This window comes from Candidatus Accumulibacter phosphatis, assembly GCF_000024165.1.
Classification (GTDB): Bacteria; Pseudomonadota; Gammaproteobacteria; order Burkholderiales; family Rhodocyclaceae; genus Accumulibacter; species Accumulibacter phosphatis.
The window spans coordinates 575,983-633,653 of sequence record NC_013194.1 but is presented as its reverse complement, the minus strand read 5'-3'; the positions used below and the strand labels follow the sequence as shown (position 1 = coordinate 633,653).

Below are 57,671 nucleotides of genomic sequence, written 5' to 3'. Positions count from 1 at the left end.
CCAGCCACAGGCCGGAGACGGCATCGACGGGCAGTTGCTTGCGGACCAGACCATAGGTCCCGAAGGTGACGGCGAGGACCAGCGACACCCAGGGCAGGCTCCCAAGGCTGACGATTTCGTTGGTCATCGCCGCCAGTGCCAGAGCAACCGAGACCCACTCCAGGCGATTCAGGCGCTCCTTCAGCACCACGAGCCCGAGCAGGACGTTTACCAGCGGCGTCAGGAAATAGCCCAGGCTCGAAGCAACGACCTGCTGGTTGGCGACGGCCCACAGGAAGACCAGCCAGTTGCTGCCGATCAGGAAGGCGGCGATGGTCAGCATCAGCAACTGGCGCGATTGTCCGAAGACCGCCGCGACCTTGCCCCATTGCCGCCGCAGCGTGAGCAGCAGGCCGACGAGGAGGCAGGCCCAGACGGCGCGGTTGCTCAACACGTCCATCGGCGAAACGTGCGCAAGCTGGCGAAAGAAGAGCGGGAAGAAACCCCACATGGCGTAGGCGGTGAGGCCGAAGCCGATGCCGGCCAGTTGGCGGGTAGCGTTCATCGGTCGTGCCTCAGGGACGGAGGAGCATGCGCATCAGGCCATCTTGCCACAGAAGCTGCTGCCTTCGGCATCGCCAGCAGCCCTTGACCTGACACGCATTCGCTGCCGCTCAGCGCCTTGCGACGCCGATGACCGGGTCGCCAGCGGCGGGATACGCGGATGCGTGCACAGCAGCGGCAACCCGCACGGCTGCAATCGTTGTTAAACTAGCTCCCCGTAGCGTCCCCTCCTGTCTCGACTCGCCGGTGCACCGCCAATGCTGTTTCCTCGCCTTCCCCCCCCCCTCTGCCTGGCCTGCGTCCTTGTCCTGAGCGCTTGCGCTACGACCGACAAAGCACCGCCCGGGGATTCCGGACAGGCCGCAGCGGCCCGGGAGCAGCCGTCGCGAGTTCCGGCGACACCGGTCCGTGTGGGGTCGGCCAAGGCACCGACCCCATTTGCCGATGACGAGACCAGGCGAGTGGTCTACTTCGCCTTCGGCGAGACGATGATCGACAGCGAGAGCGCCGATATCCTGCGTCAGAACGCACAGAAACTGAAGGAAGATCCGCAACTGGTGGTGACCCTGGTCGGCCACACCGACAATCTTGGCAGCGCCGCCTACAACCTGGCCGTCGCCGACAAGCGTATCGAGGCAGTAAGCGACCGCCTGCGCTCGCTTGGCGTGCCGCGCAGCCAGATTCGGCGGCTGCCGGTCGGCAGCGAGCAAAGCAGCAAGCAGGCGTGTGACAGCGAGGCCTGTCGGCGAACGATGCGTCGAGTCGAACTCGTCTATGAGCGGCGCTGACGGCCCCCACTTCGCCCGCGTCCAGACGGCGAAGGGGTAAGCTTCAATCAGCCCACCGGCCGCCAGATGTTCCGGCAACCGGTCTCCCGGATGCGCCACGAGGCCAGTGCGCCGAGACCCGCCATGGCGGCGAGCAGAAGCAGGCCGGCATGGAAATCTGCCGGCGTGTAGAGGCGTGCCCCGCCGGCCGTCACACCACCCTGCCAGGTCTGATCCATGACCCAACCGACCAATGGCTGCAGGATGGCGGCAGCCAGGAAGCCCCCCATATTGGTTACGCTGGTCGACATTCCGGAGAGCAGTGGCGGATTGAGTTCCTTGGCACAGGCCCAGGTTAGGGTGAAGCTGGCTGTCACGACGCCCATCAGCGCAAACAGCAGGTAGCTCGCTGCCAGGGGCAGCGCCGCTCCCGACAACCAGACCAGCCAGATCAGCGCGTACAGATGAGTGCTCGCCACGAGCACCGGCTTGCGCCGGCCGAGCCGATCGGAGAGCGTCCCGACAAAAACACAGCCAAGGGCAAAACCGGCGAAGTAGAGACTCACGTGGTTGGCGGCGACGGCTCGGGTCATGCCGTGCGCGGTGGTCAGGAAAGGCGTGGCCCACAAGCCGGCAAAGGCAAAAAAACTGCCACAGATGCCGAAGTTGACGCAGACGACCGGCCAGGTGTCACGGTTTCTCAATACCGTCAGCAGTCCGGAGATCACCACCGTGCGGTCGAAGCGCGGCTTGCCGTCGGTCACCGACAGGCTCTCGGCAGCGTCCGAATGCTCGCGCAGCAGCCACCAGCAGCCGATGCCCAGGAGCACGGAAAGCAGCGCCAGACCGACGAAAATGCCTCGCCAACCGGTGATCTGCGCCAGCCAGGAGAGCGGGGCACCGGCCAGCACCGAACCGAGATTGCCGATCAGCATGCTGACGCCGACCAGACTGGCAAAGCGCCGTTCGTCAAAGGAGACGGCGATGATCTTGAGCATGGCAATGAAAGTCACCGAAACGCCCAACCCGATCAGCGTACGCCCCAGTAGCGCCAGGTCGAGAGTGGGCGCCAGGCCGAACAGCAGACTGCCAGCGCCACCGATACCACCGCCAAGCAGGAGGATGAGGCGCGGCCCGAGGGTATCGACGAGAATACCGGTCGGCACCTGCATGAGCGTGTAGACATAGAAGTAGGTCGCTGCCAGTACACCCAGCGACGATGCCGTGGTATTGAACGCGGCAATCAGGTCCTGGGCGATGCCGGCCGGCGCGAAACGCTGAAAGAAGGACAGCACGTAGGCCGCGACGACGATCGCCAGACCCTGCGCACGCCGACGGCGCAACTGTCGGCCGGGATCAGTCATCGCCGCCAGCCGCCTGTGGGTGCCGGCGCCAGACTGACAGGCCATCGCCACGCCGGGAACCCCGCACCATCACGGCCGCTTTCAGGAAACGCCGCGGCTGGCCAGATCGCGCGCCAGCGCCCGGTCGACCTTGAGGAAGTGGTTCACCAGCCAGTCGCGGATGAAGCCCATCAGCTCGACCGAGATCGTGCCACCGCTCTCGTACTGGCGCTTGAACGTCTTGACGCGTTCGATGAGGTCGCGATGCTTGGCGAGATGCGCCTCGCGATCCGCGTAGTGGTGCTTCTCCATCAGTTTCTCTTCGAACGAGAAATGGTTGACCGTATAGTTCAGAAGTTCGTCAAGAATCGTGCCGCACGAGGTGCGGCCAGCTCCCGAGCCCATGGCGTTGTTGAGCCGGTTGGCGATTTCGATCAGCACCTGGTGCTGGCGGTCGATCTCCGCATGACCGACCGCCAGCGCCGTCGACCACTCGAGCAGCGGCTTGGCCGCCGCTCGGCCGTCGCCGGTCGGCGGCAATCCTCCGGCAGCGACCTCGCCGATGCGGAAGCGCTGCACCATCGAGAACATTTCGCTCGACGCCTGTTCGAGATCGGCCGCCGATTGCAGCGATTGCTTGATCACAGCCTCGGTCTGTCCAGACGCGTTCATCACCTCATCGACGTTGCTGACGATGTCCTCGATCCGTCGCGTCTGATCGCGCGTCGCCTGCGACAGCGCCTGCATCTTCTGCAAGGTGTCCTGCGCCTGCTCCTCGATGGCGTGCAGGGTGTCGGCGGCCGAGTTCGCCTGCGTGACACCGCTGGCGATCACCGGCGCCGCCGCTTTCATTCCCTCCACCGCGCTCTCGGTGTCGGTCCGGATGCCGTCGAGAATCGCGCCAATCTCGCTGGTCGCCTTGCTCGTTCGTTCGGCGAGCTTGCGCACCTCGTCGGCGACGACGGCAAAACCGCGTCCCTGCTCACCGGCGCGAGCGGCTTCGATGGCCGCGTTGAGCGCCAGCAGGTTGGTCTGGTCGGCGATCTCCTTGATCACCCTGGCCATCTGGCCGATCTCGCCGGTGCTGGCGACGAGCCGCGAGACCTGATCCGAGGAAACCGCCACGGTGTTGGCGATGGCCTGCATCTCGGCCGCCACCTTGGCCGCCACATCGGCGCCATCGTGGGCGCGCCGCGCCACTTCGTGCGCACCGTCTTCAGTCGCATGCACCAATCCGTTCACCACCTCGACGCTTGCCGAAACGTCACTGATCGCCGAGCGTGTGTGGTTGACTGCACCCGCCTGCACCTGGGTGGCGAGGTTGATCTGGTTCGACTCGGCGGAAAGCCGCTCGATGCTCGCCTGCAGCCTGCTGGCATTGCTGAAGATGGCCCGCAACATGTCCTTGAGGCTGTTCTGCATGTGCGCCAGCACGAACAGCACGCTGTCCTTGTCGCGCGACTGCAGCGGGATCGCATGCGTCAGGTCGCCATCGGCGATCCTGCTGGTCGCCGCGAGAGCGACGCGAGGCTCGCCGCCGAACTCGCTGACGATGCTCTTCCTGACCAGCCAGCCGGCGAGCAGCAGCACCAGGGTGGCCCCGATGGCGAACAGCACACTGTGTATCGCTTCTTCCCGGAAAATCCGATTAACGTCGTCAATGTAGATTCCGGACCCGACGACCCAGCCCCAGGGCTCGAACTTCCTGACATAGGAGAGCTTGGTGAACAACTCGCTGGTGACGCCGCCGCCGGCAACCGGCTTGGGCCACAGGTACTCGACATAGCCATCGCCGGCCTGTTCGACCACCTCGTTGAAACTGACGAACAGATTCTTCCCGTCGACGCTGACCTTGCTGCCATTCAGCCCGGCCTGCAACGAGATGGCCTTGTTGAAGCGAGCTTCGTCGAGCACCTTGCCATCGAGGGCCGGCACCGTCGCATGCATCACCATCCGCGGCACCGGCTTGCCGAGGTCCTGGATCCAGAAATACTCGGTCTTCTCGTAGCGCAGGCCCTTGACCACCGCAACGGCCCGCTGCTTCGCTTCGTCCTCGCTGAGGGTACCCGCCTTTTGCAGGCCGTGATAGTGATCGAGGACGCTGATCGCCGTCTCGACGAGATGCCGGGTCTTCACCTGCCGGTCGCTGTACAACAGGCCGTGCAAGGACCACAGGCTCTCCCAGACGATCAGCAACATGGCCAGCAAGGCGAGGACTGCCGTCAGGGAAAGGCGGTTCATCAAACTGAGCCGACGCAGCGCTGAAATCATTTCGAATCCTCCATCGTGTTCACAGCCAACGAATCATGCTGTACCAATCAGGCAAAAGATGCAACTCGGGAGGCACTTCGGGAGGCCTATCCAGCCCATTCCGCCCCCGATGCGTCGTCTCGATCAGACGCATGCCCACCGGGCAAGTGCCGGCAGCGCTCGTCAGTCGTCAACACCGGCGCTGTCGACGTCTCCAGGCATGCACCAGATAGATGCGCCAGGCGACCCGCGTCGCCAGGTAACCGACAAGGGAAAGAGCGCAGGCGAGCGTCACCAGGCCGACGCCCAACGGCATCGAGACGCCGAGCATCCAGATGCGCATCGCGTCGGTCCAGTTGCCGAAGCTGGTGGCGCCGAACTCGGGCGGAGCCACGAAACCCGTATTGTCGCCGATGAGCAGGCGACCAAGCTGGTAGGCCAGCAGGTACAGCGGCACGATGGTGAAAGGGTTGGTGTACAGCGTGACCAGCAGGCCGAGCGGCAGATTGACGCGGAAGACGAGCGCGCCGATCGCCGCCCCGATCATCTGCAGTGGTCCCGGAATCAGTCCGCAGAACAGGCCGACGGCAACCGCGCCGGCTGCCGAGTGGCGGTTGAGATGCCAGAGACGCGGGTGTAGCAACGAGGATTGAAACGGCCGCAACCAGGGGTTGGCGCGAATGGCTTCGTGGTCGGGCAGGAATTTCTTCAGGTAACGGCGCATGGGCCCAGGCTTACAGCGATTCAGGATCTCCGCAACCGCAGCGTCGGCGCCAGTGGCCGATCGGCAAACAGCCACGAGAATTGTACCTGTTGCCGACGACGCGCTGGCGGCCGAATCGCGACGAGGATTTTCGGCAAGGCGCCGTTGGCTTGCCGGCGCGCTCAGGCGGCCGTCGCCGTACCGGCAGCGCGGACGACGATGTCGGCCGGGGCCTCCCCGCCCTGCCAGCGCGTCCACATGGCGCGGTAAGCCGCCTCGAGATGACGTCGGAAACGCTCGGCGTCGAACAGCGGGCCGGTCTGCAGACGCTCGGCCAGGGCCCGGCGCAGACTGGCCAGACGTTCCGGATGGGTGGCCAGTTCCAGCGCTCTCGCCTCGTAGTCCGACAGGTTGCCGGTGACCAGGGCCGACATCCCGACGGCCTGCAGCAGGCTACCGGCCCCGCGAGCGGCAAAGCTGCGACCGGAGCAACTGAGAACCGGCAATCCCGCGTGCAGGGCGACGCTGGTGGTGGTGATGGCGTTGAAAGGCAGGGTGTCGAGGAACAGGTCTGCCTGCGCATGCCGAGCGAGATGCGCGGCAAGGTCGATGCGCGGCGCAAACACCAGGCGTGTCGGATCGACGCCGCACCGATCGGCTTCCCGCCGCAGGCGTTCCTCGGCCTCGGGCTTGGCGGCGAGAAGCCAGAGAACGCTGCCCGCGACTTGCCGCAAGAGCCTCATCCACACCGCGAACATCGCCGGATTGAGCTTGTAGCTGTGGCTGAAGCAGCAGAACACGAAGCCTTCCGCCGGCAGCGCCAGTTCCACGCGCTCCGGTACGCGCCCAGCCGCTGGCCGCTGCGAGTCACTCACCCAGAAGCAGTCCGGCAGGTAGACGATGCGCTCCGAATAGCCGCTGCGGCTTTCCGGCGGCACCAGGAAGCGGTCTGCGACAATGTAGTCGATCCAGCTCGCCCCTGATGTTCCGGGATAGCCAAGCCAGTTCACCTGGATCGGCGCCGGCCGCCGAGCGACCAGTCCGGGCCGGCCGTCGAGGGTGTGCCCGCCGAGGTCAACCAGGATGTCGATTTCCAGCGCCCGCAGGCGCCGCGCAGCCTCCTCGTCGGAGAGACGGGCGATGTCGAGGAAGCTGTCGAAGGCCAGGCGCAGGCGACGATGGGTGGCGTCGCCAGGTACCCGCGGCCCGAAGTAGACGCCGAACCATTCAAACTGCCGCCGGTCATGCCGTTCGATGAGTTCGGCGATCTGCAGACCCACCGGGTGCTCACGCAGGTCCGCCGACAGATAGGCTACGCGAAGGCGGTCATGCTGCCACACCGGCAACGGTCCCATCGCGACGGCGTCGAATCGGCGCGCCCAGGCGCGCGCGCCGGCCAGTTGCAGTTCGGGCTCGTCGAGGTGGGAAAGCACGACGAAGGGTACCGTGACGCTCGCGCCGGCGCGGATTCCGTCGGCCAGCCTCTGGCATATCGAGGCGCGCCCGGACCACTCCCAGAGCATCGCCATGGCGTTGGCTGCCGCACCGAGCGCGTGCCCGTAGTCGGGCTGCAGTTCGAGCACCTTGCGGTAGCACGTCAATGCCTGATCGTACTCCTGGCGGGCGGCGTGCAGGGCAGCAAGGTTGTTCCAGGCGTCGACGTGCCGCGGTTCGTGCCGCAAGGTTTCGAGGTAGGTTCGGCGCGCCTCCTCGGCGCGCCCGGTCTGGCGCAAGAGGACGGCGAGATTGTTGAGCGCACCCAGGTGATCTGGCTGCAGCGCGAGAGCCCGCCGGTAGGCGTTCTCCGCGTCCGGGTAGCGACGAAGCCCTGCCAGCGTGGCCCCCATGAGGTTCCAGGTGTCGGGCTGCCGCGGCTGCCTGGCCAGTGACTCAAGCAGCAGGGCCTCCGCCTCCCGGTAGCGTCCGGCACGATGGCAGGCCAGCACATCGCTGAAGGGACCGGGCCGCTCGTTCATCGGTTCGCCCAGGACCGCCCGCGGATTCGCCGGCGCGCGTGCGCTCTACTTGCCCTTCTTCTTCGCGGCGCCCTTGTCGGCACCCGCGGCTGCCTGCTCGGCGATCTTGGCGACCATCGCCTGGCTGGAATGCATGCGACCGTTGTCCGTTTGCTTGCCGTCACGGAATTCGCCTTCCCAGTAGTCGCCCGTCGTCCAGGTCAGGCGGCCCTGGCCATGTCGGTTGCCACTCACCCACGCGCCGGTATAGAAATCACCGTTGCGCATCGTGTAGGTTCCCGTGCCGTGCGGCTCGCCATCCGTGAACGTGCCTTCGTAGCGGTCACCGTTGGTGTAATGGAGGACACCCTTGCCGTTGATCACGTCGTCGGCCCACTCGCCGTCGTAGCGCTGCCCGTTGCTCCAGGTGAAGATGCCCTTGCCATGCTTCCGGCCGGCGATCATGGTTCCCTCATAGCGGTCGCCATTGGCCCACTGGATGGTGCCTTCGCCAGTCATGGCGCCGGTCAGGCGCTCAATCGACAGTTTGCCGGTAGCGGTGAACGCCTCGGTCTTGATCACGCGCTCGCGGACTTCGGCCGGCGGCTCGGGCTTGTTGATGGCGGCGGCCGGCTCGGCTGCGGGTTGAGCAGTGGGTGCGGACAGCGCCGCCAGCGTTTCCGGTCTGGCCGGGGATGTCGCGGGCTCCGGCGTCACCGGCGATTGGGACGGGACCGCCGGGGCGGGTGGGGGCGGTGGCTGCGACACGCTCGACGCCGCGCTCCCCTGGCCGGAGCCATTCTGCCTTGCCAGGCCCGCGGGCGAGGTCACCTCCTGCACCTGTGCCGGCCTGGCTTCTGGCGCGGCTGGCGCTTTGCCTGATGGAATTGACGCCACCGGCTGGCTGAATGCCGGCGATGGACGTGATCCGGGAATGAAGAAGAAGTCGCCCGTCATCGACGAGGATTCCCAGGGAATCTGCCCGTCGCGGGTGGCCTTGGCAACCTCCCGGCGGACGTTCTTGAAGACCTGCTCGATCGTCAGACCCGGCTCCTGCACGTATTTCAGGAGTGCCTGCGTATACAGGCCGTTGCGACCATCACCATCGGCGGCCGTTCGGCCCGGCGCCGTCGCATAGGCGATCAGGCTGCCTTTCGGGGCCTCCATCTGCGCCAGACCGGCGGCGCCGACGCTGCGGTTCGCTCGCCGCTCGAAGGGATTGTTGCGACAGGCATCGAGGATCACGACATTCAGGTCGCTGGTGCTGAGTTGATCGAGAACCCCATCGACGTCGACCGACTCGACGCGTACCGAAGACTCGCTCTTGATCTCGGCGTCAATCGGAATGAGGTAGTTCTTGCCACGCACCTGCATGCCGTGCCCGGCGTAGTAGAACAGGGCGACGCTGTCGGTCGTCAGGCGGTCGCCGAACTTGGCGATGGCACGGTTCATTTCCTTCTGCGTGGCGTCGATCGCCATGATCACTTCGAAGCCCGTCCGCTGCAGTGCCGCTGCCATGTCACGGGCATCGTTTACGGGATTGGTCAGGGGCGCTTCCTTATACTTGGCGTTGCCGATTACCAAAGCGACTCGGCGCTCGGCAGCAGACGCCGAAGACAGCGCGCCAAGCGCGAGCCCCGCCAGCACGACGAGGGAAAAGACAATTCGCCAGAGCATCATCAGACACCATCCATCAGCAGCGTGCCGGATCTGACGCCAAGGCAGCCAGGACCCGCCGGATCAACCATAAACATCGTCATTGCCACGACAAGCGACGAACGCGTCGACTGGCGACAGCGCACTCGCGACCTCCCGTCGTCGATGGCGTGAAAGGTCCCAAAGTAGCAAGAACACAAGGGAATAAGCGTGAGATTCTGCACCGTCAGTCGAAAGGACGCCCCCTGGAACCCTCATCGCTGCGAAAAGCGAATGCAACTACCGGAGGTGGAGTATCCTCGCATGCTGCCGTCAATGTCAATCGCTCCTCGCGGTCACCCGGGAGCGGACAGTCGGATGCTTGTCGCACGCACCCGACGCCCGCATGGGCGATACGGGTATTGCCTGCCCAGATCAAAGACAACAGCCGTTCGGAGTCCGAAAATGCCGACTCATCAACCATCAAACGCCTGCGGAGACCCCCATGCATGCTTGCGGCCAGCCCACTCAGGAAGCCATCTACCCCTTTGATGCCCGCGGTGTCGCCAAACGCTTTCGCCATGCGGCGATTTTTGGGGCGCTCGACGCATTGATCGTCGGCGAAACGATGCGCTTCTGCAATGACCACGATCCGCTGCCCTTGCTCGCGCAACTACGGGACCACTATGGCGATACACTGGTGATCCGCTATGTGCAGCGCGAAGCGGGAGCCATCGTCATCGATTTCACCCGTACCACCTGACGCCGGCGCTCCAGGCGGTCGTCGCCGCCGACGGCATTGGCAAGGTACCGACTGCCCGCGATCGGCCGCGCGCTGATACCAACTTGCCCGGAATGACGCCGTGCTGATCTACCTGGGCCTCTCGGCCGTGGCGGTTTTCATTGCCGCACTCGTGCTGCTGCAATCGGCCAGCCTGTCGCCGCCGGCGGTCGCCCACCTGGTTCTGGCGGTCGGCATCGCCCCACTGATCCTCGGCGCGATCACGCATTTCATGCCGGTGCTGACGCGCAGCGGCAGTCCGCGTCGTGGGCTGAGCTGGGCGCCGCTGTTGTTGCAGTGCGCAGGCGGCACAGCCTTTTTCGGCTTCACCGGAACGGCGCCTCCCTTGGCCATGGTCGTCGCCGCCGTCGTTATGCTGCTGGTTGCACTCCTGTTTGCCGGGTGGCTGATGTCGCGGGCCCGGCGTACATTGGGAAGCCCGCATCCCGGCTGGCGCTGGTACCTCGCCGCCATCGTCTGCCTGAGCCTGGCGATGGCGCTCGTACCCGCCATCAACGGCTGGCCGGAAATGCGGCGGGAACTGCGCCTGCTGCATTTGCATCTGAACACGCTTGGCTTCATCGGCCTGAGCGCGCTGGGCACCCTCCAGGTATTGCTGCCGACCGTATTGAGCGGACCCGATGCCGACGCCGCGGCGCGCCTGCGACGTGACCTGCCGATGGCTGGCGGCGCGGTGCTGGGTATCGCGCTGGGTGCCGCGTTCGCGCCAGCGCTGGCAATCGCCGGTGCGCTGATGTTGTTGTCCGTGGTCCTCCGGACCGGCGTTTCGTGGTCGCGCCGCTACGGCTGGCGGACATTGCTCGGCGACGGCGGCGCAGCAGCGCTGCTCGCCGCCCTGGTCGGCTTCTCGCTGCTGCTCGTCTTCGGGATTGCCCACGCTTTCGGTGTTGTCGAGGGGCAGAACGCCGTGCCGGCGTTTGTCGTTGCCTTCCTCATGCCGCTGGTCACCGGAGCCCTTTCGCAGTTGCTCCCGGTCTGGCGTCACCCCGGCAGGCGCACCTGCGCTCGCGAACGGATGCTTGCCGAACTGCGCCGCGGTGGTGCCGCACGTTCGCTGCTCTTCGTCGTCTCCGGTACCCTCCTGGCGCTGGGTGCGCACGCCGGAATCTGGCTGGCAGCAGCCGCTATGCTGTTCTTCGTGACCGCTCTGCTTGGCTCGTTGGCAGTCGCCCGGAACGCCCCCGGCACCTCTTGATAATTGCTACGAAACAAAGCGTTGCGCGTTTTCCGTGAAATACGTCTCAAGATTCCCGCCGAGCGTCCGTTTCTGGGGGTATCACCCACTCGCAGCGGCACTTCGGACGGAGTCAGCAAAATGTTCAAGCATGATCAGTCACCTCTTGTTCATTCGTCGAGACGCGCATCGCGGCGGCTGCATCGGCGTCCGGCGAGCATCCAGTTGGCCGCACAGGAGGCCATCGGCCGATCGGCAGTCATCGGGCGTTCCCGCCACTCGCACATTCGGCAGATCGATGCGACGAGGCCGGCAGCGCCGATCCTCGAACTGCTGGCGGCCGAAGTTCGCATCGGGGAACTCGAAGCAGCCTTGAACGAAGCGCGCGCGGCCGCCTTTACCGACGCCCTGACCGGCGCACTCAACCGCCGCGGTTTCGATGACGCTTACCAGCGCGAAGTCGCCCGCGCGCGCCGCAACGGCAGTCGGCTCGCGCTGGCCCTGATCGATCTCGACGATTTCAAGCGGCTGAACGACACCTTGGGCCACCAGGCTGGTGACGAGGCGCTCGTTCACCTGGCCAAGGGCCTGCGCGCTGCCCTGCGCCCCTCGGATATCCTGTGCCGCTTCGGCGGCGAAGAGTTTGTCCTGCTGCTGCCGGAAACCGGTCTTTCCGAAGCGGCAACGGCGATTGCGCGCTTTCAGCGTCACCTGGCCGCCAACGCCCTGCCGGACCGGGACGTCGTAGTGACCTTCAGTGCCGGGGTCGTCGTTCAGGGACCCGGCGAGTCGCTCGAAGACTCGCTCCAGCGTGCCGATGCGGCGACCTACGCCGCCAAACGCGCCGGCAAGAACTGTGTCGTGACCGCCTGAGTCATCGCCGACGAGGTCGCCGCCGCGAGCCCGGTTCGACAGCAAGAGCGTGCTAGACTGCCGTTTTCCCGGCAACCTCCTGCGCCACACCCACGGTCCTCGCCATGCGCTACATTTCGACTCGCGGCAATCCCCCCAGCACGGCGGATTCATCCGGTCCGACCTTCTGCCAGATTCTGCTTGGCGGGCTCGCTCCAGATGGCGGCCTCTACCTGCCGGACCACTATCCGCAGGTCAGCAGGACCGAGCTCGATCAATGGCGGGGAATGGCCTATGCCGATTTGGCGCATGCCGTACTGACCAAGTTCATCGACGATATCCCGCTCGACGATCTGGCGCGCCTGGTTGCGCGTACCTATACTGCCGAGGCGTACGGCAACGGGCGTGTCAGTGCGCAGGCGAGCGACATCACGCCCTTGCGCTGGCTGGAACCGCCCGACCCGGCGCAGCGAGAAGCCGGGCTGGCGATCCTCGAACTGTCCAACGGGCCGACGCTGGCCTTCAAGGACATGGCCATGCAGTTGCTCGGCAATCTGTTCGAATACGTTCTCGCCAGGCAGGGCGAAGAGATCAATATTCTCGGGGCCACTTCCGGCGATACCGGTTCGTCTGCCGAGTACGCCTTGCGGGGGAAGAAAGGCGTGCGCGTCTTCATGCTTTCCCCACATGAGCGAATGAGCGCCTTTCAACGTGCGCAGATGTACTCGCTCCACGATGAAAACATCCACAACATAGCCGTGCGCGGCATGTTCGACGACGCCCAGGACATCGTCAAGGCAGTGTCCAACGATCACGCTTTCAAGGCCAGGTACCGGATTGGTGCTGTCAATTCGATCAACTGGGCACGTGTCGCCGCTCAGGTCGTCTACTACTTCAAGGGCTACTTCGCGGCGACCGGCGGCATCGCCGGCAGCAACGATCAGCAGGTCGCTTTTGCGGTACCGTCCGGCAACTTCGGCAACATCTGTGCCGGCCACGTAGCGCGCATGATGGGGTTGCCGATCGGCCGTCTGGTCCTGGCCACCAATGAAAACGACGTGCTCGACGAGTTCTTCCGCACCGGGGTCTATCGGCCGCGCGCGGCTGCCGAGACCTCTGCTACGTCGAGTCCATCGATGGACATCTCAAAGGCGTCGAACTTCGAGCGCTTTGTCTTCGATCTGGTTGGACGCGACCCGGCGGTGATTCGCCGACTGTGGGCGGAGGTCGACGCTGGCGGCAGCTTCGACCTTTCAGGCACGCCTTTCTTTGCCCGCCTTCCCGAATTTGGCTTTGTTTCGGGCAGGAGCACGCACGCCGACCGTCTGGCGACGATCCGCCAGACATTTGGGCAGTACGGTCTGATGATCGATACCCATACCGCCGACGGACTCAAGGTGGCGAGCGAGTGGCGAACGCCGGAGATGCCGATGGTCGTCCTCGAGACGGCCTTGCCGGCAAAGTTCGAGGAGACGATCGTCGAAGCCCTCGGGTGCAAGCCCGAAAGGCCTCCCGGCCTGCAGGGCATCGAAAGCCTGCCGCAGCGGTTTGCGGTGATCGACGTGAGCGTCGACGCGGTCAAAGAGTTGATCGCGCAAGGCGTCCACGCCTGAAGGGTGATGAGTCGCTTGCCGGGAGGCGCCGGGCGGCCGCGGTTTGGGTGGGGGAACCGGACTGAATCGGCGTCCTAGAGGTAGATGACGGCCGGAAAGACCGCAGCGGCGAGCACGAGCACCAGCCATTCGAGATTGTGCCTCGCCAGAAACCCGGTGAAGTGCAGAATCAGAATCGTGATAGCCAATACGTAGAACAGCGCGAATAGCATCAAACCACCCCTTCTCTTGTTGTCCAGACCATTGCCTAAGCCAGGAAACGCATCGACAGGTCGAGTGCCCGCACATCCTTCGTCAAGCCACCGATTGAAATGCGATCCACGCCGGTTTCGGCAATGCCGCGCACGGTATCGAGGCTGACGTTGCCGGAAGCCTCGAGAATCGCACGCCCCGCGGCAATAGCCACCGCTTCGCGCATCTGGTCGAGATCCATGTTGTCGAGCAGAATCATTGCCGCGCCGGCATCCAGGGCTTGGCGCAATTCGCCGAGGGTTTCGACTTCGATCTGAATGAACTGGCAGACGCCGGCCGCCTTCTCGGCAAGCTGCGCAGCACTTGCCAGCGCCGCCGAGATGCTGCCGGCAGCGAGGATGTGATTCTCCTTGATCAGGATCCCGTCATAAAGTCCGAGTCGGTGATTGCCGCCACCGCCGCAACTGACCGCATACTTCTGTGCCAGACGCAATCCGGGAATCGTCTTGCGCGTGTCCACCACCTGCGCTCGCGTGCCGGCGACCAGGTCGGCGAATTGCCGCGCCTTGCTGGCGACGCCCGAGAGCAACTGGAGAAAGTTCAGCGCGCTGCGCTCGCCGGTCAGCAAGGCACGCGCAGGCCCTTCGATTTCGCAGAGCAGTTGATCGGCAACGACACCTTGTCCATCCGCTGCCTGCCAGACAATCCTGATCGTTGGATCGAGTCGGGTGAAACAGCGCGCGAACCAGGCGCTGCCGCAAAGGACGGCGTTCTCGCGCGCGATGACCTGGGCGCGACTGACCAGATCTGCCGGAACGAGTTGCGCGGTAAGGTCGCCGCTACCGACGTCCTCGGTCAGCGCGGCAATGACGTTGCGCTCGATCTCGGCATCGAGCAAGGCTGCAAAGGTCATGACAAATCCCGTACACTAGCAAGCGGAGTGGCCGATTCTAACACCGAAGGGAGCCGTCAATGTTCGACCTACTGCTTGCCAGCCTGGGCGCGCTCCTCGCCCTCTTCGTCATCGGCACGATGGTCTATCTGTACGTGCAGGATGTCACCCAGGAGAAGCATGCCGTATTGCGCAACTTTCCGCTGGTCGGTCACCTGCGCTACTTCTTCGAGCGTCTCGGCGAGTATTTCCGCCAGTACTTCTTTCTCGGCGATCGTGAGGAGATGCCGTTCGACCGGGCAACGCGCAGCTGGGTGTACCGCATGGCGAAGAACGAGGGCGGGATTATCGGCTTCGGATCGACCTACCGGATTCACGAATCAGGGGCGCTGATCTTCGTCAATGCCCCCTTCCCGGTTCTCGACGAGGAACAGCAACCCTCGCCGGCGCTGATGATCGGCGAGGGGTATTGCGCGACACCGTTTGCCGGCCGGTCTCTGGTCAACATCAGCGCCATGAGTTTCGGCGCGATTTCCCGGCCGGCCGTGCGCGCACTGTCGCGCGGCGCCGCCTCGGCCGGCTGCTGGCTGGATACCGGAGAGGGCGGCCTGTCACCCGGACATCTGGACGGTGGCTGCGACATCATCTTCCAGATCGGTACCGCGAAGTACGGCGTACGCGACGAGAACGGCCACCTGTCGGATCCACGCCTGTGCGAACTGGCCGCGCAAGCGACCGTGCGGGCCTTCGAGATCAAGTTGTCGCAAGGAGCCAAACCGGGCAAGGGCGGCGTCCTGCTGGGCAACAAGGTGACGCCCGAGATTGCGGCCATTCGCGGCATCCCCGAGGGTCGGGATTCGCTGAGCCCGAACCGCCACCGGGACATTGCCGACATCGACCAGCTACTGGACCTCGTCGAGCATGTGCGGGCGCTGACGGGCAAGCCGGTTGGCGTCAAGACGGCCATTGGCGGCGATCAGTTCCTGAAGGATCTCGCAGCAGCGGTCGCGCGGCGCGGCCTGCAGGCGGCGCCTGACTTTCTGACCATCGATGGTGGCGAGGGCGGCAGTGGCGCAGCGCCGCAGGCGCTCGCCGATCACATGGCCTTGTCGATCGACGAAGCGTTGCCGCTGGTCGTCGACGCGCTGATCGCGAGCGGTCTGAGAGATCGGATACGGGTGATCGCCGCCGGCCAGCTGGTGACTCCGGCCCGCGTCGCCTGGGCGCTCGCTGCCGGTGCCGATTTCGTTAATACGGCACGCGGCTTCATGTTCGCCCTGGGCTGCATCCAGGCTCTGCGCTGCCACACCAATACCTGCCCCACCGGCGTGACCACACACGACCCGCGCCTGCAGCGCGGCCTGGTCGTCGAGGACAAGGCCGCGCGCGTCGCCTCCTACTGCCGGAACATGAACAAGGAAGTGGAGATGATCGCCCACTCCTGTGGTCTGCCGCACGCCCGCGGGCTGCGGCGTGAGCATGTCCGCATCGTGCAGCCGTCGGGGCAGAGCGTCGCGCTCGACGTGCTGCGCCCGTATCCGACACGGCGCGAGTCTGGCCCAGGCAACTGCCACGCTGCCCGACCGCCCCTGGTGCCTGCGTCACAGGTCTGACGAGGTCGCGCTCAGGCACTTCCGGCGACGATCGCCAGCAGTTCCTCGCCGTAACGCTCCGCCTTGGCCAGGCCAATACCCGGCACGGAGAGGAGTGCCTGCCGGGAATTCGGGAGCAGTTCGGCGATCTCGTAAAGTGTGCGGTCGTGCAGGATGACGTAGGCCGGGACACCCTGCTCACGGGCTTTCTCGCTCCGCCACTGGCGCAGCGTGGCGACCAGCGGCGGATCGTTCGTCGGCAGGCTGCTGCGGGTCGTCGCCGTCTTCGTCCTGGCCAGCCTGCCCTGCGGGCGGGCTGGCTGGCGACGCAGTTGCAGCCGGCTCTCCCCCTTCAGCACCGGACGCGCGGCGTCCGTCAGTTTCAGCGCGCCCCAAGCGGCGGCGTCGGCTTCGAGCAGGCCGCCAGCCAGAAGTTGCCGAAACACCGATCGCCAGCCGGTATCGTCCATGTCCGCGCCAACTCCAAAGGTCGGCAGGCGATCGTGCCCAAACTGCAGAACCTTGTCGGTAGTCTTGCCGCGCAGGATATCGATCAGGTGTCCGGCACCGAAACGCTGGCCGGTGCGCAAGGCTGCCGACAGCGCTTTCTGGGCCACCACCGTGCCGTCCCAGACCACCGGCGGATCGAGACACACATCGCAGTTGCCGCAGGGCGTCGTCGCCTCGCCAAAGTAATTGAGGAGCACAACGCGGCGGCACCTCGCCGACTCGCAGTAGGCGAGCATGCTGTCGAGCTTCTGTCGCTCGACGCGTTTCTGTTCTACAGGCGCCGCCGAGTCCTCGATCATCTGGCGGTGGATCACCACGTCATTCAGTCCATAGGTCATCCACGCTTCCGACGCTTCGCCGTCGCGCCCGGCGCGCCCGGTCTCCTGATAATAGGCTTCCAGGCTTCTGGGCAAGTCAAGGTGGGCAACGAAACGCACGTCGGGCTTGTCGATGCCCATACCAAAAGCGATGGTGGCCACCATCACCACCCCATCCTCGCGCAGGAAACGTTGTTGGTGGCGTTGGCGGTCGGCAGCCGCCAGCCCCGCATGGTAGGGCAAGGCCGTCACGCCCTGGGCGTTGAGCCAGGCAGCGGTTTCGTCGACCTTGCGGCGCGACAGACAATAGACGATTCCGGCCGCACCGCCATGGACGCCGAGAAAGGCGAGCAGTTGCCTGCGCGGATTGTCGCGCTCGACGATGGTGTAGCGGATGTTTGGCCGGTCGAAACTGGCAACGAACAGGCGCGCGTCCTCGAGGCTGAGGCGGCTGACGATCTCCTGCCGTGTCAGTTGGTCCGCTGTCGCCGTCAAGGCGATGCGCGGAATGCCGGGGAAGCGCTCGTGCAACTGCGAGAGCTGGATGTACTCCGGGCGGAAGTCGTGCCCCCATTGCGAAACGCAATGCGCTTCGTCGATCGCGAACAGTGAGACCTGGTCGCGCGCGATGAGCTGCTCGAGCAGGCCGATGAAGCGGTCGGTAAGTAGACGTTCAGGCGCGACGTAAATCAGGTCGAGTTCGCCGGCCTGTAACCGGCGCTCGGTGTCCACCACCGCCCGGAAGTCCAGCGAGGAGTTCAGGTAGGCAGCCTGCACACCAACCTGTCGCAAGGCATCCACCTGGTCCTGCATCAGGGCAATCAGCGGCGAAACGACAACGCCAACTCCCGGCCGCAGAAGGGCCGGAATCTGATAGCACAGAGACTTGCCGCCGCCGGTCGGCATCAGGACCAGAGCGTCGCCGCCACCGACGATCTGGTCAACGATCGCTGCTTGCTCGCCGCGAAACGCCGGATAGCCGAAAACCCGGCGCAGGATCTCGGCAGCCGGCGAGATCACGGCGCGAGCGTTCCTAGAGCGGGGCGCCGGCGCACACGATCAAGACGGCTGGCCGTCGCGTTCAGCAGACTTCGGCGCGCTCGATCAGCACGTCCTCGACCGGCACATCACTATGGAAACCCGAAGTGCCCGTCCTGACGAGCCGGATCTTGTCCACCACGTCGGTCCCTTCGACCACCTTGCCGAACACGCAGTAGCCCCAACCCTGCGCGTTGGGGGCACGGAAATTGAGGAAATCATTGTCCACCGCGTTGATGAAAAACTGCGCGGTGGCCGAGTGCGGGTCGGCCGTGCGGGCCATGGCCACCGTGTAGGCATCGTTCTTGAGGCCGTTGTCTGCTTCGTTCCTGATCGGGGCTCCGCATGGCTTCTGCTTCATGCCGGGCGCAAAACCACCGCCCTGTACCATGAAGCCCGGGATGACGCGGTGAAAAATGGTGTTGTCGTAGTGGCCGGAGGCGGCGTAGGAAAGGAAGTTCGCGGCCGAGAGAGGGGCTTTCTCGGCGTCCACCTCAATACCGATAACGCCAAAACTGGTGTGCAGCTTTATCATGGTTTTCCTTGCTTCTCGTCAGGGATGATCTTGACGGACTGGATGATGACCGGCTCAAGAGGAACGTTCTGGTGCATGGAGCGGTTGCCGGTCGCCACCCTGGCGATTCTGTCGACCACGTCCATACCCTGCGTGACCTTGCCGAAAACGGCGTAGCCGGCGCCGTCGGGCGAGGGATAGTTGAGCGACGCGTTGTCCCTGTGGTTGATGAAGAACTGCGAGCTCGCCGAATTGGGGTCGGCGGTACGGGCCATGGCGAGCGTGCCGCGATCGTTCTTCAGACCATTCCTGGCTTCGTTTTCGACCTTGCGCGGGGTCGGCTTCTGTTCCATGTCCACCGTGAAACCGCCACCCTGGATCATGAAATCGGGAATGACGCGATGGAAAACGGTGCCGTTGTAGAAGCCCTCGTTGACGTACTGCAGGAAGTTCTGGACGCTCCGCGGCGCCTTCTCGGAATCGAGGTCGATCACGATCTTCCCCATGCTCGTCTGCATCTCTATGGTAGGCGCCGCGAGAGCGGCGAGGGAAAGCGCCGCGCCAGCGACGAGGACGAGGATGCGCGGCATCAAGCGACTTTTTTGCATACTTTTCTCAGGTGGCGTCTTGCGCCGAAGGTGGGAAGACAGGGCCGCCGGATTTGCCGGTCAGGCGGTGTTTTCCTGCTGGATCAGCCATTTCCCGCGCGACTTCATGAAGATGAGCGTCTTGCCGACCGATCCCTTCGCGGTCGGCGAACTGTAACGCTGCCGGAACCTGACGGTTGCCCGGTCGCCCTCCACGATCACGTTGACGTCATCGAGCTCGATCAACAGCTTGTCCGGCTTGCCGATGCGCTGAGCGCGATCGGCTTCCCACGCCTGGCGAGACAGGCCGTCCGGCGTCTGGAAATCGGGGGCGTAGAAGTCGAGATAGGCTTTGACCTCCTTGCGAGACCAGGCACCGGCCCAATCCTCAAGCGCCCTCCTCACCTCCGCCTCATCACCGGCTGGCGAGGGCGCGCCCCCCTTCCTCGCCTCGGCAGTGACCGTCTTCACGGGCTCGCCCGCTGGTCGTGACGCGCCACCCGGCTTGATCGCTGCGCTCGCCGGATTGCCGGTCAGTTCGCGGATCATGGACAGCTTGCTGCGCGCCCCCTTGTTCGAGGCTTCGAGTTGCAGCGCTTTCTCATAGGCCTGGCCGGCCAGTTTGGCATACACGTCGCCGAGATTTTCGTACGCCGTGGCATAGCCCGGATGCGTCCTGATCGCCATCTCGAGCGCCGTGCGGGCCTTCTCGTACTGCTTCTGCTGCGCGTGCAGTACCGCCAGATTGTTATAAGGCTCGGGCAACTCCGGAAAGTCTTCGGTCAGCTTGCCGAACACCGCCATCGCCTCCGCCGAGCGGCCCATCTCGGTCAGGATAAGACCCTTGAGGAAGCGCCCCTGTGGATCCTTTGGCTTGCCGGCGACATAAGCGTCGACCTTTTCGAGAGCCTGTGGCAACTGCCCCTGTTTCATCAGGCGCTGCACCTCCGGCAGGTCGTCGGCAGCGAACACCGAGACCGCACAGCTCAGGAGCAGCCCGAGGAACAAGGCCAGCAGGGGTGCCTTCAGAGGCTTCGGAGAGCTGGGGAGCATCGATGTGGTATACTTGGTCATGCTGCGGTGGATGTCACTCAAGCGATCAATTCTAGCAAGAAGTGCGTCGAAACCAAAGCGCTCCGCCGGCCCCTCTGTTTGCCCGGCGCACTCTCGTGAGCCCGAACAATGCTGAAAATCTACAACTCGCTGACGAGGGCAAAGCAGGACTTCGTCCCGATCACTCCCGGCAGCGTCCGCATGTATGTCTGCGGAATGACTGTTTACGACCACTGCCATCTCGGTCATGCGCGCGTTCTGGTCGTCTTCGATCTGGTCCAACGCTGGCTGCGCGCCAGCGGGCTGCGCGTAACCTACGTCCGCAACATCACCGACATTGATGACAAAATCATCAAGCGCGCACTCGAGAACAAGGAAAGCATCGGGGATCTGACGAATCGTTTCATTGCTTTCATGAATGACGACGCGGCGGCACTCGGGGTCGAGAAGCCGGATCACGAGCCGCGGGCCACCGAGTACGTGCCGCAGATGCTCGAGCTGATTGGCCGGCTCGAGAAGAACGGCCTTGCCTACCAGGTTCCCGATGGCGACGTGAATTTCTCCGTTCGCAAGTTTCCTGGCTACGGCAAGCTCTCGGGCAAGGCGCTTGACGACCTCAGGGCCGGCGAACGCGTCGACGTCGATGGCACCAAGGAAGACCCGCTGGACTTCGTGCTCTGGAAACATGCCAGGGAAGGAGAGCCCTCCTGGCCGTCGCCATGGGGCGATGGCCGACCCGGCTGGCATATCGAGTGCTCGGCAATGAGTTCGGTTCTGCTCGGTGAGCATTTCGACATCCACGGTGGCGGGCAGGATCTCCAGTTTCCTCACCACGAGAACGAGATCGCGCAGTCGGAAGGCGCGCACCAATGTCGCTTCGTCAACTACTGGATGCACAACGGCTTCGTTCGTGTCGATGACGAGAAGATGTCGAAATCGCTCGGCAATTTCTGCACCATCAAGGAAATCCTCAGGAAGTACGATCCCGAAGTACTCCGTTTCTTCATCCTGCGCGCGCATTACCGCAGTCCGCTCAATTATTCCGACACCCACCTCGATGACGCCCGGCAGGCGCTGAGCAGGCTTTATACGGCACTCAGAACGGCAAACACCGACCCGCCTTCCATCGACTGGGATGAGCCGCACGCGCTACGCTTCCGCGACGCCATGGACGACGACTTCAACACACCAGAAGCGTGCGCGGTGCTGTTCGATCTGGCCGCTGAACTCAATCGCAGCAAGTCCGCGACTCTCGCCGGGCAGCTGCGCGGGCTGGCCGGCCTGCTTGGCCTGCTCGGACGCGACCCGCAGGTGTTCCTGCAGGCGGCGCCAAGCGAGGGCGGCGAGTTGACCGCCGAACAGATTGAGTCCCTGATCAGTGAACGGGCAGCCGCCAAGGCGCAGAAGGATTACACGGCGGCGGATAGAATCCGGGCCGACCTGCTGTCGGCAGGCGTGGTTCTCGAGGATGGCGCCAGCGGAACTCGCTGGCGTCGTGCCTGACGGCCCGGGGAGCTTGCGACTACTGGGCCCGCCCCGGCATGAGCACTTGTCTCGTCAGGAGCGTTTAACGCAGCACGCGGCCGCCGCTGCCGATGACCGTCAAGTCGACAAAGCGCGAACCGAGCCGATCATTGGCCGAGTAGCTCACGCGATAACCCCCGAGGTCGTGGTTCTGCATGCTTTCGAGCGTGCTGATCAGCTTTTCGCGAGTGAGATCCTTGCCAGTCTTGCGGATCGCGTCGACGAGAACTCTTGCCATGGCATAGGCCTCGACACCGAAGTAAGAGGGCTTGCCCTGCTTGCCGAGAAGCTTCTGGTACTCACGCACCAGCGGTATCGTATCGTTCCACGGGTAGGGCATGACCTGCGAGATGCCGACGCCACGGGCTTCGTCGCCGAGTTCCTGAACCAGCAGGTCGGCGCCGACGGGCGAAAGGGTCATGAACTGTGGAGTTTGCCTGGCCTGGCGCATCTCGCGGACGAACGCGGCGGTCGCCTTGTAGAGGGTGACCATGACCACCGCCTGCGGATTGGCCTTGGCGATCGCCTGTACTGCCGGGCTGACCTCAATCGAGTTGCGCTCAACCGTAGCCACTGCCGCCGGCGCCAGATTGTGCGTCCTGAGCGCGCTGACCACTCCGTCGAGACCGGACCTGCCGAAACCATCGTTCTGGTAGAAAACCGCGATGTTCTTGATGCCTAGCGAAACGAGCTGGTTGACGATGGCTTCCGTCTCGTTCGCGTAGCTGGCCCGCACGTTGAACATGTAGCGATTGTTGGAGTTGTCCCTGGGCGCCTGGCGAAGTGAATCGGCACCGGAAATGGCCCCGATGAGGGGGACGCGGGCGACCCCGAAGACCTCGTTCATCGCAGCTGTCGTCGGGCTCGATCCGTAGGATCCCAGCAGGACGAACACCCGTTCGTTGCTGATCAATGCCCTGGTATTGCTGACGGCCCTCTCGGTCTCGTAACCATCGTCCAGGGCCCGCAGCTCCAGCCTCCTGCCGTGGATGCCGCCACCTTCGTTGATCTGACGAAAGTAGGCGTTGATGACCATCTTCATGTCCAGCCCGTAAGCACCGCTGGTACCGGACAACGGCGCGGTCATGCCGATCAGGATGCTGTTGTCGGTGACCCCAATTTCGCCGCCAAGAGCACAACCGATCCAGCTCAACACACCAAACAGCAGAGCCCTTGCATACCTCATCCCGTCGCCCTCCGGTAGCATGCGGGAGCCGTGGCCGGGATTCCGGCCATCGCCACCACCATCGGAGAATGGCGAAGAAAGCTGACACCCTCCTTACACGATCCCGCCAGGCCGATTGCGTTCAAGCCCCACCACAGCCCAGCCAAGGCCTGTGACGACAAGCGACGCAAGGAAGCCCGCGTCAGGTGGCTGCGAAGAAGTCGCGCACCCTGTCCATCCAGGACTTGGCACGCGGGTTATGCTGATCCGAGTTCTCCCGACTCGACTCCTCGAGTTCGCGCAACAGTTCCTTCTGGCGCTCGGTGAGATGCACCGGCGTTTCCACGACGACGTGGCACAGCAGGTCACCGTGAGTGTGACTGCGCACACCCTTGATACCCTTGCCGCGCAAGCGAAAGGTCTTTCCCGACTGGGTCTCGGCGGGAACCCGGATCTTCGCTGCGCCATCGAGCGTGGGAATATCGATCTCGCCCCCCAGGGCGGCGGTCGTGAAGCTGATCGGCATCTCGCAATGCAGATCGTTCTGTTCGCGTTGAAAAACGGGATGCGCTTTCAGGTGAATCTGCACGTAGAGGTCGCCTGACGGTCCGCCGTTGATGCCATGCTCACCTTCGCCGGACAGACGGATGCGATCGCCCTCGTCGACCCCGGCAGGAATCTTTACTGCCAGAGTCTTGTGCTGCTTGACGCGGCCGGCACCATGGCATGCCGCACAGGGTTCGGCAATGAAGCGCCCCGTACCATGGCACTTCGGGCAGGTCTGCTGAATCGAGAAGAACCCCTGCTGCAACCGCACCTGACCACTGCCCTGACAGGTCGGGCAGGTCTTCGGCTGAGTACCGGCCTTCGCGCCGCTGCCCCGACATGAATCGCAAACCTCCATGGTCGGGATGCGAATCTTCGTTTCGGTACCGAACGCCGCCTGCTCGAGAGTGACTTCGAGGTTGTAGCGCAGGTCGGCACCGCGATAGATGTTCGACCGCCCAGCACGACCGCCACCGAAGATCTCGTCAAAGATGCCGCCGAACGCATCGGAGAAGCCCCCGGCGCCGGCCGCCCCACCCATACCGGCCTGCGGATCGATACCGGCGTGGCCGTACTGGTCGTAGGCCGCGCGCTTCTGAGGGTCGGTGAGTACCTCATAGGCTTCCTTGACTTCCTTGAAGTGATCCTCGGCCTTGGGATTGTCGGGATTGCGATCCGGATGGTACTTCATGGCCAGCTTGCGGTAGGCCTTCTTGATTTCGTCATCGGCCGCGTCACGATTGACGCCGAGAATGTCGTAAAAGTCGCGTTTAGCCATCGGTTCTCGAACAGTTTATGTGGCGGCAGGGGAGGCGCGATTATACGCCTCGCCCTCTGCGGCAGATGCCTACTTCTTGTCTTTGACTTCGGTGAACTCGGCATCGACGACATCGCTATCGTCCTTCTTGGGCTCGCCGGCAGTACCCGCTCCGCCCTCGGCACCAGCCGCGTTCGCCTGCTGCTTGGCGTACATTTTCTCGCCCAGCTTCTGCGCTGCCGTTCCGAGTGCCTCGCTCTTCGCCTTGATGGCGTCGAGATCGCTGCCACGAATGGCCTCCTCGGCCTCCTTCATCGCCTCTTCGATGGAAGCCTTCTCGCTGTCGGAGAGTTCCTTGCCGTACTCGGCCATGGACTTCTTCACCGTATGGATCATGCCGTCGCACTGATTGCGCGCTTCCGCCAGTTCATGCGCCTTGCGGTCTTCCTCGGCGTGCAGTTCAGCGTCGCGCACCATCCGCTGCACCTCCTCCTCGTTGAGACCGGAAGACGCCTGGATCTTGATCTTGTTCTCCTTGCCGGTCGCCTTGTCCTTGGCCGACACATGCAGAATGCCATTGGCGTCGATATCGAAGGTCACCTCGATCTGTGGCATGCCGCGCGGTGCCGGCGGGATGTCGGAAAGATTGAACTGGCCCAGACTCTTGTTGCCCGCGGCCATCTCGCGTTCGCCCTGCAGCACGTGAATGGTCACCGCCGACTGGTTGTCGTCGGCTGTCGAAAAGACCTGATTCGCCTTGGTCGGGATGGTCGTGTTCTTCTTGATCAGCTTGGTCATCACACCGCCGAGAGTCTCGATTCCCAGCGACAGCGGCGTCACATCGAGCAGCAGGACGTCCTTGACTTCGCCCTGCAGCACGCCACCCTGGATCGATGCGCCGACGGCGACGGCCTCGTCGGGGTTGACGTCACGGCGCGGCTCGCGGCCAAAGAACTCCTTGACGGCTTCCTGCACCTTGGGCATCCGCGACTGACCACCGACGAGGATGACGTCGTCGATGTCGCCAATCTTGCAGCCGGCATCCTTCAGGGCGATACGGCACGGCTCGATGGTGCGATTGATCAGTTCGTCGACCAGCGACTCGAACTTGGAGCGGGTGATCTTCTGCGTCAGATGCTTGGGCCCGGAGGCATCAGCGGTGATGTACGGCAGGTTGATCTCGGTCTGCTGGCCTGAGGAAAGCTCGATCTTGGCTTTTTCGGCAGCGTCCTTGAGGCGCTGCAGGGCGAGCACGTCGGCCTTCAGGTTGACGCCGGATTCCTTCTTGAACTCGTCGATGATGTAGTCGATCAGCCGCTGGTCGAAGTCTTCGCCACCCAGGAAGGTGTCGCCGTTGGTCGACAGCACCTCGAACTGGTGCTCGCCCTCAACCTCGGCGATTTCGATGATGGAGATGTCGAAAGTCCCGCCGCCGAGGTCGTAGACGGCGATCTTCTTGTCACCCTGTTTCTTGTCCATGCCGAAGGCCAGCGCCGCCGCCGTCGGCTCGTTGATGATGCGCTTGACTTCGAGTCCGGCAATCCGGCCGGCATCCTTGGTCGCCTGCCGCTGGCTGTCGTTGAAATAAGCGGGCACGGTGATCACTGCTTCCGTGACTTCCTCGCCAAGGTAATCCTCGGCGGTCCGCTTCATCTTGCGCAGCACTTCGGCCGAGACCTGGGGCGGAGCAATCTTCTTGCCACGCACCTCGACCCAGGCATCACCGTTATCGGCCTTGAGGATCTTGAAGGGCATCAGCGAGATGTCCTTCTGCACTTCCTTCTCTTCGAAGCGACGACCAATCAGGCGCTTGACCGCGTACAACGTGTTCCTCGGATTGGTCACCGCCTGACGCTTTGCCGGCGCGCCGCAGAGAATCTCGCCGTCCTCGGCATAGGCGACGATCGACGGTGTCGTGCGCGCTCCTTCGGAGTTCTCGATGACCTTCGGCTTGCCATTCTCCATGACGGCAACGCACGAATTGGTCGTGCCCAGATCGATGCCGATGATCTTGCCCATTCTAGAATCCTTTCAATGTTTCTGTGATGTGTGAAGCATTCGCCAACGGCCACAATGCCCGCCAATGAACGCGACTTGGGGACTGTGCCTGATATTTCAAGTCGTTGACTTGGCAACGACGACCAGTGCCGGACGCAAGACGCGGTCGGCCAGAAGATAGCCCTTCTGCAGGACGGTGACGACGGTGTTGGGTTCCTGCTGCGACTCGACGACGCTGATGGCCTGATGATGATGCGGATCAAACTTCTGGCCCAACGGATTGATCTCGGTCAATGCCGATTTTTCGAACGCAGCCACCAGTTGCTTGAGTGTCAATTCGGTTCCCGAGCGGACACTGTCGACGGTCAGGGTTTCGGTGCTCAGTGCCGCCTCGAGGCTGTCCTTGACGGCCAGGAGTTCGCGGGCAAAGCGGTCAATGGAGTACTTTGAGGCCTTGACGATGTCTTCCTGCGCACGACGGCGCACGTTCTCCGCTTCGGCCTTGGCGCGCAACCACGCGTCATGGTATTCCGCCGCCTTGAGTTCGGCCTGTCGCAGGCTTTCTTCCAGAACCGGCGCCTGATCCGCGGCGGGCGCCGCATCGACATCCGCACTGGCTGCCACGGCCTCTGGCGCCTCCGGCGGCGCAGGGATATCTACGGGTTCGTTGTCGTTAACTTGCATGATTGGTCATCTCCCAGAAAACGTCCGTTACCTTGGGGCGGTTTCGAGAATTTCAAGCCTTCGCGTGCGCCAATCGCTGTCAACCGGGATGCCATTTCGCGCATAATGACTGGTTTGGGGTGCCGTACTGCTGCTAGCATTCCAGTTGTCGGAGGTCTTCGATGGAGCGTGGGCTGGCATGACGGAAAAGATCGGCAAGTATGAGATCATCCGCCCTCTTGGCAAGGGCGCGACGGCGGTCGTCTATCTGGCCCGAGATCCGGCTCTCAATCGCCAGGTCGCGATCAAGCTGATCCGTTTCGGCGAGGATAGCGCCGCCATGTCGAGGCGTCTGCGCAAGATTTTCCAGACCGAGGACTCGATTGGACGGCGACTGGAGCATCCGAACATCGTCAAGGTCTACGATGCCGTCGTGGAAAAGGATCAGGCCTATCTGGTCATGGAGTACGTCGACGGTGGTGCGCTCGACCGGTTCTGCGCGATCAATCGCCTGCTGCCGATGCACCGCGTGATTGGCATCATCTTCAAATGTTGTCTGGCGCTCGATCACGCCTTCCGCCAAGGTGTCGTCCATCGCGACATCAAGCCAGCCAACATCATGATCGATGCCAACGAAAATCCGAAGATCACGGATTTCGGCCTGGGCCTGTACCTGCACAAGGACATGGGCAAGGACTCCACTTTCGTCATGGGCGTCGGCTCGCCTGCCTACATGTCCCCCGAGCAGGTCAAGAACTACCCGCTCAATCACAAGACCGATCTTTACTCGCTCGGGGTCCTCCTGTTCCAGTTGCTGACTGGGCGACTCCCCTATCGGGCGAACAACGCGGCGACCCTGGTCTACAAGATCGTCAACATGGATGCGCCATCGGTTTGTGCCCTGAACCCCAACCTGCCGCCAGGGTTGGACCCGATCATCCGCAAGGCGCTGGAGAAGGATCTCTACAACCGCTACCGCAGCGGTGCCGAGTTCGCCAAGGATCTCTCCGCCGTACGCTACCAGATGCTCGAGGAAGATGAGACCGAGCGCGATCTTGCCCGTTTTGAAACCCTGCGCAAGCTGCCGTTCTTCGCCGAGTTCGAAGATATCGAGTTGTGGGAGGTCCTGCGGATCAGCCGCTGGCAACGAATGGCTGAGAAAGTGGTGCTGATCCGTGAAGGTGAGAGCCACCGCAAGTTCGGCGTGATTATTGACGGTTTCGTCGAGGTGTCGTCGAACGGGCGGATGATCTGCCGGCTTGGCGCGAGCGAGGTCGTCGGCGAGATGGCATTCCTCCACCCGAGCGACTCGCGGCGTCATGCCACGGTAGTGACTCTCGAACCAACCGAGTTCCTGGAAATCAACAGCGCCGCGCTTGAGTTGGGTTCGGACGAATTGCAGGATCGCTTCAAGAATGTCTTGCTCGTCCAGGTGCTCGCGCGCCTGCGCGAAGCGAACCGGGCGCTGACATCGCTAAGTGGTCAGACGGCCGTACAAGGCAGTCTCTCGGCGTCCGGTCTCGGCCTGAATCCCCCGCTCGAACTCCTGTAAGGGGCCCGGCCGCGGCCCTGAGTCCCCATCGCGAGAGTCAGGAAGGTGCGCCCAGGGCGCGGGCGCGCAAGGCACTGAGTTCGAGGCTGGAAAGGTCGGGCGGAGTCGTCGTCGGCCAGCCCTGCAGGTGGCTGGCGGCAATGTCGGCGAGCGCACGGATCCAGTCGTCGCGCTCGTTGAGGCACGCCACATAGTTGTACTCCCTGCCGCCCGCTTCGATGAAGGTGGCCTTGCCCTCGATGGCGATCTCTTCGAGGGTCTCCAGGCAGTCCGCGGGAAACCCGGGGCAGATCACATCAACCTTCTGCACCCCCTGCCTGGCCAGCGCCCTGAGGGTCGGCGCCGTGTAGGGTTGTAGCCATTCGGCACGGCCGAAACGCGACTGGAAGCAGATCTGGTACTGCTCCTGGGCCAGACCGAGTGCCTCGGCCAACAGGCGGCCGGTCTTCTGGCACTCGCAGTGGTAGGGGTCTCCCCGATCGAGTGCATAGCGCGGCAGCCCGTGAAAACTCATGACCAGGCGATACGAACTGGTCGGCCGGCCATTGCTCGCCCAATGCTCGCGAACGCTGGCGGCCAGGGCTTCGATGTAGCCCGGGTGGTCGGCGAAACTCCTGACCGTGCGTACTTCCGGCTGGTTGCGGACAGTCTGCAACCAGGCGCAGGCAGCGTCGATAGCCGTGGCCGTGGTACTGGCCGCGTACTGAGGATACAGGGGCAGCAGCAGCAAGCGCGTGCACCCGGCGGCCTTGAGACGGGAAAGCGTTGCCGGAATCGACGGCTCACCGTAGCGCATCGCGTAATCCACCCGCACCTGCTGGCCGGCGAGTCCGAGACGCCCGCGCAGCAGCTTGGCCTGACGCTCGACATGCACCTTCAGCGGTGAGCCCTCGCTGGTCCACACTGACGCGTACTTCGCGGCCGATCGGCGCGGTCGGACGTTGAGGATGATTCCATGCAGAATCGCCCACCAGAGCAGGCGGGGAATTTCAACCACGCGTGGATCCGCCAGAAATTCGCCGAGGTAGCGACGAACCGCGGGCGCACTCGGCGCCTCGGGCGTCCCCAGGTTGATCAACAGGACGCCGGTCAGCGCCGGCGAGCCGTGACGGTAGGTCGGCTCGGTGAGATAGCTTGGCATCAGCAGTGGGCGTGGAAGGTAAGCGCCGAGGAAAGGAGCTTGGCGGTGATATCGACGATCGGGATCACGCGCTCATAGGCCATGCGAGTTGGACCGATAACGCCAACCGAACCGACCACCTGTCCATCCACCTCGTAAGGAGCGGTGACGACACTGCATTCGTCAAGGGGAGCCAGCCCCGATTCGCCGCCAATGAAGATCTGCACCCCGTCGGCGCGATGCGACAGGTCGAGCAACTGCATCAGCGAAGTACGCTGCTCGAAAAGGTTGAACAATTCGCGAACTCGCTGCATGTTGGACGAGAACTCCTCGACATCAAGGAGGTTGCGCTCGCCGGAAATGACATACCTGTCGTCAGGCTGTCGCATGGCCTCGTCGCCGGCGGCCAGCGCCGCGGCCATGAGTGCCTGCAGATCGCCGCGCAGCTTCTGCAACTCCTGCTGGACGTGACCCCTGATGTGCTCGAAGTCGTGACCAACGAAATGCTGGTTCAGGTAGTTGGTCGCGGTAACCAGTTCGGACGGGCTGTAGGCGCGCCCGGGGAAGAGTAGACGATTCTGCACATCGCCATCGGCGGTGACCAGAATCAGCAGAATACGCTTCTCCGACAGGCTGACGAACTCGATCTGGCGAATCGTCGGTACGAGACGGCGCGGGCTCAAGACGACGCCGGCAAAATGGCTCAGCCCGGACAGCAGATGAGAAGCGTTGCTGATCAACTGCCGCGGTTGCGAGGCGAACAACTGGCCCTCGATGGCGTCGATCTTTTCCTTGTCGAGCGGCCTGACGGTGAGCAGGCTGTCCACAAAGAAGCGGTAGCCACGGGAAGTCGGTATGCGTCCGGCAGAGGTGTGCGGACTGCTGATCAGGCCAATGTCTTCAAGGTCGGCCATCACATTGCGCACTGTCGCCGCTGACAGGTCCAGTCCGGAATGCTTCGACAGGGCGCGCGAGCCAACCGGCTGTCCTTCGGCAATGTAGCGTTGGATCAGCGTCTTGAGCAGCGTTTTGGCGCGTTCGTCTAGCATGGCTTCGATTCTACAAAAAATCGGTCGTTAGCGGGGCGCCGCGGGAGGAAGCTGAATTGTGGTTTAATTCGCCCCATGAACAACGCCTTTCCGCAAGCGTCGCCCGAATGCGCACACCTGCCCCGAACAATAGCGCTGATCGGCAAGTACCACAGTCCGGAAATAGCCGAATCGATTCGCCTGCTGGCGAAATACCTGCACGAGCGTGGCATGACCGTGCTGATCGAGGAAGAAACGGCCCGCAATGTGGTGTCCCAGCTCGACCTGAGGAGTTGGGCGAGCGGCAGTTTTCCCTGGCTCGGCGCGCATGCCGACATGGCGATCGTCGTCGGTGGCGACGGCACGATGCTCAACGCGGCACGACAGCTCGCGCGTTACCGCGTACCTCTGGTTGGCGTCAATCAGGGACGTCTGGGTTTCATGACCGATATCGCGCGCAGCGACATGCTGACCTGCATGGACGATCTGCTGGACGGCAAGTTCGTTCCCGAAGTCCGCATGCTCCTCGATGCCGAGATCCTGCGCGACGAACGCAGCGTCTTCGCCAATCTGGCGCTCAACGATGTCGTCGTCGACAAGGGAGCCACCGGCCGGATGATCGAGTTCGAGCTCTTCATTGACGGCGAGTTCATCTACCACCTGCGCTCGGATGGGCTGATCGTCGCCACCTCGACCGGTTCGACGGCCTATGCGCTGTCGGCCAACGGCCCGATCCTGCATCCGCAGGTGTCCGCGATCGCTTTGGTGCCACTGTGTCCGCATGCGCTGTCCAACCGGCCGATCCTGGTCGGAGATCGCAAGGAAATCGAAATCCGCGTTGTCTATGCCACTGATTCGCGTGCACATTTCGATGGGCAGGTAACCGTCGATCTGCGCAACGACGACACCGTGCGCATCCGGCGCTCCGAATACTCCATCTGCCTGCTCCACCCTCCCGGTCACAGTTACTTCGCGATGCTGCGTGAGAAGCTGCACTGGAGCGAGCGACCCAAGGAACATTAGGCGATTCCTGCGCCGACGAAACCATGCTCTGCCGCTTGACGATTCGCGACTTCGTTCTGGTCGACCGGCTCGAACTCGAGTTTCAAGCCGGATTCGGTACTCTGACTGGCGAGACGGGTGCCGGCAAGTCGATTCTGGTGGACGCGCTGGCCTTCGCCCTTGGCGAACGCGCTGACTCGAGCCTGATTCGGACAGGCAGCGAACGCGCGGAGGTGACTGCGGAGTTTGCTCTGGAGCGCTCACCCGAGGCAAGCGAGTGGCTGCTTGCCCATGATATGGACAGCGAGGGCGGCTTGCTCCTGCGCCGCTTAGTCGATGCCAACGGCCGTTCGCGCGCCTATGTCAACGGGTCACCGGTCACCGTCCAGCAGCTGCGCGAGGTGGCCGAAGCGCTGGTCGACATCCACGGCCAGCACGCTCACCAGTCGCTGATGCGTGGCGAAGCACAGCGCGCGCTGCTCGACGCGCACGCCCGACTCGACCCCTTGTTGGCCGAAGTCGGCAAGGCCTGGCGCGTCTGGCGCGCTGCCAGAACGACGCTTGATACGGCAAGCAACGACATCGAGGCCCTGGCTGCCGAGCGCGAGCAACTTGCCTGGCAGGCCGACGAACTGGCAGCGCTTGGTTTCTCGGTCGAGGAATGGGCGACGCTGAACGACGAGCACAAACGCCTGGCGCATGCCGCAAACCTTGTCGACGGCGCCGAGCATTCCCTGCAGGTATTGGCCGAAGGTGAATCTGCCTGCGAAGCTCGGCTCGGTGCGGTCGCGAATCGTATCGATGGGCTCGCCGAGTACGACTCCGCGCTGTGCGAGATCGGCGTCCTGCTGCATTCGGCTCAGGCCGAACTCGCCGAGGCGATCTCTTCCCTGCGTCGCTATGCCAGCCGCGCCGAACTGGATCCGCGGCGCTTGGCGGAAATCGAGCAGCGAATCGACGCCGTTCTCGGCTGTGCCCGGAAGTTCCGCTGCAAGCCCGAGGAGTTGCCGGCCTTGCTGGCACGCTGCCAGGAGCGACTGGCCATCCTCGGCGCGGCTGCCGATGTCGGCGCGCTGGCGGAACGTGTCGCGGCAGCGCGCGGCGACTACGAGCGCCTGGCGCGGCGCCTCTCCGACAGTCGTCGCGAAGCTGCCGCAGCACTTGCCGGCGAGGTCAGTCAGGTCATGCAGCAACTCGCGCTTGGCGGCGGGCGTTTCGAGGTCGGTCTGGTCCCGGTCGAGGGAGGCAATGCCGCGGGTTTCGAGCAGATCGAATTTCGCCTTGCCGGTTTGGCCGGAAATGAAGCGCGCCCGCTTGCCAAGGTCGCCTCGGGCGGCGAGCTGTCGCGCATCAGTCTCGCTATTCAGGTGGTGACCAGCCAGGCCGCCAGCGTACCGACGCTCATCTTTGACGAGGTGGATGTCGGTATCGGTGGCGGAGTCGCCGAGATTGTCGGTCGTCTGCTGCGCGAACTGGGCGCCGATCGACAGGTTCTCTGCGTGACCCACCTTCCGCAGGTGGCCGCGCGTGCCAATTGGCAATGGCAGGTCAGCAAGAGCACGGAGGCTGGCGAGGTTCGCAGCCTGGTCACCGCGCTCGAAAATCAGGCGCGGGTCGAGGAAATCGCGCGCATGCTGGGCGGCATCGAGATCACCGAGATCACTCGCCAACACGCCAAGGAACTGTTGGGACGCGCCTGACCCCGCTGGGGCACCGGGGAGGAGTTGATGCCGGCTTGCGAGACTGACCGCTTGCCCACCGACTCCATCTCACCGGGAGGACGTCAAACCGGCTTCTTGACCTTGCTCCGGGCAGCTTTCCGCAAAGTCTTGAAGAGGTCGGGGTCTTCCGCCTTGAGATATTCGACGACCTCGAAGTCCTCGCGCTTCAGGCGTTGAATATCGATCTGCTCGACATGCACAAGCCGCAGCAACTCGCGCACCGGCTTGGGCATGTTACGGCCGCTTTCATAACGCGAACCACCACTTTGTGTTACACCGATCTTGGACCAGAACTGCTGTTGGTTCAAGCCCAGTTTGCGACGGATTTCGCGGGGATCGACCCTCTCAACGACTTTGGCGGTACTCATCGGACTATCCTTTCTTGCAATGACTGCATGCGAACGGGCTGAAAACTCTTCTCGTGCCACGGGTTCACAGCCTACGGGCTTGCTGACACGTGGCACACTATAAGGGATCCGCCCAGAATTGCAAGTGGCATTCGAATAGAACATTTGGCTAATGCTGTTGGGCTCCCGTGAACGACTCACGGTGGCAATCATGACGCTTGGCTACCCGAAGCCAACCGTGGCGGCGCTGGGCAGCGCGGGAAGGCCGGAGCCTTGTTCGAGTGGCTCATCGCGGCGCGCGGTCACGACGGATCGATCCCGGACGGTCTCGGGTCGTCCGCCTTGCCAAGCCGTTCGAGCACCTCTTCGCGCGGGAACAGCGCGACCAGCGCGTCCACCGACGGCGTCTGCTCCTGGCCAGTGAGAAGCACGCGTATGGGCATCGCCAGCTTCGGCATTTTCATCCCGTGTCGGGCAACGCTTTCCTTGATCAGTGCACCGATCGCCGGCGCTTCCCAGGCCACCTCGGCTAGTCCGGCGATGAAATCGGCGAGCAGCGGCAGAGCTTCCGGCGTCAGGTGCTTTTCCAGGAGCCTTGTCGGCACCTCCGGATGGGCGTAGAAGATTCCCGCCGCGTCGGCCAGTTCGTTCAAATTGGCGGCACGATCCCGATAGAGGCCGATGATCGCCTCAAGCGAAGGGGTGCCGGCGACACTCAGCCCGCGCGCCTCCAGGCGCGGTCGAACGAGAGCGGTCAAGCGGGCAATATCGGTGCGCTTCAGGTAGTGGGCATTGAGCCAGTTCAGCTTCTCGGTATTGAACTGCGCCGCAGAGGGAGTGATATGGTCGAGGTCGAACCACTCACAAAACTGCTGCATCGAGAAGATCTCGTCGTCGCCGTGCGACCAACCGAGACGCGCAAGATAGTTGAGCACGGCTTCAGGCAGGTAGCCTTCGTCGTCGTACTGCATGACACTGACGGCGCCATGCCGTTTTGACAGTTTCTGCCCATCATCGCCAAGAATCATCGACAGGTGCGCGTAGAGTGGCACCGGCGCCCCGAGCGCACGCAGTATGTTGATCTGCCGCGGCGTGTTGTTGACGTGGTCATCGCCGCGGATGACGTGTGTGATACCCATGTCGCGATCATCGACGACGACGCAGAAATTGTAGGTTGGGGTACCGTCGGCGCGAGCAATGACGAGGTCGTCGAGTTCGCCATTGGCAATCTCGATCCGGCCCTTGACGAGATCGTCCCAGGCGACCATCCCGTCGCGGGGATTCTTGAAGCGCACGACGGGGAGAACAGCCGCTGGCGGGGTCGGCAGGATCTTCCCCGGCTCTGGTCGCCAGAGGCCGTTGTAGCGCGGCTTAACGCCCTGGGACCGCTGCTCCTCGCGCAGGCGGTCGAGTTCCTCGGGCGCCATGTAGCAGTGGTAAGCGGTACCGGCGGCGAGCATTTCCTGGATCACGGCCCGGTAACGATCCATCCGTTGGGTCTGGTAGAACGGACCTTCGTCATAGGTGAGGCCAAGCCAGAGCATGCCATCGAGAATCGCCCGCACGGCGTCCGGGGTCGATCGCGCCAGATCGGTGTCCTCAACGCGCAGGATGAAGGCGCCGGAGTGGTGGCGGGCATAGGCCCATGAGAAAAGTGCAGTGCGCGCACCGCCGATATGCAGGAAGCCGGTCGGGGAAGGCGCGAAACGGGTACGGATCATGATCGCTGTGGGCAGTCGGGAAAAGACGGCCATTCTAGTATGAAAGTCGCATTGGCGACGCCGGAAGTCCGTGTCACAAACGCGTGAGCGCGCGCAGGGGGCCTGGCCACGCGCGGGCGTATCTGCCGCGTGCTCACCCGGCGGCCGGTTCGGGGGCGTCGTCGATCGACGGTCACCGCCGCGAGGATTCCCTGTAGAATCCGGCCTCCAGCTCGGGGGCCGGCCTCCCGCGGCTGTTCAACAGACTCGGGAGGTCTGTGAGCGGAAAAGACAGTACTGGCGATTTCGTATATACCGACGTGGGGTTCCGCCACTACCGGCGGCGCCGGGCCGAACGCCTTCTGCGCACAGGGACTGTGCTGCTGCTCGCGTATGCGGTGGTGTGGAGCGGCGTCGCTCTCGTGCGAGGCGACTGGCTGACGCTGGCGCTGCAGAGCATTTCGTTCTGCGGTGCGGCGTGGGTGTGGTACTGCCTCGCGCGCGGCCAACTCGGACTGGCCAGCCACAGCTACTTCTGGGTCGTGATTCCGGTCGTCGTCTGCCTGGTCGCTTTGGAGGGCATCGCCGGCCCGTTCCGCAGCATGAACCACTATCATCTGCTGCCCCTGACCGTCGGCGCGTATCTATTGTTCTTCGAGCATGGCGAGCGTGCGCGGCGCCTGTATGCCGGCGGTTGCCTGGCGATCTTCGTGAGTGTCGAACTCGGGCTGTTGACGCTCCCGGCCTTGGGCCTCCCCTACCCTCCGGAGGCGCAGCGGGCTGGGCGCTGGATTCTCTTCTTCGCCAGCTTCGCTTCGCTCATGTATGTGGCCGAGCTCTTTCTGGCGGATCTGGCCGAAGCCGAAAAGCAACTGGCCGGCGCCAACACGCGACTCGAGGAACTCCTCGAGAACATGCTGCCTGCGTCGATCAGCCAGCGTCTGCGGCGGGAAGGGCGCACCTTTGCCGACGCCTTCGGCGAATGCAGCGTGCTTTTTGCCGACATCGTCGGCTACACGACGCTATCGGAGTCGGTCCCCAACGTCGTCAATCTGCTGGATGCCATCTTCTCGCGCTTCGATGACCTCACCGAACACTGTGGACTCGAAAAGATCAAGACGATCGGCGACGCGTACATGGTTGCGGCTGGCATTCCCGAGGCACGTCCGGATCACGCCAGCGCCTTGGCCGAACTGGCACTGCGCATGCAGGCGGCGATCAAGGAGTTTCCCGGCCTGGCGATTCGCATCGGCATCAACTCGGGAGCGGTGGTGGCAGGCGTGATCGGCAAGAAGCGCTTCATCTACGACCTGTGGGGTGACACGGTCAATATCGCCGCGCGCATGGAATCACAGGGGATCTCCGGCGAAATCCAGATCAGCGAGGCAACGCGGGCAATGCTGCCCGCCAGTTTCGTGTGCGAAGAACGTGGCGAGATCCACATCAAGGGCAAGGGCCCGATGCGTGTCTTCCTGCTCAAGGGACGCCTGCAGCAGGACGCTGCGACGTCTGGCTAGGCGCGCCCCACGGCGCATGCTCTATCTTCCCCCTTGTCGGCGCGGCTCTGCCGAGCAGCGCGCCAACCGGCGCGCGACGGCAAACCGGAGCACGGGTCCTGCAGCGTGCTACATCAGCTTCAGGCGGCGCGCCGCCTCGCTCAGTTCACCGCGAAAGTCGGGGTGGGCAATGCCGATCAGTGCCTGCGCTCTCTGCCTGGCGGTCTTTCCGCGCAGTTCGGCCAGACCATACTCGGTGACCACGTAGTTGACGTCGTTCTTGCCGGTCGTCACATGCGCACCGGGCGACAACGCCGGCACGATGCGCGAGATGCTGTCTCCCTTTGCCGTCGATGGCAGGACGATGAACGACTTGCCGTCACGCGAGCGGTTGGCGGCGCGAACGAAATCGACCTGGCCGCCGGTGCCCGAGTAAGGCTGCGGGCCAAAGCTCTCCGAGCAACACTGGCCGAGCAGGTCGACCTGCAGCGTCGCATTGATCGACACCAGCTTGTCGTTGCGGGCAGCAAGGTAGGGATCGTTGGTGTAATCGACCGGATGCATTTCGAGCATCGGGTTGCGGTGCATGAAACGATAGAGCTTCTGCGAACCCAGCGCGAAAGTGGCGACCATCTTTCCCGGCAGGTAGTTCTTCTTGCGGTTGGTGACCGCGCCGCACTCGAGCAACTTCAGGATGCCGTCGCCGATCATCTCGGTATGGATGCCCAGATCGTGCTTGTGACTGAGTTGCATGACCACGGCGTCGGGAATTGCGCCATAGCCGATCTGCAGCGTCGACCCGTCGTCGATGATATCGGTGACGTACTCCCCGATCGCTTCCTGCACCGGTCCGATTTGCGGCAGACCCACCTCGAGCACGGCTTCGTCACTCTCGACCAATCCGGCGATGTGCGAGATATGGACATGGCAATTGCCGTTGGTAAATGGGACATTCGGGTTGACTTCGAGAATCACCGCCCGGGCCATGCTGACCGCGGCCATCGTGTAGTCGGTCCCCAGGCTGAGCGCAAAGTAGCCGTGCTCATCCATCGGCGAGGCCATGCTGAACACGACGTCGACGCGGATCTGCCGGTTCATGATCATCGACGGCATTTCCGAGAAATAGCTCGGCAGATAGTCTATCCAGCCTTCCTGGCCACCGGGCCGGGTGGCTCCGCCATAGAAGAAGGAAAGATGGTGGACATGGTCGACGGTGGCCGGATCGATATAGCCGAACTTGCGCAGCGGCAGGATCTGCCCGACGGTCACTCCGTGAAAAGTCTGGCGCTGCTCGGAGAGGGCTGTCAGGAGGGCTGGCGGTTCGCCGACACCGGTGGGCACGCAGATGAAGTCACCGTTCTCCACCAGACTCATCGCGTCTGTCGCGCTCATCCGTTTGCGTTGGTAGATCCGCTGGTAAATGTCCGACATGCGCGCTCCTTTGCCGTTGACGGTTGACAGCCGACATGCCTTCCCGGGAGGCCTGGCGCTGCCGAAATGGGGAACCGGGAGATTCGGCCGGTGGCTGCCACGGGGTATTGCCGTGACAGCCGCCGGCCGGGCACCGTGGTCAGGCTTCCGGGATTCTCTGCGGCTTTCTACATGCTGCGACGGTACTGGCCACCGACTTCGTAGAGCGCTCCGGTGATCTGTCCGAGCGAGCAGACGCGGACGGCGTCCACCAGCACGGCGAAGACGTTGCCGTTGTCGATCACCGTCTGTTTCAGACGTTCGATCATCGCCCCGGAGACCGCGGCGTTGCGCCCCTGGAAGTCGCGCAGGCGGTTGATCTGCGACTGTTTTTCCTCCTCGGTCGAGCGGGCGAGTTCGATCTCGATCTGCGCGTCGCCCTGCGGATTGCGGAAGGTATTGACGCCGACGATCGGAAACGAGCCGTCGTGCTTCTTGTGCTCGTAGTAGAGCGACTCTTCCTGGATCTTGCCGCGCTGGTAACCGGTTTCCATCGCCCCGAGGACGCCACCGCGCGAAGCAATGGCCTCGAACTCCTTCAACACGGCTTCTTCAACGAGGTCGGTCAGTTCGTCGATGATGAACGAACCCTGATTCGGATTCTCGTTCATCGCCAGACCCCACTCGCGGTTGATGATCAACTGGATGGCCATCGCGCGGCGAACGGATTCCTCGGTCGGTGTCGTGATGGCTTCGTCATAGGCATTGGTATGCAGTGAGTTGCAATTGTCGTAGATGGCGATCAGTGCCTGCAGCGTCGTCCGGATGTCGTTGAACGCCATCTCCTGGGCATGCAGGGAGCGGCCGGAAGTCTGGATGTGGTACTTCAGTTTCTGACTGCGCTCGCTGCCGCCGTACTTGTTCTTCATCGCCACCGCCCAGATGCGCCGGGCGACGCGGCCGATCACCGAGTACTCGGGGTCCATGCCGTTGCTGAAGAAGAACGACAGGTTCGGCGCAAAGTCGTCGATATGCATGCCGCGTGCCAGGTAGGCCTCGACATAGGTGAAGCCGTTGGCCAGTGTGAAGGCCAGTTGCGAAATCGGATTGGCCCCGGCTTCGGCAATGTGATAGCCGGAAATCGACACCGAGTAGAAGTTGCCGATATGGTTATGGACGAAAAACTCCTGGATGTCGCCCATCATCTTGAGGGCGAACTCGGTCGAGAAGATGCAGGTATTCTGCCCCTGGTCTTCCTTGAGGATATCGGCCTGGACCGTTCCGCGCACGTTGGCGAGCACCCAGGTGCGAATCTTCTGGATCTCGTCTTCCGTTGGGTCACGGCCGTTGTCGGTACGGAACTTGTCGACCTGCTGGTCCATGGCCGTGTTGAAGAACATCGACAGAATGATCGGTGCCGGCCCGTTGATCGTCAGCGACACCGAGGTCGTCGGTGCGCACAGTTCGAAACCGTCGAACAACACCTTCATGTCGTCGAGCGTGGCGATCGAGACGCCGGAGTTGCCGACCTTGCCGTAGATGTCCGGCCTGGCGTCGGGATCGCAGCCGTACAGCGTGACCGAATCGAAGGCCGTCGACAGCCGCTTCGCCGGCATGCCCTCGGAAACCTTCTTGAAGCGCCGGTTGGTGCGGAAAGCATCACCTTCGCCGGCGAACATCCGCGTCGGATCCTCGTTCTCGCGTTTGAAAGCAAAAACGCCGGCGGTAAAGGGGAAGGAGCCCGGGACATTCTCTTTCATCAGGAAACGCAGCACCTCGCCGTCGTCCTTGTAGGTCGGCAGCGAAACCTTGCGGATGCGCGACCCGGACAGCGAGGTGTTGGTCAGCCGGGTGCGAATTTCCTTGTCGCGGATCTTCACGACGTACTCGTCCTGAGCATAGAGCTCGACGGTCTTCGGCCACATGTCCAGCAACTTCCTGGCCCTGGCGTCGAGTTGTCCCTCCTTCCAATCGATCATGTCATCGAAGTCGCCGGCCGGCTTGCCGCAGCCGACAAACAGTTCCTTGGCCGTCCGCAGTGACTGCCGCTGGCGAGCAACTTCGGCCTGCTCGGCGGTGTGGGCGTGGTAGCTGCGCACCGCCTCGGCAATCTCGGCCAGATAGCGCACGCGCTGCGCCGGAACGATCGCCCGCTGGTTCGACGATTGCTTGACGGTGACCAGCGGCAGCTTGCCCTTCTTCAGCTTCAGACCGAGCGCGTGCAGTTTCGGCGCAATCGCCTGATAGAGCGCCGTCACACCGTCGTCATTGAAGCGTGCGGCCATGGTCCCGAAGACCGGCATTTCGTCCGGACTCTGCCCGAAGGCCTCGTGGTTGCGCTGGTACTGCTTGCGCACATCGCGCAGCGCATCCTCGGCGCCCTTGCGGTCGAACTTGTTGATGGCGACGAAATCGGCAAAGTCGAGCATGTCGATCTTCTCGAGTTGCGAAGCGGCACCGAACTCGGGCGTCATCACGTAGAGCGAGACATCGACGAGCGGCACGATCGCAGCGTTGCCCTGACCGATACCCGAGGTCTCGACGATGACGAAGTCGAAGCCGGCCAGCTTGCAGGCGGCGATCACCTCGGGCAGCGCGGCGGAGACCTCGGAGCCCGTTTCGCGCGTCGCCAGCGAGCGCATGTAGATGTTCGGGTGCTCGATGGCGTTCATGCGGATGCGGTCGCCGAGCAGCGCGCCGCCGGTGCGCTTGCGCGATGGGTCGATCGAGATGATCGCCAGCTTGATGGTATCGCCCTGATCGAGCCGGAAGCGCCGTACCAGTTCGTCGGTCAGCGATGACTTGCCGGCACCGCCGGTACCGGTGATGCCCAAAGTCGGTACCTTGAGCCCGGCAGCGGCATGGACGATCTTCTTGCGCAGTGCTTCCGGATACGCGCCGTTCTCGAGCGCCGTGATGATCTGTGCCAGCTTGCGGTGATCACCGGCTTTCAGCGCCGCCAGTACCGCCTCCGGATCCTGCGGCGCCAGGGTCGACAGGTCGAAGTCTGCCTTGGTGGCCACCTCGTTGATCATTCCCTGCAAGCCCAGCGACTGCCCGTCTTGCGGCGAGTAGATCCTGGCCACACCATAAGCGTGCAGTTCGTCGATTTCGCTCGGAACGATGACCCCGCCGCCGCCACCGAAGACCTTGATATCCTCGCCACCACCCGCCTTCAGCAGGTCGATCATGTACTTGAAGAACTCGACGTGACCGCCCTGGTACGACGTGATGGCGATTCCCTGCACGTCCTCCTGCAGGGCGGCGTTGACGATCTCCTGGACGGAGCGGTTGTGGCCAAGGTGGATGACCTCGGCGCCCGTCGACTGGAGGATGCGACGCATGATGTTGATCGAGGCATCGTGCCCGTCAAACAGGGAGGCGGCGGTGACGAAGCGCACCTTGTGCTTGGGTTTGTAGGGCAGAAGCTTCTTGGCGATGGAAAGGTCGGTCATGGCGTTCGCGCTCCACAGAAGTCGGAAAGGTCTTGGTTACCAGGAATTGCACAGGGACGCACATGGTAGGAAGTTGGGAGCAATAAAGCCACTACCCAAGACGCCTCCCACAATGTAAATATTGCCAACTTGGAATATGCTGTCAATACACTGCCTTGCGAGGAAACAATGTCAGACCCTGAGAAGACTGCCAGCCAGGCGGCGGCGCCAGTCAGCCCCGCCGCCGCCATCCCGGCCCCGGCGCGCGCGACAGTGGCAATGGCTTTCGTGCAGGGGATGCTCGGCGGTATGCAGCATGCCGGGCACGACACCCGGCCGCTGCTCGAACGCGCCCACATCCCCACCCATGTCCTCGGCGACCCGGCAGCGCGGATCCCCGTCGACCGCTACGCCGCCCTCTACAACCTGATCAATCACGAACTCGACGATGAGGGCTTCGGGCTGTTTTCGGTACCGATGCGCACCGGCAGCTTCGAGTTCCTGTGCCGCAGCACCATCACGGCGCCGACGCTGTCCGTCGCCATCGAGCGCGGCATCCGCTTTCTGCGGCTAGTGCTCCCCGACCTTTCTGTCCGCCTGAACACCCACCGCGATCAGGCGTGTCTCTGCATCGCGGAAACCGGCGCGCCATTGGCGATTGGCCGGGTATTCGCCTTTGAATGGCTGCTCCGCCTGTTGCACGGACTCTTTTCCTGGCTCGTCGGACGCGGCATCGTTCTCGATGCTGTGGCCTTTCCCTACCCGCGGCCGGAGCACGCAGACGACTATGCGCTGATCTACACGGCACGCTCGACGTTTGGTGCCGAGACGCTGGCCGCCACCTTTGCCGCCAATCTTCTCGATCTGCCGATCCGCCGCGACGAAGCGGCGTTGCAGACATTCCTCGACGGCGCACCCGGCAAGCTGACGACGCTCTACCGGCGCGACCGCGAAATGGTCCTGCGCGTGCGCAAGACGCTGCGCGACGCGCTGCCCGCGTCGATGTCGCTGGCTGAAGTTGCCCGCACCCTGCACTTGTCGGCACGCACGCTGCATCGCCGACTGGAAGACGAGGGGTCGAGCTTCCAGGCGATAAAGGATGGCTTGCGTCGCGATGTGGCGATAAACAGCCTGGCAAAAAGCCGGCAGGCGGTGGCCGAGATCGCCGCCGAGCTGGGGTTCGCCGACCCGGCCGCCTTCTACCGGGCCTTCGTGAGATGGACGGGGGTCGCGCCGGCACACTACCGAAAGAGGCTTCAGGCGGCTGGCAGCGACGAGCCGCGGCCCACCCGCGCCGCCGCAAGGTAGTCAGAGCGCGCGATGGCGCAGGCGACGAGCGGCGGCTGACAGCGCCTTGGCGTCAGCGGTCGGTCATGAAGCGCGTGGCGTTTTCGAGATCGGCGTGGATGCTGCCGCTGTACAGGGCATTGACGAACTTGCGCCAGATCAGGTCGGGCTCCCCCAGGCGGAAGCCATAGATACCTTCTCCCGAGTCCCGGGAAGCCGCGACCTGTATTCGCGACACTTCGGACGGCCCCAGTTTGATCATCGCTTCACCCCACACATTGATCGGAATGGGGTGAAGCGCGTGTGCCTTGAAGCCGTAACGCGAGAGCTGAAAGACTTCGAGTTTGATCTTGCTCTGGGCGCCATCGGGAGCGACCAGCGATAACTGGGCGGGGCATCTGACCGAGAAGCGCTGGTGGCGCCGGCGCGCCGAGCCGTCCTGGCTGCCCTCCGAGATCGCCGGCAGAACGGCCTGATAGGCGGGCAAATCGTAGATGGTGTGCATCAGGCACTTCTTGCGATCACTGAGCTGGCTGAAGACATGAGTGCGCACATTGAAGAAATAGTCGAGCAACTCCGGGGTCAACACCGGATCGTTGGTCGTGTAGAAACGTCGTTGCGGCAGCTTGATGTTGGGCAGCTTGACCTCGGTGAAAAAGGCGTAAAGGTTCCGCTTCGGCGGTTTTGACCCATAGTGTCTGCGGAAGATCTCTGGCGCGAAGGCAAGGTCCAACGTCGCACCAACTGCTGGCGCGCCATTGACGAAGTCGTAGTTCTCGACAACATTCTGCGTCAGGCGCTCGAAGAACAGCAGCGATTCGTACATCTCGATATGCTTGGGATTGACGGCGATGACTAGATGCCGGGTATCGAAGAAGGTCGTGCAATATTCGTACATGAACTTCATCAGCGGAAACAGAATGCTGCCACCCGTACGCCGGAACTTCCTGTGCACCGCCAAGGCCGACACTTCGGCAACGTTGCCTCTCTTCTCTCGTATGGCCGTCAGATCGAAGATCCTCTGGAGTGGAAATCCCAACACGCTCTCGCGAATCAGCGACAGCGTACCAACCACCTCTCCGTCATACTTTGCACACAGCGTCGTTGTCGTCGGCAGGGCATGATAAATGGTGACCCGCATCCCCGAGGGATCCGGCTTCATGAATCCGCTACCGACATAGGCGTCATGCAGCAAGGAAAAGCACTCGGCGAGTTCCTCTTTCGTCTCGGCAATCTTCAGCACCAGGCGCTCGTCCGGTGCGGGATCACAATCGACAAAATTACGATAAACAGCAAACCGCCTCTTCTGCGGGAGAAAGTTGAACAGTTTACGCAGCGTCCCGTGCAGCATTCTTCGTACGGGCAAGACAAGTTTTCTGATCATCACCATCCCCTCGGCAACGGCGATCGTCCGGAATGCCAGCTATCCCGATATTGGCAGAAAAGCCCGCTGCCAACGCGGAGCTTCCCAAACCGACTATTCACTTCACCCAGTTCCCGACCGCAGATGCGCATGCCGGGCACCACCCTCACGAGATCTTCAGTGTGCATCTTATCAAAAGCTGCGACTCGCCCCGCGATTGTTTGGCCCGCGCGTGACCTGGCATTCGGCGCACCGGCCCGGAGGCCTCCGCGGCGTCGTACAATACCGGGCCCATTCATCCTGACCACCCAGACGTCCACCCGCTGGGTGGCAATCCCATGGCACGAGAGATCCATGTCAAGCCTTCCTGCTACCTGCGCCGCTCTCGGCTGCGTTTGCGTGGGCTGAGACCATGCTGAGTCGATTGCTGGCCGCCACGCTCTGGTTGCTGCACTTCCTGCCGCTGCCGATCCTCGCCGGCGTCGGCAATGCCCTGGGACTGGCGCTCTTCGGTCTGGCTCGCCGACGCCGGCACATCGTCCTGGTGAATCTGCGCCTGTGCTTCCCCGAACTCGCTGAGCTGCAGCGCGTACGCCTCGCCAGAGCCCATTGCCAGGTACTGGCACGCAGCATGCTCGAACGCGGCCTGCTGTGGTGGGCCAGTCCGGCGAGGCTGCAGCGGCTGACGACGGTCGACGGAGACGACCGGCTGCGTGCTCTGCTCGATGCCGGTCGTCCCGTACTGATGCTGACACCTCACTTTGTCGGACTCGACGCCGGCGGCGCCGCGATTGCCATGCGCCACGACAGCGCCAGCATCTACGCGGTGCAGTCGGACCCCGTCTTCGACCGCCTGCTTTACCGCGGCCGCCGCCGTTTCGGCGATCAGCTCTTGCTGTCTCGCCAGGACAGCGTGCGGGCCAGCGTCAAGGCAATGAAGTCAGGGCGGCCGTTGTACTACCTTCCGGATATGGACTTTGGCCGCCGCGATTCAATTTTCGTTCCTTTCTTCGGGGTGCCAGCGGCGACGGTCCCAGGTCTGTCGCGACTGGCTCGGCTCGCCGGCGCGACCGTCGTCCCGGTGGTCACGCGCCTCCTGCCCGGCGGCAAGGGCTATGCCGTGACGGTCGGCGAACCGTGGCAGGATTTCCCCTCGAACGACATCGAGGCCGATACCCGACGCATGAATGCCTGGATCGAGGCTGCGGTGCGCACGATGCCTGAGCAATATTACTGGGTCCATCGACGCTTCAAGACGCGCCCCGCCGGCGAGCCGCGCCCCTATTGAGCAGAGCCGGCAAGACACCCGCCCGCGGCATGCTCGACTTGCCAAGCCAGGCGCCTGCCGGCTCGGCCATCCGAGGCAAGTGAGCGCACAGCGGCGATGCCGCGGCAGGTATACTTGTCGATTTCGTCGATCGGCAGCCGTTGATGAGCTTGCCGGGGCGACCGTGTGATCCTCTGAGAACCCTACCTTGGCACTCACTCTACTCGGACTGTCCGGCGCGCTGACCCACGACCCTTCGGCAGCGCTCTACATCGACGGCAAGCTCATCGCGGCGGCTGAGGAGGAGCGCTTCGTTCGCGACAAGCACGCCAAGAACCGCATGCCTTACGAAGCGGCGAAGTTCTGCCTGGAATTTGCCGGCATCAGGCCTGCCGACGTTGACGCGGTAGCCATTCCCTTTGCACCGATCAGCCTCGCCGAACCGGCGCGCTGGCACTACGCCCGGCGCTACTGGTATGCCCCGGATCGCGCGCTCGACGCGCTCATCACCGGCAACCGGCGCTTCCACCGCTACCGGAAGCGCATCGCCTGGTGCCTGCAGCAACTGGGTTTCGACCTGAAAAACACGGAGATCGTGCCGGTCGAGCATCACCTTGCGCACGCGGCCAGCGCCTACCATTGTGCCGGCTTTGCCGAGAAGACGGCGATTCTCGGTATCGACGGCAAGGGAGAATACGCCACCACTTTCTTTGGTTACGGCGAGAACGGCAGGATTCACAAGATCAAGGAGTTCTACGATCCCGATTCGCTGGGCGGGCTTTATGGCGCGCTGACCGAGTATCTAGGTTTCGAAATGCTCGACGGCGAGTACAAGGTGATGGGCATGGCGCCCTACGGTGACGCCGCCCGCTACGATTTCTCGCGGCTGGCGCGCTTTGCGAATGGCGAACTGAGGGTCAACACCGACTACGCGAACGTCATCGGATTCCGCCGCTACAAGGAGAAGGGGAAAGGCTACTACTTCTCGCCCAAGCTCGTCGACTGGCTGGGTCCCAGGCGTTCTGGGGACGTCGCCGACGACCCCTACATCCATTACGCGGCGAGCATGCAGAAGCTCTTCGAGGATCTGTCGCTACAGATGCTCGACCACTACCTCGGCGACATCCTGCGGGAAACCGGTCGGCTTGCGTTTTCCGGCGGCGGCGCGCTGAACGTCAAGCTCAACCAGAAGATCATCGCCCGCCCGGATGTCCGCGAACTCTTCGTGCAGCCGGCATCGGGCGATGCCGGAACGGCGGTGGGCGCTGCGGCGTACGTATCGGTGCAACGCGGCGTCCCGGTCGAAAAGATGGAGCATGTGTACCTTGGTCCGGCCTACAGCAACGAAGACGTCATCGCCGCCTGCGCCCGCCACCCGGCACGACCCCGGTGGCAGGTGGTGGACGACGTGCCGCGACATACCGCCGGCCTGTTGGCGGCCGGGAACCCGGTCGCCTGGTTTCAGGGACGCATGGAATTCGGTCCGCGCGCGCTCGGCGGCCGCTCGATCGTCGGCTGCCCGAGCGTTGCCGGCGTCGCCGACCGGATCAATGCGCAGATCAAGTTCCGCGAGCGCTGGCGTCCGTTCTGTCCGAGCATGCTCGACACTGTCGGCCCGCAAATGCTGGGCAGCGCGCATCCCGCGCCATTCATGACCTTCACCTTCGAGGTGGCCAGTGGCTGGAAGGAGCGCGTCCCGGAAGTCGTACACGAAGATGGCACCTCGCGCGCGCAGGTGCTGCAGCGCCAGTTCAACCCGCGCTATTATGACCTGATGGTCGAAATGGAGAGGCTGACCGGCAACGGCGTCGTTCTCAATACCTCGCTCAACCGTCGCGGCGAACCGATGATCTGCTCACCCACCGACGCGCTCAACATGTTCTTCGGATCCGACCTGCAGTATCTGGTAATGGAGGACATTCTGGTCGTCAAGGCAGCCGACGAAGGCCCGCCGCAGTCCCGGTGAGCCTCCAATCGCCCGCCGACCCGTATGGGGACGCTGCTCCTGGCGGCGGCATCCCGCCCGTCCGGCTTGCCTCCGAGCACAGGCCGCAGCCCCCACTCGTGAGCCCTTGCGGTGGACAGCGGTGGCAACCCAGATAACACTTGACATCGGGGAATTGACTCCGGCAGCGGCGCCAAGGATACTTCGTCTGCGTGGTTGAAAACGCCTATCCAACTTGCTTCATGTGCTCAACGCAGTGGCTCGAGGTGCTCGCTTGAGGAGTCGTTCTGCGGCCAATACGGAGGCACCATGCCATTTTCCATCCTGATTCCAGCTTTTTTCAACACCATCTCACTGTCGAGGAAATCATGTCCAAACTGTTCATCGAAGATCTCGCCCTCGAAGGCAAGCGCGCCCTGATTCGCGTTGATTTCAACGTCCCTCAGGACAAGGTGACCGGCGCCATCACCAACACCAAGCGTATCGAGGCCGCGTTGCCGACGATCAAGTCGGCTCTGGAAAAGGGCGCCGCCGTGATCCTGATGTCTCACCTCGGCCGGCCCGACGGAAAGGTAATGCCGCAATACAGTCTTGCCCCGGTGGCGACCGCCCTCGAGGGGCTGCTCGGACGACCGGTGAAGTTCCTCGCCGATTGCGTCGGCCCGGAAGTCGAGGCTGCCTGTGCGCAGATCAAGCCTGGCGAGGTGATCCTCCTCGAGAATCTCCGTTTCCATATCGAAGAAGAAGGCAAGGCCAGCGTGACCAATGCCGACGGCAGCGTCACCAAGGTCAAGGCCAGCCCGGACGACGTGAAGGCCTTCCGGGCGTCGCTGACCCGGCTCGCCGACGTCTACATCAACGATGCTTTCGGCACCGCTCACCGTGACCACTCGTCGATGACCGGCGTTCAGTTGCCCGAGCGTGCGGCGGGTTATCTGATGAACAAGGAACTGGCGGCGTTCTCGGCCGTTCTCGAGTCGCCGCAGCGCCCATTGCTGGCCATTCTGGGGGGTGCCAAGGTCGCCGACAAGATTCAGTTGATCAACAATCTCCTCGACAAGGCCGACCAGATCATCATTGGCGGCGGCATGGCCTTCACCTTCAAGAAGGTTCTCTCGGGAATGCCGATCGGCAATTCGCTGTTCGACGAAGAGGGCGCCAAGCTGGTGCCCGGTCTGATGGAGAAAGCGCGGGAAAAGGGCAAGGAGATTCTGCTGCCGGTCGACTTCATCATCGCCGACAAGTTCGACGCGGGGGCCAATACCGGTAGCGCCAACGACGTGGACGGGGTTCCCGACGGCTGGCTCGGGCTCGACTGCGGTCCCGAGTCGACGAAGATCTTCACGGAAGCGATCCTCAAGGCCAGAACCATCATCTGGAATGGCCCGGCAGGCGTTTTCGAGTTCGAGAAATTCGAAGCCGGCACCAAGGCCATGGCCGACGCGGTCGTCCAGGCCACCGCGGCGGGCGCGATCACCGTCATCGGCGGTGGCGATACGGCCACGGCCGCCAAGAAGTATGGCGCCGACAAGAAAGTCACGCACAGTTCAACCGGCGGCGGCGCCTCCCTCGAGTACCTCGAAGGCAAGATCCTTCCCGGTGTCGCCGCCCTTTCCGAGAAGTAATGCGCGGGGCCCCGGGAGTTCCGGGGCCTGCCCGCTCGCCCAACCATCCAAGTAACAAGACCCGAGGAAAACCATGCGCAAAATCGTTATCGCCGGCAACTGGAAGATGAACAAGACCGTTGCCGAATCCGTGAAGCTCGCCGCCGATGTGGTAGCTGCCGCCAGGGACATCAAGAACGTCGTCGTCGCCATTGCGCCCACCTATCTCGCTCTGGCGAAGGTGGCCGAAGTGGTCAAGGGAAGCAATGTCAAGCTCGCCGCCCAGGATGTCCACTGGGAAAACCAGGGGGCCTTCACCGGCAAGGTAAGCGCCGACATGCTCAAGGAGATCGGGGTCGACTTCGTCATCATCGGTCACTCCGAGCAGCGCAGCTACTTCGGCGAAACCGACGAGACCGTCAACAAGAAGGTCAAGAAGGCTCTCTCGCTGGACATGGGGCCGATCATCTGCATTGGCGAAACACTCGCCGAGCGCAAGGGCGGCCAACTCGAGAGCGTTCTCACCACACAGGTGAACGGCGCCTATGCCGGACTCTCTGCTGACGATGCGCTGCGCACCGTCGTTGCCTACGAGCCGGTGTGGGCGATCGGCACCGGCGTCACCGCCACCGATGACGAGGCCCAGCAAGCACACGCCTTCGTCCGCGGCCTGCTCGCCAAGCTCTATGGTGATGGCGTCGCCCAATCGATCAGCATCCAGTATGGCGGATCGATGAAACCGGAGAATGCAGCCGGTCTGCTCGCTCAGAAGGACATCGACGGCGGCCTGATCGGTGGCGCCGCGCTCAAGGCAGACAGCTTCCTGGGCATCGTCACGCCGGGCGAATCGATCAGCAAGTAAGTTCAGTGGCGTGGCCGGCAGGGGCGCCATGCGCACCCCGCCGGCTTCGCGGCAACACTCGGTCAGTCCTTCCGGTCGACTGCCCAGGATCATTGCCCCGGTCAAGTTCGGCCCTTGTCAGGCGCTGCCTGCCCGGTAAGCGGCAAACGCGTCACCTGCGTTGACTGCAGGCAAACTGTGGTACAACGCCACTCCATACGATCCGATGGAGGCAGTGTGATAAGCAAGCCGAATCAGCGGCGCTCCGTTTGTCTCGCCATGCTGGCCGTTGGCGCTGTGCCATCGTGCCTCTGGGCGCAGCCCGTCCGCCCACTGGAAATTGGCGTCCTGCCAAACGTCAGCGCCCGCGTCCTGCTCGCGCACTACCTGCCGATGCGCGAATACCTCGCGCGAGTGCTGCAGCGCCCGGTCCAGGTTTCCACGGCACTGAGCTGGACCGCGTTTCACCAGCGCACCCTGGACCTCGACTACGATCTGGTGGTGACCGCAGCGAATCTGGCCCGCCTGGCACAGATCGACCGCGGCTACAGACCCCTGCTTTCCTATGCGCCCAACATCAAGGGCATGCTGGTTTCGGCGAGCAGTCGACCGGTTCGAGGCGTTGCCGATCTGATCGGACAGACACTGGTACTGTCCAATCCGCAATCGCTGGTCACGCTGCGCGGCATGCAGTGGCTGGCCGAACATGGCCTGCAGCGCGACCGCGACTTCAAGACGATAGACACCCCCACCGAAGACAGCGTCGGCAGCGTCGTCGCGCGCGGGGATGCGCTGGCGGCGATGGTCAGTGGCGGCGAGTATCGAGCAATACCCGAAGCGATCAGGGCGCAACTTCAACCAGTGACCACTTTTACCGAGGTTCCCGGCTTTGTCGTCATGGCCAGTCCACGCTTGCCACCCGCTCAGACGCGGGCAATCAAGGAGCACTTGCTCAACTTCGCGAACAGCTCTGAAGAGGGAAAGGCGTTCTTTGCCGGCACCGGCTTTACCGGCATTCGCGATGCAGCGGCCGGGTTGATGGAGTCGATGGACCCCTACGTCGAAGCGACCCGCAAGGGTTTGTTGCCTCCCGGATGAAGGGAGTCCCGTGGTCAGGCTGGTCGCTGCGCAGCAAGCTGATCGTTGCCTGCGTCCTCGTCCAGCTTGTCGCGGCGGCCCTGGTGCTGCTGGGTAGTACGCAGCTTCTGCAGCGCGCGCTGCTTGACCAGGCCAGTTCACAGGCCAAACAGATCGTCGCGCTCCTCGACTACGCGATTGCCGCACCACTCGCCCAACGCGACTACGCGACCCTGCAGCAATCGCTTGATCTCATCCGCAGCGACGAATCCATCACCTATCTGGTGTTGTCGGACCACCGCGGCAAGCTCATCGCGACGGCCGGGTGGGACGCGGCGCGCCCATTGCCTTCGCGTGACGAAAAGGGAATCGACCTCGAGCGTCCCGACGCGACCATGCATCTGGCACTACCGGTCAGCCTTGCCGGTCAGCCGCTCGGACATGTTGACTTTGGCTTGTCTACGGCAGGGCTGCGCCAGGCGCGGGCCGACTTCCTGCGCCATAGTCTCGGCATCACCGGCGCGGCACTGGCGATTTCGATGGCGCTGCTCACGGTGATCGCCTTCGCGATCACGCACCGTCTGACGCGGCTCGCGCACGCCAGTCAGCGCGTCGCCAGAGGCGATCTGGACGCTACCGTGCCGGTAACGTCGAACGACGAGGTTGGGCGCCTCGGCATCAGCTTCAACGCGATGGCCGAAACGCTGAAGCTGCGCGTTGCCGCACTCGAACATAGCGAGACGCAACAGCGGCTGCTGCTCAAGGCGGCGCGTGAAGAACAGGCGCGCCTGACGACACTGCTCGGCGCCATGAACAGCGGCATCATGTTCGTTGGCAGCAACGGTCGCGTGATCTACGCGAACGGTGCCTTTGCGCGTATCTGGGCGTTAGCGGACCTGACCACCGGCAGAAGTCTGGCGGAGGTCGTGCCCTTGCTGATACGCCAGACCATACCGGCGGATGCCGTGCACGTTGAAGCGATCCTGGACACCGGGGTCGGGAAAGTGGCCAGGGGCGTCGAACTGCAGACCGTCGACGGGCGGATCATCACGCAGCGCATGCAACCGGTCGCCGAAGGTTCCAGCGGCAGCGGCTGTATCTGGTTCCACGAGGACATTACACTCGAGCGACAGACACAGCAGCGCGCTTACCAGGCGCTGCACGACCCATTGACGAAGTTGCTCAACCGGCGCGGGCTCTATGAGGCGTTACAGGCGGCGATTGCGCAGGCGATCGCCGACAATGCACCGCTCGCACTGCTGTTCATCGACCTGGACGATTTCAAGCACGCCAACGATGTAGGCGGTCACCGCACCGGCGACGAGATTCTCGTTGCCGTCGCGCAAACGCTGTCCGACCAGATGCGCAAGGGCGAACTCGCCGCACGACTGGGCGGCGACGAGTTCGCCGTGCTGTGCCCCGGTAACGGCGCGCATGCGGCGAGTGCGATTGCTGCCCGGCTGGTGGAAGCCGTTGGCGGCCTGCGTTTCGCCGCCGCCGACATGCAGACGCTGCGCATCGGCTGCAGTATTGGGATCGCGACGTGTCCGAACGACGCGCGTGAGGAGGATGATCTGGTGGCCTGTGCCGACACTGCCATGTATCTGGCGAAACAGAGCGGCAAGAACGGTTGGGCGGTTTACCATAACGATCCGTTGCGCTCGCGGGCCGAGTCGGCGCGGGTAAACTGGAATGCCCGCATCAACCGCGCCTTGCAGGATCAGCGCTTCGTCCTCCACTTCCAGGCTGTGCATCGCGCAGCCGATCTGCAGGTGACGTACTTCGAAGCACTGGTGCGCATGGTGGACGAAACCGACCCGAGCCGTCTGATCTCGCCTGCGGATTTCGTACCGCATGCCGAGCTCAGCGGCAAGGTTCGGCAGATCGATCGCTGGGTCTTTCTGAACTGTGCCCGGAAACTGGCGAGTACCGACCCCTCGGTGTGCATCGCCGCCAATCTGTCGGCGCGTTCGCTGGAGGATGCAACGTTTCCCGCGTTTCTCGACGACACGCTGCGGCAGCTCGAGGTCGATCCACGCCGGCTGCACATCGAAGTGACCGAAACCTCGGCGATCAGCGATCCGGCGGCGGCACGCCGGATGATAGACGCACTGCGCGGTCTCGGCTGCGCGGTGTATCTGGACGATTTCGGCAGTGGGTTCAGCTCTTTCGCGCATCTAAAACTGCTGGACGTCGAGGCCATCAAGATCGATGGAGCCTTCATTCGTGACCTGCACGGCGACTCGACCAATCGACTTTTTGTCGCCTCGATGATCGAGATCGCGCACCACCTCAAGAAGCTTGCTGTCGCCGAACACGTCGAGGATGCGTCGACCCTCGACATCCTGCGCTCCCTCGGCGTTGACCTCGTCCAGGGTTTTCACCTGGGGCACCCCGCTGCGGGCATCAGTGACTCGCGACCACAGGATTGGCTACCGATCGCCTCCGCTACGGGCGACGGTGAACTCGGCGGCCCTGCCTGAACTGGCGTCGCTTGCAGGAACGCGCGGCCCTGGCTGTCCTCAGCCGGCTTCCGACGTTGCGCGCGCATCCAGCGCGGCGATCCATTCCGCGATCTGCCGGTAGACGCGCGCGTCGTTGAGCAATCCCATGTGGCCGAGTTGGCCGAGCCTGGTGCTCTGCACGTCACCGGCGATGGCATGCGCGGTAGCGCTGCCCAGCGTGACCAGCCCATCGCCGAAGAACTCGCCAAACGGATGTTCGACGTTCTTGGCCAGACTGGCGCCCAGAAAGCGGAACGCCATGTGCTGGTGCGCGAGAAGATCGGCTGGCGCACCCGGACCGTTCCCCAGGTCCTTGATACCCTGGCTGCGCGCGCCGGCGATCCTGGCGAGTGGTGCCGTGATCGTCGACACGTTCAGCGCCGCCGTCGTCAGCCGACCAAGTCGCTCGACCGGCGAACCGAGGTGTGGAGACCCAAGGCAAATGAGCATCCGGGTCGCCCGCAGCCAACGCATCTCGGCTTGCGCCGCCTGCTCGCATGCCGCCAGGGCAACCAGGCCTCCCATGCTGTGACCGACGATGACGAGATCACTTGCCGGCTGCGGCCAGGCGGCGAGCAATTCCTCGAGCAGGACCGCCAGTTGAGCGCCATTGCGGGCAATCGGCAGGCCGCTGTTGTAGCGCAGGTAGAGCGGCGAGCAGCCGTGCTCGACGCGCAGCCGACGGCCGAAATGTACCGTGGACTCCGCCGCTTCGGGACCCGGGTCCCAGCTATGCTCGTCACAACCGAGTCCATGGATGAAAATGCACAGGCGTCGGCCGGTATCGGGAAAGGCACGGCGCAGCGAGTCGGCGTCGAGCGGGACGGCGACGCCGTTTTCATGGAATGCCATGTCGATCGCCAGGCGGTTGTTGCTGGTGGCGAGGTGATCGCCGAATGCACCATTGACCGCGCTGCGCAGGCCGCTCGCCAGCCGTCCGGGTACTGGCGGGTCCGGCCGCCGGCGCGTGGCGTGCCTTTCGATCAGGGCCGCGGCTTCGAGCACGCCGCCGCTGGTGTGGTGGATGCCCGCGTAGACCCCGGCCAGGATGGCATCGTGAGCGCTGCGCACAAGATGGGTCGGCCCGGAGATCAGCGGAATGCGCCGCAGAATGTCGAAGGACTTGCCGGCGATGGCACGGTGCATTTCCTTGACGCGCAGCGTGGTTTCCTGCACCGCGGTTTTGGCCGCGTGGCTGTAACCGCTGCTCGGCGCGAGCGGGGCAGGCTGCTTCTTGCCACTTGGCATGGTTCGTCCTTGAATGTGCTTCCCCGCACCGACCGACAGGACGGCAAGAGACAGACGGCGCTCAGTATACCGCGGCGCCGGCGACGGCTGCTGCAGGCAGGCTGAAGCGTACTTCGGGGCCGCTGCCCGCAAAAACCAGCGCGAAGGCCTGCAGATTCTGCTGATTGAAGGGATCCGCCGGAAAGGCCGTTGCCGATACCTCGACCTCGTAGTCGCCGGCCGCCGGGTTCGCCAGGACGACCTGCTTGAAGGTCTGGACATCCTCGTGGTTGTCGGCGGCGACTGCTGGTGTCGCTACCGGCCTCGAGAGGTGCGTCTGGCCGGCGACGCTGCTCCACAGGTTACCTCGGTATTCGGGGCGGATGCCTGGCCCTGGCGGTGCCGGTGGACGTACCGTAAGGTGGAGATGATTGACCAGGCGCGGTCCCGGCGGGTCGGTCCAGTTGAGCGTGACACGCAGGAGAGCCGTCCCGGCAGGCAGGGTGAACCGGTAACTGACCGTTCGCCCCGGTCCGATGGCGCAGTCATCACGCACATGCAGCGTCACGGGCGGCGCCGGCGACAGGCTCTGGCGCAGGCTGACCCGCCCCCACCCGTAACCGGCAGCGCTATCGGGCAGCGGACCCGGGGTGATGTTGGTGGCGCCATTGACCAGAGTGGCACGCAGCAGCGCGGCGCTGGGAATGTCGTTGGCGTTCTGGCTGGCATGCCGATTGATCGCCGTGTAGCGGTGGTGCAGATGGCCGCTCTCCTCCTCCACCCAATACACCAGGAAGACACGGCCATTCCACACCAGCTGGAAATCCTGAACCCGGCTTCCTGCCGCACTGAGTTGCAGGATTCCCACCGGTGCGCGCGGATTCAGAGGGCCGGCCGGTGGTGGTGGCGGTGCGACGGCGAGGCGCTGGCCGTTCTCGTCGAGTACCGTGAAGTAGAGCAGGCGCGCGCCGTCGGTTTCGACGCCGATCCAGGCGAGTCCGTAGGCCGGACTCCACACCGGCAGACTGGTACCGGCCGGCAGGACCGCCGGCGGATTGGCCCAGGGCTCGTGCGTACAAGTGCAGACGAGTTGCGGTTCGATCGCCTCGCGGCTCGCATTCCAGCCAGGCGTCCCGGTAGCGATGACGACGATGTCGCTGACCGGCATCGGCGGCGTGGTGCCGGGGGGATTGGCCAGCGGCCGGCCCTGACGATCGAGGCGACTGAAACGGATCTCCCAGCGCGACGCGTTGTTGGCGCGGTACTGCCAGGCAGCGCCGTATTCGCGATTGGTCGAGTTGGCTGCCGTCGGGCGGCGGGCGAGAACGCCGTTGCTGGCTTCGCCGGCGGCGGCACTGAGGTCGCGCTCGGCGCCATCGGCAGTGCCGTCAGGCCGGAAGCGACGGCAATGGACGCGCGTGACCGCGCCATTCACACGCTGGTAGATGGCGATCGATCGCGCCTCGCTGTTGACGAACTGGAACCAGCCATGGCGTGCGACGCCATCGACCCGGGCGAGGTCCGTCGGCGTTCCGACGCGCGCGCCGAGGCGGTTGACGCGTTGCTGACGCAATTGCCGCACCCCGGCCTGGATGGTGCCGTACGCGACGATGACGTGCAACGAAGGAGTCGTGAAAAACCCGATCTGCGCAGGTATCCGATCGTCGATGGGCAGCGGATCGCGCAGTCGGGCGGCACCGGCCGTACCGAACTCGGTGACCGGAGCCCCCTGGGCATCGTGCAGGGTAAGCGTGATGGCAGCGAGCGCGTCGTTGGCCACGGAGATCAGACGGTCGTTGCCGGTCCACAAGGCCTCGACGCTGAGAATCAGGAACGGCGCGGGCATTTCACGGATGCCGCTCACGCCGTAGCCGGCATCGACGGCACCATCGGCGTGCAGGCGTAACCATTGCAGACTGTCCGCGAGACCGACTCCGGGAGCCAGTCGCAGAATGTAGTAGGAAGCGCCGGTCCAGACCGCGGACAAGGCGCTCAGGGCGGTGCTGTCGTGATCGAGTGGACTGGCGACGACGTAGCGGCCACTCTTCAGCAGTGGAGTGCCCGGGTTTTCCTGCGCGGCGAAGGCGCCGGCGCGAGTGAGATTGAGTGCATACACGCCGAGGCGGTCGGAATTCAGCTCATCCGGGCTTTGGTAGATCAGCGAAAAACCCTCGGCGTCGCCGACGGCGGCGAATCCGTCCATGTCGCCGGGGGTATCCGAGAGTCTCAGCAGACGCCGGCTGAGGGTGTCGTCGGCCGCCGCCGCGAGGTGGCTGTCCACCTGTCCGTTGCTGTCGAGAAACGCGCAGTAGAGGTCGAAGTGGCCATTCTGCAGGTCGTCTTCCCACAGCAGCACGTAACCGCTGTCGGGGTGGCAGAGAAGCTGCGGTCGTCGCACGTGGTTAGCGGCGGCGACGCTCACCACGCGCTGCGCAACGCCCAGAGCGGCGGCATTGGCATCAAGGAACTGGAGCCACACTTCGCCACCGGCAAGCGTGCGCGCGTCGCACCAGACCAGCGCATAACGCGCGCTGCGCGGGTCCCAGAGCAGGCAGGGTTCGCGAACCTCGGCAGCCTGTTCGACAACCGTCACCGGCTCGCTACCTTGCAGATTGGCGGCGCCGTCCATCTGTCGCAGTTGGAGGCGGTAGTTGCCCGCATGTGCCACGCCGCAAACGGCGAAGCGGCTACCGTTCCAGGTCAGCGGCCGATGCGGCCCGCTGCCGTCATGGAACAGGAAGCTGATCGAGGCGACATCGAC

Annotated in this window: 43 protein-coding genes (2 of these 43 only partly in view); 18 read left to right on the top strand and 25 right to left on the bottom strand. The window is 63.7% G+C overall.

Annotated elements, in window-relative coordinates; all coding sequences use genetic code 11:
• A protein-coding gene (gene rarD, locus CAP2UW1_RS02620) for an EamA family transporter RarD (RefSeq protein WP_015765126.1) crosses the window boundary here: on the bottom strand, window positions 1-544 show its 5' portion. 344 nt of this gene lie to the left of the window's left edge; 544 of the gene's 888 nt are visible here — the first part of the coding sequence; it begins with the start codon at window positions 542-544; the stop codon falls past the left edge of the window.
• Window positions 545-1,004: 460 nt separating this feature from the next.
• On the opposite strand from rarD, the gene CAP2UW1_RS25270 reads away from it, so the two are divergent.
• On the top strand, window positions 1,005-1,331 hold the full coding sequence (locus CAP2UW1_RS25270; RefSeq protein ID WP_049778505.1) for an OmpA family protein: 327 nt from the start codon (window positions 1,005-1,007) through the stop codon (window positions 1,329-1,331).
• Between the two features lie 47 nt (window positions 1,332-1,378).
• Here CAP2UW1_RS25270 and CAP2UW1_RS02610 read toward each other — a convergent pair whose 3' ends face one another.
• From CAP2UW1_RS02610 to CAP2UW1_RS23485, 5 genes are all read right to left on the bottom strand, one after another.
• Window positions 1,379-2,674 (bottom strand): MFS transporter, encoded by a 1,296-nt coding sequence (locus CAP2UW1_RS02610; protein WP_015765124.1) that lies wholly within the window; start codon window positions 2,672-2,674, stop codon window positions 1,379-1,381.
• A gap of 81 nt (window positions 2,675-2,755) precedes the next feature.
• Window positions 2,756-4,924 (bottom strand): bacteriohemerythrin, encoded by a 2,169-nt coding sequence (locus CAP2UW1_RS02605; protein WP_015765123.1) that lies wholly within the window; start codon window positions 4,922-4,924, stop codon window positions 2,756-2,758.
• A 169-nt stretch (window positions 4,925-5,093) separates the two neighbouring features.
• Window positions 5,094-5,627 carry a DUF2062 domain-containing protein gene (locus CAP2UW1_RS02600; protein WP_015765122.1) on the bottom strand — a complete coding sequence of 178 codons (534 nt, stop codon included), beginning with the start codon at window positions 5,625-5,627 and terminating at the stop codon, window positions 5,094-5,096.
• 161 nt (window positions 5,628-5,788) lie between these two features.
• Window positions 5,789-7,582: an O-linked N-acetylglucosamine transferase, SPINDLY family protein gene (locus CAP2UW1_RS02595; protein ID WP_015765121.1), complete on the bottom strand. Its 1,794-nt coding sequence runs from the start codon at window positions 7,580-7,582 to the stop codon at window positions 5,789-5,791.
• A gap of 45 nt (window positions 7,583-7,627) precedes the next feature.
• Window positions 7,628-9,241 carry a caspase family protein gene (locus CAP2UW1_RS23485; RefSeq protein WP_015765120.1) on the bottom strand — a complete coding sequence of 538 codons (1,614 nt, stop codon included), beginning with the start codon at window positions 9,239-9,241 and terminating at the stop codon, window positions 7,628-7,630.
• 460 nt (window positions 9,242-9,701) lie between these two features.
• Between CAP2UW1_RS23485 and CAP2UW1_RS02585 the strand changes: the two genes are divergently transcribed.
• The 4 genes from CAP2UW1_RS02585 to thrC all read left to right on the top strand — a co-directional run bounded on the left by CAP2UW1_RS02585 (window position 9,702) and on the right by thrC (window position 13,637).
• A complete protein-coding gene (locus CAP2UW1_RS02585; RefSeq protein ID WP_012807315.1) occupies window positions 9,702-9,959 on the top strand; it encodes a DUF2249 domain-containing protein in 258 nt (85 codons plus the stop codon).
• Between the two features lie 100 nt (window positions 9,960-10,059).
• Complete coding sequence (locus CAP2UW1_RS02580) at window positions 10,060-11,193, top strand: hypothetical protein (protein ID WP_012807314.1); 1,134 nt, start codon at window positions 10,060-10,062, stop codon at window positions 11,191-11,193.
• Window positions 11,194-11,313: 120 nt separating this feature from the next.
• Window positions 11,314-12,045, top strand: a complete 732-nt coding sequence (locus tag CAP2UW1_RS02575; RefSeq protein WP_012807313.1) for a GGDEF domain-containing protein — start codon at window positions 11,314-11,316, stop codon at window positions 12,043-12,045.
• A gap of 104 nt (window positions 12,046-12,149) precedes the next feature.
• Entirely contained in the window at window positions 12,150-13,637 is a 1,488-nt protein-coding gene (thrC, locus tag CAP2UW1_RS02570) for a threonine synthase (protein ID WP_012807312.1), read from the top strand.
• Window positions 13,638-13,711: 74 nt separating this feature from the next.
• Here the strand turns inward: thrC and CAP2UW1_RS25265 are convergent, their stop codons facing one another.
• Together CAP2UW1_RS25265 and nadC are read right to left on the bottom strand one after the other, a co-directional pair.
• Complete coding sequence (locus CAP2UW1_RS25265) at window positions 13,712-13,849, bottom strand: hypothetical protein (protein WP_012807311.1); 138 nt, start codon at window positions 13,847-13,849, stop codon at window positions 13,712-13,714.
• A gap of 35 nt (window positions 13,850-13,884) precedes the next feature.
• Complete coding sequence (gene nadC, locus CAP2UW1_RS02565; protein ID WP_012807310.1) at window positions 13,885-14,742, bottom strand: carboxylating nicotinate-nucleotide diphosphorylase; 858 nt, start codon at window positions 14,740-14,742, stop codon at window positions 13,885-13,887.
• Window positions 14,743-14,801: 59 nt separating this feature from the next.
• Here nadC and CAP2UW1_RS02560 point away from each other — a divergent pair, with 59 nt between their 5' ends.
• A complete protein-coding gene (locus tag CAP2UW1_RS02560; protein WP_012807309.1) occupies window positions 14,802-16,334 on the top strand; it encodes an FMN-binding glutamate synthase family protein in 1,533 nt (510 codons plus the stop codon).
• An 11-nt stretch (window positions 16,335-16,345) separates the two neighbouring features.
• On the opposite strand, the gene recQ is transcribed toward CAP2UW1_RS02560, so the two are convergent.
• From recQ to CAP2UW1_RS02540, 4 genes are all read right to left on the bottom strand, one after another.
• The gene (gene recQ, locus CAP2UW1_RS02555) at window positions 16,346-18,160 is read right to left on the bottom strand and encodes a DNA helicase RecQ (RefSeq protein WP_012807308.1); all 1,815 of its coding nucleotides are present in this window, start codon (window positions 18,158-18,160) and stop codon (window positions 16,346-16,348) included.
• A 61-nt stretch (window positions 18,161-18,221) separates the two neighbouring features.
• The gene (locus CAP2UW1_RS02550; protein WP_012807307.1) at window positions 18,222-18,713 is read right to left on the bottom strand and encodes a peptidylprolyl isomerase; all 492 of its coding nucleotides are present in this window, start codon (window positions 18,711-18,713) and stop codon (window positions 18,222-18,224) included.
• Entirely contained in the window at window positions 18,710-19,300 is a 591-nt protein-coding gene (locus CAP2UW1_RS02545) for a peptidylprolyl isomerase (protein WP_012807306.1), read from the bottom strand. Before CAP2UW1_RS02545 ends, CAP2UW1_RS02550 begins: the two co-directional genes overlap by 4 nt.
• A gap of 60 nt (window positions 19,301-19,360) precedes the next feature.
• Window positions 19,361-20,353 carry a nuclear transport factor 2 family protein gene (locus CAP2UW1_RS02540; protein WP_012807305.1) on the bottom strand — a complete coding sequence of 331 codons (993 nt, stop codon included), beginning with the start codon at window positions 20,351-20,353 and terminating at the stop codon, window positions 19,361-19,363.
• Window positions 20,354-20,461: 108 nt separating this feature from the next.
• Here CAP2UW1_RS02540 and cysS point away from each other — a divergent pair, with 108 nt between their 5' ends.
• Complete coding sequence (gene cysS, locus CAP2UW1_RS02535) at window positions 20,462-21,835, top strand: cysteine--tRNA ligase (RefSeq protein ID WP_012807304.1); 1,374 nt, start codon at window positions 20,462-20,464, stop codon at window positions 21,833-21,835.
• A 64-nt stretch (window positions 21,836-21,899) separates the two neighbouring features.
• Here the strand turns inward: cysS and CAP2UW1_RS02530 are convergent, their stop codons facing one another.
• The 4 genes from CAP2UW1_RS02530 to grpE all read right to left on the bottom strand — a co-directional run bounded on the left by CAP2UW1_RS02530 (window position 21,900) and on the right by grpE (window position 27,006).
• Window positions 21,900-23,042, bottom strand: coding sequence for an ABC transporter substrate-binding protein (locus tag CAP2UW1_RS02530; RefSeq protein WP_012807303.1), 1,143 nt, complete (start codon window positions 23,040-23,042; stop codon window positions 21,900-21,902).
• A gap of 181 nt (window positions 23,043-23,223) precedes the next feature.
• Window positions 23,224-24,345: a molecular chaperone DnaJ gene (gene dnaJ, locus CAP2UW1_RS02525; RefSeq protein ID WP_012807302.1), complete on the bottom strand. Its 1,122-nt coding sequence runs from the start codon at window positions 24,343-24,345 to the stop codon at window positions 23,224-23,226.
• 69 nt (window positions 24,346-24,414) lie between these two features.
• Complete coding sequence (gene dnaK / locus CAP2UW1_RS02520) at window positions 24,415-26,343, bottom strand: molecular chaperone DnaK (protein ID WP_012807301.1); 1,929 nt, start codon at window positions 26,341-26,343, stop codon at window positions 24,415-24,417.
• 96 nt (window positions 26,344-26,439) lie between these two features.
• On the bottom strand, window positions 26,440-27,006 hold the full coding sequence (gene grpE, locus CAP2UW1_RS02515; RefSeq protein ID WP_012807300.1) for a nucleotide exchange factor GrpE: 567 nt from the start codon (window positions 27,004-27,006) through the stop codon (window positions 26,440-26,442).
• A gap of 178 nt (window positions 27,007-27,184) precedes the next feature.
• Between grpE and CAP2UW1_RS02510 the strand changes: the two genes are divergently transcribed.
• Window positions 27,185-28,537, top strand: coding sequence for a protein kinase domain-containing protein (locus tag CAP2UW1_RS02510; protein WP_012807299.1), 1,353 nt, complete (start codon window positions 27,185-27,187; stop codon window positions 28,535-28,537).
• Between the two features lie 37 nt (window positions 28,538-28,574).
• On the opposite strand, the gene hemH is transcribed toward CAP2UW1_RS02510, so the two are convergent.
• Window positions 28,575-29,678, bottom strand: coding sequence for a ferrochelatase (hemH, locus tag CAP2UW1_RS02505; protein WP_012807298.1), 1,104 nt, complete (start codon window positions 29,676-29,678; stop codon window positions 28,575-28,577).
• Entirely contained in the window at window positions 29,678-30,706 is a 1,029-nt protein-coding gene (gene hrcA, locus CAP2UW1_RS02500) for a heat-inducible transcriptional repressor HrcA (RefSeq protein ID WP_012807297.1), read from the bottom strand. The genes hemH and hrcA overlap by 1 nt, the downstream gene beginning before the upstream one ends.
• Window positions 30,707-30,781: 75 nt before the next feature.
• On the opposite strand from hrcA, the gene CAP2UW1_RS02495 reads away from it, so the two are divergent.
• A complete protein-coding gene (locus tag CAP2UW1_RS02495) occupies window positions 30,782-31,708 on the top strand; it encodes an NAD kinase (RefSeq protein ID WP_012807296.1) in 927 nt (308 codons plus the stop codon).
• A 23-nt stretch (window positions 31,709-31,731) separates the two neighbouring features.
• Window positions 31,732-33,387, top strand: coding sequence for a DNA repair protein RecN (gene recN / locus CAP2UW1_RS02490; RefSeq protein WP_012807295.1), 1,656 nt, complete (start codon window positions 31,732-31,734; stop codon window positions 33,385-33,387).
• An 83-nt stretch (window positions 33,388-33,470) separates the two neighbouring features.
• Here recN and CAP2UW1_RS02485 read toward each other — a convergent pair whose 3' ends face one another.
• Together CAP2UW1_RS02485 and gltX are read right to left on the bottom strand one after the other, a co-directional pair.
• On the bottom strand, window positions 33,471-33,776 hold the full coding sequence (locus CAP2UW1_RS02485; protein WP_012807294.1) for a helix-turn-helix domain-containing protein: 306 nt from the start codon (window positions 33,774-33,776) through the stop codon (window positions 33,471-33,473).
• Window positions 33,777-34,057: 281 nt separating this feature from the next.
• The gene (gene gltX / locus CAP2UW1_RS02480; protein ID WP_012807293.1) at window positions 34,058-35,509 is read right to left on the bottom strand and encodes a glutamate--tRNA ligase; all 1,452 of its coding nucleotides are present in this window, start codon (window positions 35,507-35,509) and stop codon (window positions 34,058-34,060) included.
• Between the two features lie 224 nt (window positions 35,510-35,733).
• Between gltX and CAP2UW1_RS23480 the strand changes: the two genes are divergently transcribed.
• Window positions 35,734-36,972 carry an adenylate/guanylate cyclase domain-containing protein gene (locus tag CAP2UW1_RS23480; RefSeq protein WP_012807292.1) on the top strand — a complete coding sequence of 413 codons (1,239 nt, stop codon included), beginning with the start codon at window positions 35,734-35,736 and terminating at the stop codon, window positions 36,970-36,972.
• Window positions 36,973-37,080: 108 nt separating this feature from the next.
• Here the strand turns inward: CAP2UW1_RS23480 and CAP2UW1_RS02470 are convergent, their stop codons facing one another.
• Both CAP2UW1_RS02470 and icmF read right to left on the bottom strand, forming a co-directional pair.
• Window positions 37,081-38,382 carry an acetyl-CoA hydrolase/transferase family protein gene (locus CAP2UW1_RS02470; protein WP_012807291.1) on the bottom strand — a complete coding sequence of 434 codons (1,302 nt, stop codon included), beginning with the start codon at window positions 38,380-38,382 and terminating at the stop codon, window positions 37,081-37,083.
• A 167-nt stretch (window positions 38,383-38,549) separates the two neighbouring features.
• Window positions 38,550-41,816, bottom strand: a complete 3,267-nt coding sequence (icmF, locus tag CAP2UW1_RS02465) for a fused isobutyryl-CoA mutase/GTPase IcmF (protein ID WP_012807290.1) — start codon at window positions 41,814-41,816, stop codon at window positions 38,550-38,552.
• Window positions 41,817-41,984: 168 nt separating this feature from the next.
• Here icmF and CAP2UW1_RS02460 point away from each other — a divergent pair, with 168 nt between their 5' ends.
• Complete coding sequence (locus tag CAP2UW1_RS02460) at window positions 41,985-43,103, top strand: AraC family transcriptional regulator (RefSeq protein WP_012807289.1); 1,119 nt, start codon at window positions 41,985-41,987, stop codon at window positions 43,101-43,103.
• Window positions 43,104-43,155: 52 nt separating this feature from the next.
• On the opposite strand, the gene CAP2UW1_RS02455 is transcribed toward CAP2UW1_RS02460, so the two are convergent.
• A complete protein-coding gene (locus tag CAP2UW1_RS02455) occupies window positions 43,156-44,466 on the bottom strand; it encodes a GNAT family N-acetyltransferase (protein ID WP_012807288.1) in 1,311 nt (436 codons plus the stop codon).
• Between the two features lie 394 nt (window positions 44,467-44,860).
• Between CAP2UW1_RS02455 and CAP2UW1_RS02450 the strand changes: the two genes are divergently transcribed.
• The 6 genes from CAP2UW1_RS02450 (at window position 44,861) to CAP2UW1_RS02425 (ending at window position 53,662) form a co-directional block, all read left to right on the top strand.
• The gene (locus tag CAP2UW1_RS02450; RefSeq protein WP_041568057.1) at window positions 44,861-45,733 is read left to right on the top strand and encodes a lysophospholipid acyltransferase family protein; all 873 of its coding nucleotides are present in this window, start codon (window positions 44,861-44,863) and stop codon (window positions 45,731-45,733) included.
• A gap of 187 nt (window positions 45,734-45,920) precedes the next feature.
• On the top strand, window positions 45,921-47,678 hold the full coding sequence (locus CAP2UW1_RS02445) for a carbamoyltransferase family protein (RefSeq protein WP_012807286.1): 1,758 nt from the start codon (window positions 45,921-45,923) through the stop codon (window positions 47,676-47,678).
• A gap of 347 nt (window positions 47,679-48,025) precedes the next feature.
• Window positions 48,026-49,282 (top strand): phosphoglycerate kinase, encoded by a 1,257-nt coding sequence (gene pgk, locus CAP2UW1_RS02440; protein ID WP_012807285.1) that lies wholly within the window; start codon window positions 48,026-48,028, stop codon window positions 49,280-49,282.
• Between the two features lie 73 nt (window positions 49,283-49,355).
• Window positions 49,356-50,123 carry a triose-phosphate isomerase gene (gene tpiA / locus CAP2UW1_RS02435; RefSeq protein ID WP_012807284.1) on the top strand — a complete coding sequence of 256 codons (768 nt, stop codon included), beginning with the start codon at window positions 49,356-49,358 and terminating at the stop codon, window positions 50,121-50,123.
• Window positions 50,124-50,339: 216 nt separating this feature from the next.
• The gene (locus CAP2UW1_RS02430) at window positions 50,340-51,200 is read left to right on the top strand and encodes a phosphate/phosphite/phosphonate ABC transporter substrate-binding protein (protein WP_012807283.1); all 861 of its coding nucleotides are present in this window, start codon (window positions 50,340-50,342) and stop codon (window positions 51,198-51,200) included.
• Window positions 51,197-53,662: an EAL domain-containing protein gene (locus tag CAP2UW1_RS02425; RefSeq protein ID WP_012807282.1), complete on the top strand. Its 2,466-nt coding sequence runs from the start codon at window positions 51,197-51,199 to the stop codon at window positions 53,660-53,662. Before CAP2UW1_RS02430 ends, CAP2UW1_RS02425 begins: the two co-directional genes overlap by 4 nt.
• Window positions 53,663-53,701: 39 nt before the next feature.
• On the opposite strand, the gene CAP2UW1_RS23475 is transcribed toward CAP2UW1_RS02425, so the two are convergent.
• Window positions 53,702-54,931 carry an alpha/beta fold hydrolase gene (locus CAP2UW1_RS23475; protein WP_012807281.1) on the bottom strand — a complete coding sequence of 410 codons (1,230 nt, stop codon included), beginning with the start codon at window positions 54,929-54,931 and terminating at the stop codon, window positions 53,702-53,704.
• Between the two features lie 61 nt (window positions 54,932-54,992).
• A protein-coding gene (locus CAP2UW1_RS02415; RefSeq protein ID WP_012807280.1) for a S8 family serine peptidase crosses the window boundary here: on the bottom strand, window positions 54,993-57,671 show its 3' portion. It continues 2,355 nt past the right edge of the window; only the last 2,679 of its 5,034 coding nucleotides appear in the window; its start codon lies beyond the right edge, outside the window — the gene reads right to left on this strand; the stop codon is at window positions 54,993-54,995.

Coding starts and splice junctions, on each gene's coding strand:
- CAP2UW1_RS02610 (WP_015765124.1), bottom strand. CDS start 2,674: ATGACTGATCCCGGCCGACAGTTGCGCCGTCGGCGTGCGCAGGGTCTG.
- CAP2UW1_RS02605 (WP_015765123.1), bottom strand. CDS start 4,924: ATGATTTCAGCGCTGCGTCGGCTCAGTTTGATGAACCGCCTTTCCCTG.
- CAP2UW1_RS02600 (WP_015765122.1), bottom strand. CDS start 5,627: ATGCGCCGTTACCTGAAGAAATTCCTGCCCGACCACGAAGCCATTCGC.
- CAP2UW1_RS02595 (WP_015765121.1), bottom strand. CDS start 7,582: ATGAACGAGCGGCCCGGTCCCTTCAGCGATGTGCTGGCCTGCCATCGT.
- CAP2UW1_RS23485 (WP_015765120.1), bottom strand. CDS start 9,241: ATGATGCTCTGGCGAATTGTCTTTTCCCTCGTCGTGCTGGCGGGGCTC.
- CAP2UW1_RS02585 (WP_012807315.1), top strand. CDS start 9,702: ATGCATGCTTGCGGCCAGCCCACTCAGGAAGCCATCTACCCCTTTGAT.
- CAP2UW1_RS02575 (WP_012807313.1), top strand. CDS start 11,314: ATGTTCAAGCATGATCAGTCACCTCTTGTTCATTCGTCGAGACGCGCA.
- thrC (WP_012807312.1), top strand. CDS start 12,150: ATGCGCTACATTTCGACTCGCGGCAATCCCCCCAGCACGGCGGATTCA.
- CAP2UW1_RS25265 (WP_012807311.1), bottom strand. CDS start 13,849: ATGCTATTCGCGCTGTTCTACGTATTGGCTATCACGATTCTGATTCTG.
- nadC (WP_012807310.1), bottom strand. CDS start 14,742: ATGACCTTTGCAGCCTTGCTCGATGCCGAGATCGAGCGCAACGTCATT.
- CAP2UW1_RS02560 (WP_012807309.1), top strand. CDS start 14,802: ATGTTCGACCTACTGCTTGCCAGCCTGGGCGCGCTCCTCGCCCTCTTC.
- CAP2UW1_RS02550 (WP_012807307.1), bottom strand. CDS start 18,713: ATGATAAAGCTGCACACCAGTTTTGGCGTTATCGGTATTGAGGTGGAC.
- CAP2UW1_RS02545 (WP_012807306.1), bottom strand. CDS start 19,300: ATGCAAAAAAGTCGCTTGATGCCGCGCATCCTCGTCCTCGTCGCTGGC.
- CAP2UW1_RS02540 (WP_012807305.1), bottom strand. CDS start 20,353: ATGACCAAGTATACCACATCGATGCTCCCCAGCTCTCCGAAGCCTCTG.
- cysS (WP_012807304.1), top strand. CDS start 20,462: ATGCTGAAAATCTACAACTCGCTGACGAGGGCAAAGCAGGACTTCGTC.
- CAP2UW1_RS02530 (WP_012807303.1), bottom strand. CDS start 23,042: ATGAGGTATGCAAGGGCTCTGCTGTTTGGTGTGTTGAGCTGGATCGGT.
- dnaJ (WP_012807302.1), bottom strand. CDS start 24,345: ATGGCTAAACGCGACTTTTACGACATTCTCGGCGTCAATCGTGACGCG.
- dnaK (WP_012807301.1), bottom strand. CDS start 26,343: ATGGGCAAGATCATCGGCATCGATCTGGGCACGACCAATTCGTGCGTT.
- grpE (WP_012807300.1), bottom strand. CDS start 27,006: ATGCAAGTTAACGACAACGAACCCGTAGATATCCCTGCGCCGCCGGAG.
- CAP2UW1_RS02510 (WP_012807299.1), top strand. CDS start 27,185: ATGACGGAAAAGATCGGCAAGTATGAGATCATCCGCCCTCTTGGCAAG.
- hemH (WP_012807298.1), bottom strand. CDS start 29,678: ATGCCAAGCTATCTCACCGAGCCGACCTACCGTCACGGCTCGCCGGCG.
- hrcA (WP_012807297.1), bottom strand. CDS start 30,706: ATGCTAGACGAACGCGCCAAAACGCTGCTCAAGACGCTGATCCAACGC.
- CAP2UW1_RS02495 (WP_012807296.1), top strand. CDS start 30,782: ATGAACAACGCCTTTCCGCAAGCGTCGCCCGAATGCGCACACCTGCCC.
- recN (WP_012807295.1), top strand. CDS start 31,732: ATGCTCTGCCGCTTGACGATTCGCGACTTCGTTCTGGTCGACCGGCTC.
- CAP2UW1_RS02485 (WP_012807294.1), bottom strand. CDS start 33,776: ATGAGTACCGCCAAAGTCGTTGAGAGGGTCGATCCCCGCGAAATCCGT.
- gltX (WP_012807293.1), bottom strand. CDS start 35,509: ATGGCCGTCTTTTCCCGACTGCCCACAGCGATCATGATCCGTACCCGT.
- CAP2UW1_RS02470 (WP_012807291.1), bottom strand. CDS start 38,382: ATGTCGGACATTTACCAGCGGATCTACCAACGCAAACGGATGAGCGCG.
- icmF (WP_012807290.1), bottom strand. CDS start 41,816: ATGACCGACCTTTCCATCGCCAAGAAGCTTCTGCCCTACAAACCCAAG.
- CAP2UW1_RS02460 (WP_012807289.1), top strand. CDS start 41,985: ATGTCAGACCCTGAGAAGACTGCCAGCCAGGCGGCGGCGCCAGTCAGC.
- CAP2UW1_RS02455 (WP_012807288.1), bottom strand. CDS start 44,466: ATGATCAGAAAACTTGTCTTGCCCGTACGAAGAATGCTGCACGGGACG.
- pgk (WP_012807285.1), top strand. CDS start 48,026: ATGTCCAAACTGTTCATCGAAGATCTCGCCCTCGAAGGCAAGCGCGCC.
- tpiA (WP_012807284.1), top strand. CDS start 49,356: ATGCGCAAAATCGTTATCGCCGGCAACTGGAAGATGAACAAGACCGTT.
- CAP2UW1_RS02425 (WP_012807282.1), top strand. CDS start 51,197: ATGAAGGGAGTCCCGTGGTCAGGCTGGTCGCTGCGCAGCAAGCTGATC.
- CAP2UW1_RS23475 (WP_012807281.1), bottom strand. CDS start 54,931: ATGCCAAGTGGCAAGAAGCAGCCTGCCCCGCTCGCGCCGAGCAGCGGT.